A 57671-nucleotide genomic window follows, 5' to 3' on the forward strand; every position below is an offset into this window, starting at 1 on the left:
ACTGGCTGGCCAGCAGACTACACTCGCAACTCTAGAGCCTCTTGGTGGGCGAGTCCCCGCAAACCGGCATCTGCGCCCGTCAAATGGCTAATATGGTGCGCCACGCGCAAGAATGGGAGCAACCCCGCAATAACACCGAGCGGATTGCTCAACACGCGCCCTGCAACTTCATCGGTCGATGCATCCCCACCTCGTCGGTCACGCGGCCCCTTTGCGATCATGACAGTGAGACCCGAAAGTGCTCTCAACGATGGTGTATTAAGGTCCGCGCATGGGCGGCTGGAAGCCTGAGCGATCAGAGGCACCGGCATGTCTTAATGAGGACGAATACGCCCACTTGCGTAAGGCAGCGCCAAAAGCCCCAGGGCGATCCAGAAGCCGGGCTCAGCCATTGCGGCGAGATATGACAGAAGTCGCTTCATGTTGCCCCACCCGTGCCCTGACGAATCCGCGGCCGATCATAAACTCGAGACAAGAGTCCGCTCTTGTGGGAGGAGAAGCGGGCTCTTAGCTGCGACCTAAGACCCAGCGGCCGGCGCAAGAGCCGCCCAGCGGACCCGATCGCCAGAAAAAAAGTCCGCCCGCGCCATTTGGGCGTCACCGTTTCGCGGCATCGCTGTCGGCCGCGGCGCGAGACAGGAACATCTGCGTCGTCTCGGCGAGATGGCTCTTGAGCCAATCCCCCCATCGCCTCCTCTTCGCGCAGATTGCTCGAAAGTATAGCTGGCGAGCGAGCCCTTCATCACCTCGTCGCCGGCAAACACGCCGCTGATCGACTGGGCCATGGCGGTGAGCTTGCCGCCTGCGTCTTTCATCGCGGAGGATCCCTCTCCGATCCGGTCAAGACAGCTTTTGAGGCGCGAGGCCTGCTGCCGCGTCTCGTCGAGATGCTGACGGATGTGGTTGCGGAGCTCCGGATAGCTCTCGAGGCGTGACAGTTGCCCGGAGAGCATCGTCTCCGCCTGCTCCTCCATAGCGTGAGCGTCCCTCAGCCACTGTATCAACCAGTCGCGCGATTGTGTCATGAAGCTCTCCCTTTGGGTTGCTCGCCCAAACCGCGAGCGGAGAGGATGGCTCCGCCCGGGCTATGGCAGGCTCGGCCAGAGGGCTGTCGACGCGCGGATTAACCACCGACGCGACTTCGAGCAGCGAGCCTCAACTGGCAGAGGGCCGGAGCCTGTAGCTTCTTTAGACCTCGGATAGGTTTTGGCGGTATCTATCGGGAAAAGGAGCGGGAAAGTCATGACCGAGTTCTGGCAGTCACTCCTCGCCAATCTTGCCCTGGTCTCCATCCTCGTGGTCGCCTGGGATCTTGTGGCGGACTTCACTGGGCGTCTGTCGACGCGGATGCAGTCGCTGGTTCTTGGTGTGGTCATGTGCATGGGCGCGATCATTTCCATGGCGACGGGCTTATCCGTCTCCGGCTTCGTCGTCGATCTCCGCGCCGCCTTCATTGCGGCTGCCGCGTTCTTCGGTGGATGGCCGGCGATGTTCATCGCTACTGCCGGCTCCATTGCCTATCGCATCTATCTCGGTGGACAGGGCGCGAGCGTCGGTGTCGTGGGGATCCTCATCACCGCTATAGTCGGTATTGCGTGGCACCACATCGTTACTGCCCGGTCTCGCACCATGTTCGACATATTCGGACTCGGCGTGTCGGTAGCTTTCGCCGGGCTGATCACGCTCCTGATCATCCCCTCGCAAGTCGTTGCCGACCTGGTGCAGCAGAGCACACTCCCATCACTCGTGTTCCGCTTCCTCAGCACCGTCCTCATAAGCGTTCTGCTGGACCGGCAGCAGCGGCGGCGCGATCTTGCGATGTCCAACATGATCTACCGGGCCATGGTCCGCGAACTCCCGGATTGCCTGAACATTAAGGATGTCGACGGCCGGTTCATCGCCGCCAATCCCGCTACTGCCGAAATGATGCGCGCCGCTTCGGTCGAACAGCTTATCGGCAAGACGGATTTCGATTTCTACTCTAAGGACGTGGCCGAGCGCTTCCGGCAGGATGAGATGGGCGCTCTGGAAGCCGGGCAGACGCTGCGCATCGACCAGCCGGCGGTTTTCCCGGACGGCAGACAAGGCTGGCTCTACACGCTGAAGGCACCGTTCCGCGACGAGACCGGCAAGATCAGCGGCGTCATCACCTACAATCGCGACATCACCGAGCAAAAGCGAAATGCCCAGCTGAAGAACGATTTCATCTCGACGGTCAGCCACGAATTGCGCACTCCACTGACCTCCATCCGCGGCTCACTTGGTTTGATCGCGGCCGGCGTCGCCGGCGAACTGCCGCCCAAGGCCGCCAATCTCGTCAACATCGCCCACACCAACAGTGAAAGGCTGGTTCTTCTCATCAACGACATCCTTGATATGGAGAAGATCGAATCTGGCGTGATCACCTTCAAGATCAGGCAGATGGCTGTCCGCCCGGTCCTGGAACAGGCGATTGCCGCCAGCACCAACTACATGGCCGACAGCCGAATCAGGATCGTCCTGGTCGACGATGCCCCGCGCGCCGAAGCCAACATAGATCCGGATCGCCTGCATCAGGTGATGGCCAACCTGCTGTCGAATGCGATCAAGTTCTCGCACACTGATGGCATCGTCACGGTGAAACTCCATCGTCGTGCCCCCGATATGCTGCGCATCTCGGTCGTGGACCAGGGCGCTGGCATCCCCGAGGCGTTCCGCAGTCGCATATTCGGGAAGTTCGAGCAGGCGGACGCCTCCAGCACTCGCAAGATAGGCGGTACTGGCCTGGGCTTGAGCATCGTCAAGGCCATCACTGAAAAGCTGGGCGGCGGCATCTCCTTCGAAACCGAGGAAGGCAAGGGAACCTCGTTTCACATTGACCTCCCCGAAGCGCACAGGCAGACCGAGAAGCCGGTTTCGGTCGAGCGCCGGGCGCGCAAGCGCGATGGCCGCCTGCGTGTCCTCATCTGCGAGGACGAGCCTGACATTGCTGTGGTGATCGCAGCACTTCTCGATGCAGAAGGCTTTGCCAGCGACGTCGCGCCCGATATCGACACCGCCAAGGCGCTGCTGAGCTCGCGCGACTACGTGGCGCTGACGCTCGACATCAAGCTGGCGGGGGAATCCGGAATCAAGCTCTTCCACGACATACGGGCATCACCGGTGAATTCCGACATTGCGGTCATCGTCATCTCCGCCGTCGCCGACGAGGCCAGGCGCTCGCTGAACGGCAGCGCCGTCGGCATCGTCGACTGGCTGGAGAAGCCGGTGGATTCGAAACGGCTTCACGCCGCTCTTGCCAAGATCGTCGGCCGTAGGGTCGAGCCGAAGCCACAAATCCTGCATGTCGAAGACGATGAGGGCGTGCTTGCGGTGATGTCAGAAGGGCTGGGTTCGGGCGTCTCGATCACCTCGGCGAAGACACTAAAGCAGGCCCAGGAGGCGATCGCCCGCTATCGCTTCGACCTAGTCATCCTGGATATCGCGCTTCCCGACGGATCGGGCCTCGACCTCCTGACCGATCTGCCGCTCGAGACTGCGGTCATCGTGTTCTCGGCGGCGGAACTCGACCAGAAGCTCGGCGATCGGGTGCAGGCGATCATGACCAAGACCAGAGCGTCGGAAATCGATGTGGCAAAGTTGGTACGGAACATGTTGGTTTCGTCCCGCAATGGCACTCGGCCTGCCGCGCACGCCAAGGAGTGATGCTAATGCCCGCAAGGATCCTCTATGTAGACGACGAGGACGATATCCGCGAAATCGCCCAGATGTCGCTGGAGCTCGAGCCGGAATTCGAGGTGCGATCCTGTTCTTCGGGCATGCAGGCGCTGGCCGATGCCGCCGAATGGCGGCCCGACCTCATCCTGCTCGATGTGATGATGCCGGACTTGGACGGACCGGAGACGCTGAGGCGCCTGGCCGAGTCCCGGCCGACGGCGTCGATACCCGTGGTGTTCATCACCGCGCGCACCCAGACGCATGAGGTCGAACGCTATCTGGCTATGGGGGCGGTGGGGGTGATCGCCAAACCTTTCGACCCACTTGCGCTTGCCGGTGAAGTCAAAAGATTGCTTCTATCGCGCACCTGAGCCGACGTATGGCTTGGCCACCGAGCGCAGTTTGTCTGCACACTGTGCGATGCCGTTCAGGGCTCCTATACCATGTCGCCTTATTCATCTACTGATTGTGCCGAGGTGCAGGCGCAGCGAATCAGGTTGTCTGTAATCGCGTGGCATCGGCGGACGTCGATGAGAGAGTCGAGACGAATATTTCTGTCTGCATGGACCGCATTGGCGGATGTCGGTTCATGGGATCACTCCGGGGGGCGACGGAACCGGAGCAAGGCTGGTGAACGGAGCGAAGGCAAGAGTTCTGATTTGCGATGACGATCCCTTGTTGATCGAGCTGATGGAATTCAGGCTCAGGGCAAAGGGATATGAGGTCATCAAAGCAGTAGACGGGGCGGAAGCGCTCTCGAAGGCAGAGCATGAGGCGCCGGACATCATCGTGCTCGACGCGATGATGCCCAAGGCCGACGGCCTGGAGGTCCTTGCCCGCATCAAGGGCGATCCGGCTTTGTCCGAAACCCCGGTCGTCATGCTGACCGCCCGCAAGGGCGAAAGGGACATCGTCTCGGCCCTCGAAAAAGGAGCCGACGACTACCTTGTGAAGCCATTCATCCCCGAGGAGCTTCTGGCGCGGTTGGCGCGTCTGCTCGCGCGAAAGAGCGGGAAACGCTGATGCGGCGCTGCCGGTGCGCAGCCCTTGGCGCATCTCTGATCCTGGCGATCGCTGCGCCCCAGGGCGCGGTGCTGGCGCAGACGGTGGATGAACTTTACGAGTTCGGCGTCAAGGCCAGGCAAGCGCAGCATTTTGACGAGGCGGTGGAGTTTTTACGGCGCGCCCTTGCGCTTAAACCCGATAACGCCGACGCCTTGGTGCAACTCGGTTTTGCCGAACTCGGCCGCGACAATCTGTCGGCGGCGCGCGACGCTTTTTCCAATGCCCTGTCCTTGGCCCCAACCTACCGGGACGCCAGCTTTGGCATGGCTGAGGTCGAGTTCCGCTCGGGCAATCTGGATGCCGCGCTTCCGCTAGCCGAAACGGCCCTGCGGGCCGAGCCCGGCAACGCTGACGCCGCCACGCTTATCGCGAATATCCAGAAGGCGAAGCAAGCCGCCGGCAGTGAGGTGAGACGGTCTCCCGCGGTTCCGGCGCCGACAAAGAAACCGACTAGCCGGCGGCCCGATCCCGTCGCCGGTCTGATGGAGCAGGGCAGACGCCTGCGAGCGGCGGGAAAGCTGCCCGAGGCGGAGAAAGTCTATCGCCGGGCACTGGGACTGGCGCCGAAGAACACCGACATCCTCGTCGCCCTTGGCCTGGTCGTCGGCTCCAGCCAAAGCTTCGACGAGGCGGGGCTTTTCTTCGACCGCGCGCTTGCGATCAAGCCGGGCCTTCTCGACGCGCGGCTCGGCAAGGTGCGCCTGGCGATCTGGCGGGGCGACGCGCCGAGCGCCCGCCGCTTGGTCGATGGCGTGCTGGCCTCAGTGCCAGGCAATGTCGAGGCGCTCGAGCTGGATGCGAGAGTGGCTTTGCTCGAGGCCGATTACACGCGGGCCGGGCAGTCGTTCCAGCGCGTGCTTGCGGCCGATCCGCGCAATGCCGAGGCGCTGGTCGGGCTCGGCGATGTGCGCCGCGCCGAGGGTAAAGAGGAGGACGCGCGGGATGCCTACAGCCAAGCGCTCGCCGTCGAGCCTGGCTCTTTCGATATCGAGCAAAGGCTGGCCGTGCCGCCGCCGCGCAAATGGCGGCTCGACCTCGGCAGCGAGGTGAGCGATCTCACCAGCGAGCTCGGCGACTGGACCGACAGTTCGGCAGGCCTTGCCTATCGGCTGTCGCCGCGCACCACGATTTCCGGTCGCACCCGGCTGGCCACACGCTTCGGCCGCACCGACGTCCAGATCGAAGGCCGTATCGACCAGGCCTTCTCGCCGGCGTTCTCTGCCTATGCTCTGGCGGCGGCGACGCCGGACGCTGATTTCCTCGCGCGCTATTCGATCGGCGCCGGGGCTTCGTGGCAGGTCATGGCGCCGGCAAAGGCGTTCGGCCCGCTTTCGCTCAACATCGACGCCCGGTACGACAATTTCGCCGACACAAATGTCACCAGCATCTCGCCATGGGTGCAGACCTCTATCCTAGACGGCCGCCTGGGGCTTTCCGCCCGCTGGGTTCATGCGCAGGATGATATCGGCACGGGCGCAGACGGTTATGTGCTTCGCGTCGACCTTGCTGCGACACCGCACTTCAACGTGTTCGGCGGTTATGCCGACGCTCCCGAAATCTCCGACGGCACGCTGGTGCCGACGCGCGCGGTCTTTGGTGGTGTTTCCTGGGACATCAGCGATCCGCTGACGTTGCGCGCCAGCATCGCGCATGAAGAACGACCGAGATTCGACCGGAATACATTCGGTCTCGGCCTGACCGCGCGGTTCTGACCATGTGGTACATCTGGGATCTCTCCATACTGCTCAGCGCTCTTTCGCTGGTGATCATGCTGTTCCTGATCGCGAGACGCGTCCTGCAGGAGCGCCGGAGCAAGGCTGCGGCCGACCAGCGGCGTCAGCTTCTGACTGCGCTGATCGCCTTCACCGAGAGCCGCGACCGCGAGGTGTTGAAAACGGCCATTCTTTCGGTGCCGGCTGGCGTGGCGATCAATACCGGCTTCGAGTTCATTTCGCTTTTGCGCGGCGAGGAGCACGACGATGTCCTTGCTGCTTTCAAGGAATGTGGCCTGCCGGCCCTTGTCGGCAGGCAACTGGAAAAGGGCAACGGCGCCGAACGCATCCATGCGGCCGAGATGCTGGCGGCGCTGCGCTCGGAAGGTGCGGTGGCAAGCCTGCTTTCCGCGCTCGACCACGACCGCTCGCGCGAGGTCAGGATCGCCGTCGCCATAGCGCTCTGCGATCTGAACAGCCTGCCGCCGCTCGGCATTGCGCTGCGCAAGATCGGCGTGGCCGGGCAGCGCTCGCGACGCCTGATCGAGCTGTTCAGGCGCTTTCCGCACGCGCGCCTGGAGGAACTGGCGGACCATGCCGCGCGCGCCGACGCCGTGCCCTTCATAAGGGCGGCCGCGATCGACGCATTGGCCCGCGCCGGCGGCTTCCGCTTCGCCGATCTCTTCGCCCGCTTGGCCGACGACGCCTCGCCCGAGGTTGCCGCAGCGGCACTGCGGGCGCTCGGCCTCACCGGAAATGCCGACGCGCCGGCGATCCTCTCGACCGCGATGACAAAAGGCGACTGGGAGGTGCGCAGCGCGGCCGCCGATGCAGCCGGCCGCCTCGGCCTCGCCGAACTTGGCCGGCCGCTATCCAAGCTAATGGGCGACGAGGTGTGGAACGTGCGCTATGCCGCCGCCAACGCGCTGCGCTCCTTCGGCCAGCCGGGAGAGCGGTTGCTGCGCCAGATTGCCGACAGTGAGGTCTCGCGCAGCCAGCGCACCGCCTCGCTCATTCTTGCCGAGGGACCAGCCGTATGATCGCCGACTGGAGCGACGAGATCGTTCTTGCCGCCACCATCTTGTCTTGGTTCATCATCGGGGCCGGGCTGGCGCAGACGACGATATACCTCCTGCAGCTCATCGTCGCCGGCTATGCATTGTCCAAGCGCCCACCGGTCGCGCGCTCGGCGCTGCTTTGGCACCGCTATGGCGATGTCGCGCCGCCGATCGCGCTATTGGTGCCCGCCTACAACGAGGCCTTGAACGTGGTCGAGAGCGTCCATTCCATGCTGGCGCTCGAATATCCCAATTTCGAGGTCATCGTCATCAACGACGGCTCGAAAGACGAGACCTTGCTGCGCCTCATCGAGGCGTTCAAGCTGGTAAAGTTCCATCGGCCCTATGAGGAGGCGCTCGCGCACAATCCGATCCGCGGCCTCTATTCGTCACCGATGACCGAGCGGCTGTTCGTCGTCGACAAGGAGAACGGCGGCAAGGCCGACGCCCAGAACGCCGGCATCAATGTCTGTCGCGCGCCGCTCTTTTGTGTCATCGACGGCGACTCTATCCTTGAGCCCGACGCGCTGATGCGTGCCGCCCAGCCATTCATCGACGACCCCGAGCGCACCATTGCCGTCGGCGGCACGATCCGCATCGCCAACGGCTCCAGGATCGAGGCAGGCAGGGTGCGCGAAGTCCGTCTGCCACGCCGTCTGTTGCCACTGCTCCAGGTGGTCGAATACCTGCGCGCCTTCCTGATGGCGCGGCTTGCCTGGAGCCGCATCAACACACTGATGCTGGTCTCCGGCGCTTTTGGCATGTTTCGCCGGGCCGAAGTGGTGGCGGTCGGCGGCTTCACCAAGGGTTCGATGGGCGAGGACCTCGACCTCGTCATCAAGCTGCACCGCTATATGCGGGATAAAAAGCGCAAATACCGCATCCAGTTCATTCCGGAGCCGGTGTGCTGGACCGAGGCGCCGGAATCGCTGAGCGTCCTTGCCCGGCAGCGCACGCGCTGGCAGCGCGGCTCGCTCGAATGCTTCTTCCGCTACCGCTCCATGCTCTTCAACCCGCGCTATGGCCGCGTCGGCTTTCTCGGCTTCGGCCACATCTTCATTGTCGACGTTCTGGGACCGGTGGCGGAGGTGCTGGGCTATATCCTCATCCCCGCCTTCTGGCTGCTCGGTGTCCTTTCGGCCGAATATCTTCTGGCCTTCACCTCGCTCATCTTCACCTATGGCGTCTGCGTGAGCGTATGCTCCCTCGTTCTCGAAGAGGCCGAGTTGCAGCGTTTTCCCCGCGCCAGGGACCTCGCGGTATTGACGGCGGTCGCCGTGATCGAGAATTTCGGCTACCGCCAGCTCAACAATTTCTGGCGCGTGAAGGGCTGGTGGCAATTTCTTCGGGCTGACCAGAGCTGGGGTGAGATGACCAGGACCGGCCTGGGCGGCGCGAAGAAGTGAGCCCCGTCTGCTGAGTCACTTCAGCGTCCGCTCGATCTCCGTGATAAGCGCATCGAGTGCGGCGTGCGAGGCCCCATCGTCCGCCTGCTCGATCAGCAATGTCTCCAACGCCGATGCCCGCGCGCTGATCTCCGCAAACCCGAATGTCCCCGCGGCCCCGGCGAGCGAGTGCGCGGTGGGAATCAGGGTGTCGTTGGAGCCCACTGACGGGCCTCTCTGACGCGCCGCCCTCAACTCCGCGAGTTGAGTGGCGCACCGAGCCAGGAAACGCTGTCGTAAGGGGGCGAAGGGATCATTCAGAATGGAAGGGGCCTCCATGGATGGCTTTAGAGGTATTCAAGCAGAAAACTCGGTGGAGTGGAACGAACTGCTTGCGGTCCACGCTCCTGTCAGAGCAGAACTGCGGCGCCCGCTTCAGCCAAATGCAATGGCGATGAGTTTTTGATGTCCAACTGCGGAATGAGCGAGCTGGTCGGCATAGACCTTCTTGAAGGCCGGCGAGCGGGGTGCATTCAACGTATTTTCAAATGTTTGGAGCCTGCTGCGGTTTGCCTAGCCACTCGTCAAGCGCGGGACATCTGAAGCGCAACACGATTTCGTCCTTCCGATTTGGCACGAAAAAGAGCCAGATCGGCGGCATTGACGAAATCCTTCGGCGTTTCGTTCTCGGTGGGCACCGCTGTTGCGACGCCAACGCTGATGGTCACGCGATCCGAGCCGTGGGGTATGTTCAGCTCCCGCACGCTCTGGACGAGCTGCTCTGCGATCGCACTGGATTGTTCCAGTAAAGTGTCGACCAGCACGACGACGAACTCTTCGCCTCCGTACCGCGCAGCGAGATCGGTGGAACGGCCGGAACCGCTCTGGATTACGCGGGCGATTTGCTTGAGCACCTCGTCGCCGGCCATATGGCCATAGGTATCATTGTATCGTTTGAAGTTGTCGGCATCGATCATCAACAGCGACAATGGGGATTGTGCGCGAAAAGCACGCTTCCATTCAGACGCCAGATATTCGTCAAAATAGCGCCTGTTGCCGAGGCCCGTCAGGCCATCGATCCGCGTCAGACGTTCAAGCTCGAGATTAGCACTGATCAGCTGTCGCTGGCTTTCCCTTAGCGCTCGGTATGCAGCTTCTCGCTGGACGTGATCCAGATAGGCCCGCGTGTGATATCGAACGCGTGCAATCAGCTCGATACGATCCGGAAGCTTTACGAGATAATCGTTCGCTCCCGCAGCGAACGCTTCGCCCTTGGTGGCTGGGTCTTCCTTGCTCGACAGCACAATGACTGGTACCGCGCGTGTCGAAGCATGCTTCCGGTATTCTCGCACCAGATGCAGCCCATCGACCCCGGGCATGACGAGATCCTGCAGGATGACGGTTGGCTTTACCTCGTCGGCGACCGTGATCGCTCTCAATGGGTCGGTGCAGAAGTGTAACGAGATATCAGGCTCGCTGGCTAGAGCGCGCCTGACCGCCTCGCAAACCATGATCTGGTCATCGATGAGCAGAACCATGGATGAATAGTTATCTGCAAGTGGTGGGACCAGCTGTGGTTCTAGCGTCATCGGACGAACCCTTTCACCTGGAGCGCTGAAAGGGCTTCGATTATGCGTGAGCCGATCGCACTCAAAGGAAGAATATCAACAGCCGCGCCGACGTCGGCGGCGGCCTTCGGCATGCCGTAGACGGCGCTGGTTGCTCTATCCTGCGCGATTGTGAGATGCCCCTTGTCGCGGAGCTGTCTCAACCCGTGCGCACCATCCCTGCCCATGCCTGTGAGCAGGACTCCAATCACCGAGCCAGGCCACCATTGCGCGGCACTTTCGAAGAACACATCTACGGACGGCCGATAAACGCTGTCCTCGGGGCTAGGCGTATAGCCAAGTTGCTGAGCTGACTTGAAAACCAGATGATCCGCGGAACTGGCAATGAGAACGGTGCCCGCTTGAGGACTATCGTTTTCCCGCGCTGGACGGATCGGGAGAGGCGTATGCTGGCCGAGCCAATCAGCAAGGCCTGGAACGAATTGGGCATCGAGATGCTGTACGAGCACGATGGCGGCGGCGAAATCAACGGGAAACGCGCTCAGGACTGCGGCAACGGCGGCCGGCCCGCCAGCAGAGGCACCGATTGCAATTAGCCGTCGAGTTGTCGGCTCAGCCGCACGGGACATCCTCCTTCTTGCCTTGCCCGGCGCATCGCCGATCAGCTTGCCGATCGTTGCTATCTTGTTGGTCAACAGCCGTGCGGATTGCGAGGACGCATCACCTTCGATGCCTACTGAGGGAATATCGACGGCGTCGAGCGCGCCATGCCCCATCGCTTCGTAGACGCCGGCGACGTTGGCTTCGATACTGGCGGTCACCAGCAAGATTGAACATGGGGTTTCCGCCATGATTCTGCGGGTCGCTTCCACCCCGTCCATCTCTGGCATCGCTAGATCCATGAGTATCAGATCCGGCAGATCACGTCTGCAGACCTCGACCGCCTCACGCCCATTGGTCGCAATCCATGCGACTTGGTGTTCGCCGGTCGACATGACCAGCCGGCGCAGAAGTTCAACCGCCATCGGCATGTCGTTGACTACGCCAATTCTCATTCGTTGGTCGCCAATTTCGATCTCATTCAGTCGCCTCGCCGATCATGTCCACGACGGCATGGATCAGCGCCTCGTCCTGAAAGGTACTCTTGGTCAGATAATAGTCGGCACCGGCGTCAAGCCCGCGCGAGCGGTCTTCTTCCCGATCCTTGTATGAAACGATCATGATGGGTGTGTTCCTGAGATGGACGTCCTTTCTGATCAGGCTCACCAGTTCGATACCATCCATGCGCGGCATGTCTATGTCAGTGACGACGAGATCAAAAGGACCAGATCGGACGGCATTCCACCCGTCCATACCGTCGACTGCCACTTCGACGTCATAACCGTGATTGCCCAGCATCTTGCGCTGGAGTTCGCGAACCGTGAGTGAATCGTCAATCACCAGCACGCGCTTGCGTCTGCTCGGTCCGGGACCGCCCGCGGCTCGCCGAAGGGCTCGAAATCCGCTGGACGACGCAAGCTTTTCCACCGATCGAACCAGATCATCGACGTCGAAGATCAGAACAGGCGAACCGTCCTCCATCAGGGCCGCTGCGCTGATGTCCTTGATCTTGGCAAACCGGGAATCGAGAGGTCTGATCACCAGTTCGCGTTCCCCGAGAAAACGGTCGACGATTACGCCGTAGGCGTCCCCCCGACCCGTTTCCACCACGACGACCGAGAGTTCCTCTGGTTCGGACGCAGACTCTCCTCGATCCAGCACCTCGCGCGCTGTCACCAACCCGATCTGTCGATCGTTCAAGCGAAAATGCGGGCGGCCCTGCAGGAGGTTGATCTCCACCCGCTGCAATTTCATTGTCTTGGAGATGGCAGCGAGTGGAAACGCATAGGGCTCCCCATCGACTTCGACGAGTAAGGTGCGCAGGACTGACAACGTCAGCGGCAGTTGCAGTTGAAACCGGGTTCCTCGACCAAATTCCGAGGAGACGCTCGTGATTCCGCGGACCTCCTTCGTCATCGCCTGCACTGCATCGAGTCCCACGCCACGGCCGGAGACGTCGGACAGGCCAACTTTCATCGAAAAGCCGGGCAGAAAAAGGAATGCCAGCAATTCCGTTTCGCTGAGCGCGTCGGCGCTTTCCCTGGTTGCAAACTGCCGGGCGACGACAGTCTCGCGCAGCTTCGAGAGCTCGATCCCTCTGCCGTCGTCCACCACGGCTATTTGCAGCAGTCCGGCATTGTGCCTCGCTTCGAGCCTGATGAGTCCCTCTTCGGGTTTGCCGGTTGCGAGGCGCTCATCAGGCGGTTCAAGCCCATGGTCTACCGCGTTGCGCAGAAGATGCCCCAAGGGGGCATCCAGCTGCTCGAGGATATCGCGGTCGATGCCGGTCGAGCCGCCTACGATCTCCAGTCGCACCCGCTTGCCAAGTGTACGACCGAGGTCGCGGACCGTTCTTGCGAAGTGTCTTACCCCGTCCTCAAAAGGCCGCATCCGGCTCGCCAACGTCTCCTCGTACAATCGGTTGGCAAGATCGGTGGCTTTCCGATCGACTGAATCCAACTCATCGAGACGCTCCGCCAAGAAGGCTTGGCTCAACCGAAGCTTTCGCTGCGTTTCAACCAGCGCCTCCACCACAGCCGCATCTTTTGCGACCGGCAGCAGCACTGCATCAAGATTGTCGAACGCACTTGCGATATCTGATTGAAGGCGCTTCAGCCGCAGCAGCCCGTCAGCGAATGGCCTGAGCCGCCGAGCTTCCATCAGCGACTCGCCAGCCAAACCGAGCAATCGGTTCAGGCTGTCTGCCGTCACCCGAACCATTCTATCTGAGCCGATGCTCCCTCGGGCTTGAGCTTTCGGCTCGACAAGGGGGTTCGCTGACGAGGTTGCCGCCGGCTCCTTTCGGCTATGCTCTGGGGTTGCGAAATCAGCTGCCGAATCTTGGGGTGCGGGCTCGGGGAGGGACAGTTCCTCGAACTTCGCCAGAAAGCTTTCGACTTCCGGGTTGACGCTCTCGTTCGATGATCCCGATGCGATCAATTTCAGAAGGTCAGAGCCTTGCAGAAGCGCATCTATATGCTCCTTGCGTACCCTCAGATGCCCACGTTGCGCGGCGACCAAGCAATCTTCCATTGCATTTGCAACTTTGACGGCGGGCGTCAGATCGATAATGCGGGCTGCTCCTTTCAGCGAATGCGCGGCCCGCATGCATTCTTCCAGGGCGTCGGTGGCGACAGGATCGCGTTCGAGCGCCAGAAGGCCGGAGGTCAAAGCCTGTGATTGCGTCTCCAGTTCGGCCTGGAAAAGGCTCAACATCGAAACCTGACTGAAGTCCTCATCTGTCATGCCATGCTCCGATCCATCATCGTGAGCAGTTGTCCCGGGTCGAGACAGCCAACAGCCCGTTCACGCCAGGGCAAAACGGCAACAGTAGCCGCCGACAGAGTCTTGCCGATCGTAGCTGGCACAGCGAGAGTGTCGCGTGCCCGGTAGCGATGTAAGCCGTGGACCTCATCAACCGTGAAAGCAACCCGCTTGTCCCGCTCGCCCACCACGACGAGGCGGCGAAATATCTTGGCTCGTCTGCCTTGTTCCTCCTCCTTGGGTTCGTCGATCCCGAGCAATTCAGCGAGCGACAGGCAAATCAGCAATTCGCCCCGGACATTGGCGATGCCGAGCACTGCACTATTCCTGCGGTGTGGAAGGGAATGAACGGGACGGGATTCAGCCACTTCATGAAAAATGCCAGCTGGAAGCGCCAGCCATTCGTGCCCCAACCGGAAGAGAACGGCCGTCTGTGGCGCTTCATCGTCCGCCGAAACGACCGCTGCACGACCAGCGTCATCAGGCCATTCGCCGCGATATGCCGAGGGCGCCGCACGATCAAGGAGGCGCCGTGCAATCTTCCTGTAGGTCGGGCAATTCCGGCAGTGGAGATGCTGCTCCAGTTGGGGACAGGACTTGTCACCCCGAACGCCTATCCGCCGCCAGCAGTCGTCAATTTCAAACTGCTCCACTGGCAGAGCGATCCTTGTCGAAGCCGGCATCAGGTGCCGCTCCTTTTCTGGACCCGGACCAGCCTGCCGGCCAGCGCCTCGGCGCCGCTGTGGTCGCCTTGCCTGCGAAGCAGCAAAGCCAGATGCACCAGAGCCTCTCGATGATTTGGCGCAAGATAGAGTGCCTTGCGATAGCTTTGCGCGGCCTTGGATGCAGCGCCATCCGCATCCTGAACGAGGCCCAGCAGGTAGAAGATTTGCGCGGAAGGACCGAATTTCTCGAGATGGGCGAGGGCGACCTCCTGTGCCTCCTTTACCCGACCCGCATTGGCGATCCGTTCAACCGCGACTAGGCTTTCCGAGACCTGATCAACGGGCTTGGCCAGGGCCGGCGCACTGTTTTCCTTGCCGACGGTCAGTCGTGGCGGAAGAACGGGCTTGCTCTTGTTGAGCTTCGGGGTTGATGTCCGCACCGGGATAGCAGTTGTCGGCGCCGCGGCCTTGATGGGCTCCGATTCCAGGAAGGCAAAGGCCAAGGGCCATTCAGCGGAAATAAAGCCATGCAGCCTTGGAAGTGCTGCTTCCGCGGGACCGACCAGAAGAAGTCCGTCCGTGGCCAAGAGGTCTTTCAGGCGGGTCAATGCGCGATCCTGCAGTTCGCGATTGAAATAGATCAGCAAATTCCGACAGAGTAGGATGTCATAGACCTCTTGCCCAAAAATTGCGCGAGTACCGAATAGGTTGCCGACCCTGAAGCGAACCTGTTTCAGCACCGCAGCACTGGGCCGCAACCCACCCTCGACCGCTTCGAAATAGCGGTCCCTGAATTCGAGATAGCTGCCGCGAAAGGAATTGCGCCCGTAGACGGCACGTTCAGCCAACGCGATATTGCGGGTACTGACGTCCACCGCATCGATGTTGAACTCGTGCGCTTCAAAGCCGGCATCGAACATGGCCATTGCGACCGAATAGGCCTCTTCACCGGTTGAACATGGCAGGCTCAAGACTTTTGTCGGCTGAGCATGCTTGTGCACGCGCGCATGCCGCGCCAACATCGTGAACGCTTCTCGGTCGCGAAAGAACCAAGTCTCCGGGATCACCACCGCATTGATCAGCTCCTGCAGCTCCTGCGGGGAACCGGTCAAGTGTTCCCTATAGGCCTGAGGATTGGCAATCCGGCACGCTGCCATCCGGTCTCTGACCGCCTGACGGACCACTGTCGGGCCAACGCTGGCACTGTCCAGTCCAATGGTTTCCATCAGGAGCTTTTCTATTGCGCCGGTCATTAAACACTCATCGCGCCCTGGCGGAGCAATGCGGTACGAATCTCTTCCGAAAGCAGCGCTTCCGCTTTGACCCACTGAATGATCTCCGTGCCATCCGAAGCCACCGGACCAAGATAAGACGGCGTTTCTGGCTCGAGGCCGAACGGCGCGAAGTCGGCAGGGTCTCGCTCGACCGTATCCGTCACCCGTTCCGCGACCAACCCAAGCAGGCGTTGCTCGCCATCTCGCGCCGGGTAGCGCGTAACAACGATCCGGGTGCTCAATAGGCGCTCCGATGGCCGGCCAAGCGCGAGAAGAGTAACATCGATCAGGGGGATGGGTATTCCGTTATAATTGACCAGGCCCACCACACCGGTTGGCGCACCCGGCAGAACTTTGACATCGATATAGGGCAGCACCTCTTCAATTTGGTGGACATCGATCAAGTAGCGATCCGAACCCATACTGAAGGCGAGGAATAACATTATGACCTCCTACTGCCAGTTCACTGTGCTCTCAGCTTGAACCTTGAAATGCTACCTCGCATGCTGCCTGAGACTTGATTGAGCTCGTCGATCGCGAGCGTCGATTGCTGAAGGGACTCGACTGTTTGCTGAGCTGCCTCGCTTAGCTGGGTTAGCGTGTCGCTTATCTGTCCCGCGCCGATCGCTTGTGCTTGCATGCCTTCATTGGCGACTTCGAAACGTGGCACCAACCCCTGGACCTGCTGGATGATGTCGAAGAGTTGCCCGCCGACCTGCTGGATTTCGTGCATGCCCCGGCGGACCTGCTCGGAAAACTTGTCCATGCCCATCACACCGGCAGCAACTGCCGACTGGATGTCTTTGACCATCTGCTCGATATCGTAAGTGGAGACGGCCGTCTGGTCCGCAAGCCTTCGGATCTCTGTCGCCACCACTGCAAAGCCCCGGCCATATTGGCCGGCCTTCTCAGCCTCGATGGAAGCGTTGAGCGACAACAGGTTCGTCTGATCGGCCACTTTGGTGATGGTCGTCACCACCTGATTGATGCTGCCAGCTTTCTCGCTGAGGATTGCGAGTTTGGAATTGATCGCACCCGCCGCGTCCATGACCTGCTGCATGGTTCCTTCCATACGGGTCAGCCCCTCTTGCCCTCCGCCGGCGACGGCCGCCGTTTGCTCGGCAACTGTCGAGACCTCGTTCATCGTGCGAACCAGCTCGTTTGAAGTGGCGGAAATTTCCTTGGCTGTCGCGCGGATCTCGGTCGTGGTCGCGGCGATTTCAGTCGCTGTTGCCTGCTGCTGCTTGGAGGTTGCAGCAATCTCAGTTATCGACGTGCCAACCTGTATGCTGGACCTTTGTACCTGACCAATGAGAGTTGTGAGATCGTCTGCCATTGCGTTGAAGCCGTCGGCAAGCACGCTGAATTCGTCCCGGCGCCTCAGATCGAGGCGTTCGCTGAAGTCGCCTTGCCGTATCATTTGAACCGCGTCGACCAAACGTGTGAGCGGAGCTGTGACAGCGCGAAACAGCTGGTAACCCAAAAGAAGGGCTAGCCCGAGGGCTATCAACAAGCCCACGCTCAAACCGACTTCCGCCGTGCTAACGATTGAGCTGATCCGCTGCGTCGCGCTGTTTGCCTCGCCTCTGTGATCCTCGAGCATGGCTTGCAGAGCGGACTGCAATTTCACAAAGATCGGCTCTACCGTGTTCTTGATGACCGGGCTTTCATTGGGAGTTTCACCTTTCGACAAGGCAGCTCGGCTCGTGTCCAGCACAGCAGTTTCCGCCAGCCGAAATTGGTTGGCGAGTTCTTTGACGACTGCGTAATTCTGCTTGTCGATGTCGGAGACGATCGTTGCTTCATACTCGTCCATCAACCGCCGCACTTGGTCGCGATTGGTCGCGATCGTGCTTTCAAGCGTGCTTTTATCCGACGGGTTGTCCTGGAGGGCATATTCCTGAAGCAGGCTATGTGCCTTCATCTGCCCCATCATGATCTCGGTGCTGTGATAGAGGTCTGGAAGGATGCCCTTCTCGACCTCAGTTGCCTCCCGCTCCGCCTGAAGAAACCAGGCGTACGCGATAACGGCGATCACGGACATAACCACCAGAACGGCAGCGAAACTGACGAGGATGCGGTGGCGTATTGTCAGACTCGTCATGGAACCGGTTCACCTATGGGGGCATCGAGGCCTGCGCGAAAAGCGCTCGTTCCGACGTTTCGAAAAGGTGCGTCGAAAAGCAGCAGTCTTATGCAGAATGGTTTCTTTTCCGTTCCATCGCTAATGATGGCGAAGCGGCTCGCCAGTCGGCGCCCCCAATAAGCGTGGTCAAAGGCATGTCTCGCCGTCGACATAGATAAACCCGACATCGGCTGGGGCGGCACGCACCGTCAAGTGGAGCGTGCATGAGCTGCTTGAGGCCAGGAGTTGAATGACTGCTTAGCCCGCTTGATGCCGAAAGCCGACCTCTCGCTTGCGTCCCCTAATTTCACCTTGAATCCAACGCAAAGTAAAAAAGGGCCGAGCTGAGACACATATGGTGTGCACGCCGAGCGGACTTTGCGCTGCCGCCCGAGAAGAAGAGCCCGACGGCGTTGTGCCGGGGGGCTCGGATGCCTGCAGGGTCAGGTCAAAGGCCAAAGATCTTTTGGACCGCAACAACCTGGCGGGAGCAACATATAGACCCGGTAATCATACCCTGATTTACTGTCCCCACCCGATATTTTGAACGAGCCCAAAAAAAGCGGGCAAGAACAGCCGGTCACGAGCGAGCGAAGCCTGAGAGGTCGGGGGAGGGCGAGCGTCCCAGTACTGATTCGAACGTACAGGCGAGGGAGAGGAGCAGTTCGTCTGCTCTGCCAGGACAGATCAGTTGCAAACCTGTAGGCAATGTCGACGGAGCATGGGGGAGCGGCAGGCTCGCCGCGCAGAGGCCGAGGACATTTGCCGATCGAGTAGGGCCGGCGCAGGCGTCCAGAAGAGCGGCGGATGCTGACAGAGACGTAAAATCTCCCGGAAATGCCGGCGGCAGCTTCCATTTCACCGGTCCGACCCAGGCATCGATTCCGTTGAACCAGGCAGTGTTGAGCTGGACAAGTTCCTGCTGCCGCCGACGCGCACTCGCATACGAGGTCTGCGTGATGTCGAACCCGGCGGCGATGCTGGCGGCAATGTCTGGGTTCATCAAAGCGCTCGTGCGGTGGAACCGCTCGCGGCCGAACGAGGTGACCATTTCGGCTAGGCTGATGGTGCGGAAGAGCGGATCGATCTCGGCGAGTTCCGGAATGTCCATTTCCACAATCGTGACGCCGGCGGCTGCAAGCGTCGACAAGGCGCCTTCCAGCCGAGCCGCCACATGACGGTCCAGAAGGTCGCCGAAAAGGGCCCGAGGTCGGCCGAGCTTTACTCCTCTGATCGTTGCCGCCGGAGGCACGGGAGTGCCGCAAAGAGCGGCCCAAACGATGGCGGCGTCCTCGGCCGAACGAGTTAGCGGGCCGATAGTGTCGAGCGTCGCCGAGACCGGGAAGCTGCCATCCGTCGGCCAGATGTTCGCCGTCGGCTTCAGACCGAACACGCCGCAGAACGCAGCCGGGCCGCGGATCGAGCCGCCGGTGTCGGTGCCAATGGCAAAACCGCAAAGGCCCGCAGCCACGGCGGCCGCCGACCCGCTGGAAGAGCCGGCGGTCAGTCGAAATACAGCGGCATCCCATGGATTGCGCGGTGTACCCCGCCGATAATTGGTACCTGTGCCGCTCATCGCGAACTCGACGGCCTTGGTCTTGCCAATAATGACGCAGCCGGCGGCGGCAAGGCTGCGCATGAAACCGCCCGGGCCGCCGATCAGGTCCGAGACATCGACATCCGAGCCGGCCGTTGTCGGCATTCCTTCAACGGCGATGATGTCCTTGATCGCGATGGGAACACCCATCAAGGGGCCGAAATCAACGCCGCCGGCGAGTGCCTCGTCGACGAGTTTGGCGGCTCGCAACGCGGCTGATGCCGCCACGTGTTCATAGGTTTGCAGCTGGCGATCGTAGGCGGCGATCCGCGCCAAGTAGGCCTCAGTCGCGGCAACGGCCGTCGTCTCGCCGGCCCGCATCCGGCGACCGAAGCCACGGATGCCACCGGGATCGAGCGGGTCGGCCGGAATGGTCATCGGAATTCAACCTCCTGCAACCACACGCCCGTAATCACGTCCAAAACGCCCTCGGGCGATGCGCTAAGTTCACACGCCCGGCACCGCGTGCTCGCGGCGTCTAGGGAGCGGCTGCTGCTCGTGTAGGGGCGTCTTGGCCGGTCTGCGCCACCGCTATGATGTGCGCCAGTGCTTTTTCGACCATGCCGTTGTGGCTGCGTTCGGCAATCAGCCTCGACAGGGTCGCTACCGGCGGTGGGCCGCCACCGGTCGCATTCTCCAGCCAATTTGCGGCGAAATCGATCTGCAGCCGCTCCGCCGTCAACTCGGCTTTTTTGATCTGGGCGCGCAGCTGTTCTTTCGCATTGTCGGCGATATCCTCGCGTGGCGACTTCAATGTTCGGCGAAGCGCGCGCAGCGGAAGCACTACGTCTTCACGCCAGCTTGACATTGCGGCCCGCAGCGCTGCGATCTCATCGCTTGAAAGGGACTTGCCCAAAGCTATGTCGGCATAGATGAGCATCAGCATTTCCACCACGTCCAGACCTGCCTCGTCCTGCAGGACGAGGCAGGCTTCGGAAACGCCCTCGCGCCCATAGAAGTCAATCAGGAATGCCCATGCGGCGTCTGCGGGAGAGGACTGTTCGTTCAAGTCAATCCTCCTCGTATTGGGTGGCCAGTTCGCCGATCGAGACTGGTTTCAGGGGGGGGCGGATACGGTAATATCCCGTTGCGTCGGGAGTCTGGCCGGTTTCGTGCGCGACGATGGCGCTGACCGTCGGACCACACATACGGCCCTGGCAAGGACCCATGCCGCAACGCAGGAACGCCTTGGCCTGGTTCGGGCCGAGACAGCCCCGCCGGACGATGTCGCGAATGGCTCCGGCACGAATAGCCTCGCAACGACATACGACCACGTCGTCCGCCGGAACGAGCACTTCATTGCGCGGACGATAGAGCCGGTCGAGGAAAGGCCTGATCGTCAGGTGGGCGTCAAGGGCCTGCTGCGCGACGGCCTTTCGGCTTTCCAATTCGGTATCGGAAATCTTATCGAGACCCTTGAGGATCGCAAGCGCGCACAACGCGCCGGTATGGGCGCTTGCCATCGCGCCCACGATGCCGCCGCCGTCGCCGGCGATGAAGACGCCCGAAATGGAGGTTTCCCGCATCGGGTCGAGGATCGGGAGGAAGCACTGTTGCTCTTCATCCCATCGATGGGCACAGCCGATGGATCGGGCTATCTGCTGGCTCGGTATCACGCCCTCGTGCAGGGCAACCAGATCGAGGTCGATGCGTATGGTGCCCGTTCGGGTCCGGAAGCTGGCGGCGACAGCGCGCTCGGCGCCCTCGATGCGCAGCTTGGAAACGCCGCGATAGATTTTCACGCCGCGTCGGTGCAACGCGGCCATCAATCCCAGGCCTTTCCAAAGGTAACCCAAACCGTGGCCGCAAACGGCTTTCGGCAAATGCCGCAGTGCGGGTATGAGATTGGTCCGCTTGGCGGTGTCGAGAAGCACGAGGTCGGAAACGCCGGCTTCAAGGCACTGGGCCGCGAACAGGTAGACGAGAGGACCGCAGCCGGCCAGCACGAGGCGCCCGGAAGGGCGAAGCCCCGCATCCTTGAGCATGATCTGCAAGGCGCCGACCGTCAGGACGCCGGGCAGCGTCCAGCCAGGCACCGGAACCGGCCGCTCCATCGCGCCCGAGGCAATGACGAGGGCCTTTGCCTGCAACTGCTCGACCTTGCCGTCGGCCTTCGTCCAGACCGTGCCGTCGGCATCGATGCGCCAGGCGCTCGTGTTGAAACGCAACTCCGCGGCGCTGGCGCGCATCCTGGCCGTCAGCGCAGCGCCGTCCGCATAGTCGGAGCCGAGCACTGCGGAAAGTCTCGCACTGTCCGTGTTGCGTTCGACGGCGCGGTAGATCTGTCCGCCGGGCGCGGGTTGTTCGTCGATGACGAGTGTGCGGGCACCGCCTTCGGACAGTGTTGCGGCAGCCGTCATTCCGGCAGGTCCGGCTCCGATCACGATAGCGTCCCAAAGGCCGTTCATCCGAGCGTCCTCGCACCGTGCTGGCGCCTGATGATCATCCCGGGGCGGGCCCTTGTCAGGCAGGATTGCTGATTCTGCTTGCCGTCGATTTCGACCAGGCACTCAAAGCACACGCCCATCATGCAATAGGGTGCGCGCGGGCTTTCGTCGACAGGGCTTCCTCTCAATGGTGAAACTCCGGCCGCCAGCAGCGCCGCAGCGACACTGTCGCCAGACTGGAAGGGAACCTGGGAGCCCTCAAAGTCGAGGACGTTGGCGCCCGGAGGCAGTGCGGAACTACACTCAACTCTGGTGAACATCGAACCTGCCGCCTGTGAAGCTCGAAAGATGTTGCGGTAGCCGGCCTTTCGCCAGCGCCGGACCGATTTCCAGCGCATGCACGCTGGCGAGGGTGACGCCGCTGTGGCAGGTGACCGCAAAGGCGCCCGGAAAACGAGCGGATTCCTCGTAAATGGGGAGGCCGTCAGGCGTCATGACGCGCAACGAACCCCAACTGCGCACCACCGTGGCCTCAGCCAGCGCGGGAAAAACGCGGGCTGCCGTCCTGCAAAGCGCGGCCGCGGTAATCACGTCTGTTCCGTCGTCGAAACCTCGACCTTCATGGCTGCTGCCAAGCAGGACCGTGCCCTCAACCGATTGCCGGATGCAGTTGGTGGCATAGGGCAGGAATGGCTTAATCCGTTCGGTGACGACAATCTGTCCCCGCTCGGGCTTCACCGGCATTGAAAGCCCCACATGCCCGGCGAGGTTGGCCGCGCCCAGACCAGCGGCCAGGGCGATCCGCCTGCCGGTAACGCAGCCAGTGCGGCTGACTGCCTTGAACCCGTCCTTTTCCGTGGCGATGTTCTCGACCCGGAACCCGGGGCGGTAGCTGCCGCCGGCGTCCTGCAGCCCTCCCTGCAGCGCGCGTAGCAGATACAGAGGATTGACGTGGCCATCGAGCGAGGAAAACGAAGCGCCAACCACGTCATCACCGATACCGGGCAGCATAGCCCGCAAGTCGGCGCGGTCGAGGATGGATATGTCGATGTCGCCGCCATCGGCCCGTGTGCGGGCGATGACATCGCGGCGCTTGTCTAGTTCCGCCTCGCTAAAGCAGAATTGCAGCCCTCCAGGTTGCCGCCACCCGATGTCGAAGGAAACGGCGTTGCTCAACTTTGCGGCAAATCCCGGCCACATTCGGCCTGCGTGCAGTGACCATTGCATATAGTGTGGGGTGCCGACGCCCTTTCCCTGGAGCCAGACAAGGCCGAAGTTGCCACGAGCGGCGCGATGGGCCTGGTCGCCTTCGTCGAGCAGGACGACGTTGGCTCCGGCAGTCTGCGCGCCCCATGCAAGGGCCGCCCCGACGAGGCCGCCCCCCACGACGATCAGGTCGAACACCTCCATCGCTACTGCACTTCACGAGGTTTCCGGGTGGAAACCGCGAGGCCTCAAGCCTGCGTGAAGCCACTCGACCAGCGACACGACATCGTAGACAGGTACGCCAAAGGCCTTCTCGATTGCCTGCGAATAGGGAGGAAGATTGGCGCATTCGCTGACCAGGGCGCCTATCGACGGCGTTTCGGCGAGCATGCGCTCCACGGTCTCCAGAGCGTCGCGTTCCTGTGCCGCGTAGGAGACCCGGGAGGCGTTGTTGCGCATATTGGCGCGGATCGGCCCGTCAAAGGCGAGTTCGCCGAGCGGAAGGCCGACAGGAGCCCCGATATTTGTGAAATGCTTGTCTGTAATGGCCTTGCGGTCCGAAACGATGACGCCGACAGTCTTGTCCGCCGGCAACGTCTGCAGCACGAGCGGGATTTGCATCAGACTGGATGAGGCTACCGGCACCCGGCTGTAGGCGCGCAATTGCGGATGCACCACCGCCAGGAACCCGCAACTGGTGGCGATGCCGTCCACGCACAGTTGGGTCAACCGGTCTATCGCATCGTAAAAAGCCGGCAAGACCTTTTCGGGAGCGCCTTCGATCACATCCTGTGGGCGTACTCCGGTGACAACATGATACTGTACCGGAAAACGCCAAGTCAGGGCATTAGCGACATCGCCGGGAAGGCGCTCGAACCCCGTGTCGAGCACGATAATGCCAACATGCGCGCCGTGGACTGGACGGTGGCTGTGCGGGCGATCAGCGGTTTGCAGGACGTTAATAACAGGTTGCATTGGTAAGGACTCTGCTGGGTCAGGAGGCGTCGTCGGCGGGCTTCGGACAGGCTTCGCGGTCGACGCTCATTCCCTCCCACCGCGCCACCTTGCCGCTGTCGATGCCGAAGAGGTCGAGCGCGCGGCCGACGCTGTGGTCCACCATCTCTTCGAGCGAGCGCGGCTTGGCGTAGAAAGCAGGCACAGGCGGCATGAGGATCGCCCCCATTTCGGCGAGCGCGGTCATTGTCCGAAGGTGCCCGAGATGCAGCGGAGTCTCGCGAAGCATCAGAACGAGCTTGCGGTGTTCCTTCAACACGACGTCCGCGGCGCGGCTCATGAGGCTAGAGGTGACGCCGGAGGCGATCTCGGACATCGTCCTGACGGAGCAAGGTGCGATCAGCATGCCGAGCGTCCGGAAGGATCCGCTGGAAATCGAGGCGCCGATGTTTTGAACATTGTGGAAGACGCTGGCCCGTTCGGCGATCTCCGCAGGACGCATGCCGAGTTCCTGGGAAAGCGTCAGATGCGCCGACCGCGTCACTATCAGATGGGTCTCGATGCCAGCGGCCCTGAGCTGGTCGAGCGCCCTGACGCCATAGACGGCGCCGGAGGCGCCGCTGATGCCGACGATGATGCGCGGAGGCTGTGGCCCGCCCCCGCCGCCCTGCCAGAGTGAAGCCGATCCGCTCACGCGTTTTCGAACCAGTCCGCAAGGTCGACCTTGTCGGCAAGGCGGATCTTCTTGCGTTCGAATTCGGCCTTGCGGTGGAACGGCTTGGTGGCGTCGACGAGCAGGCGCCCCCAATGATCCTTGGCTTCGTCGCGATAGAAGGAAGGCGTATCGGGAATGATGATCATGTCCTTGTCGGGACGGCAACGGGTCAGGGTCGCCCACATCACGTCGTCCATGCTGTAGATGTCCACATCCTCATCGACGACGGTGACCACCTTGGCCCAGATCGGCTCGGCGCCGATGGTGGCGAGCATCACCTGGCGGGCGTGCCCCTCGAACTGCTGGTCGACCTTGATCACGGCATGATTGACAAAGGGCTGGCAGGTGACGTCGAGAATGCCGGGTAGCGCCGCGCTCAACCGCTGGAAGATGTTGGCGGACACCGACAGTTCCAGCGTCAGCACCTCCTCGGCCGAACCGCACAGTATGCTGTGGAACATGGCGTCGCGCCGCACGGTGACCCCCAAAACCTCGAACACCGCATTTGGGCCTTCAGGGACGTAGTAACCCATGAATTCGCCGAACGGGCCCTCAGGCCGGCGTTCGTTTGGCAGGAAGCGGCCCTCGATGACGATCTCGGTGTCGGCTGGAACCTCGAGGTCGATATACTTGCACTTGCGCATGGCGATGGGGCTGCCCTTCAGCCGCGCCGCGACCTCAAGCTCGTCCACGTCATAGGGCAGCGGAGCCGCGGCGGTGAGGAAGGATGTCGCCGGTGCGCCGATCAGCATCGCCGCCTCCAGCGGCTTGCCCATCTTCTCGGCCTTTTCATGATAGATGGTGAGGTGATGGCGCGGCGCCAGGCGGCAGCGCAACTCGCTGTCGCTCACATACATCGAACGGTGATAGGACAGATTGCCGACCCCCGTTTCGGGATCCTTGGCAATGAACATGGCCGAGGTGAAATAGGGCGCGGCATCGCGATCGGAGTAGGTGATGAGTGGCAGTTCAGACAGCTTGCATTCGGTCAGTTCCGGGTCCTCGACGCTGACGAAGGGTTCGCCAACGCTTGTCGAGCCGAGATTGGCAAGATTGCTCCACTGACGACAGAAATCGGTGGAATCGATGCCGATCACCTCCGCCAGGCGCTCCCGCGAGCCATAGACGTTGGTAACGACCGGAAAGCGTGTGCCCTTGACGTTGTTGAAAAGGATCGGCTTGCCCCAGCGCTTCTGGGCCACATGGGTGACAGCCGCCAGTTCGTGGAACGGATCGATCTCCTTGTCCACAACAAGCAGGTCGCCGCGTTCACGCAAGCGGGCAACGTAGTCTCTCATCGGATTCTCCTGGATGCCGGGGCACTTCGCTGTTGCATAGTGCCGCCGCGGCTCGGTGTGGCTTCATGTGAACTGCGCAACCGGTAACGGTCGCCCGGATAGAGGAAGCGGCTGCGGGTGACGGGCACGCCTTCGCGCCATGTGCGGCGATCGAGCAGAAGGCAAGGCTGGTTGCCGTCGATCTCAAGGGCCCGCCTGCTTTCTTCGTCGGCCCGGATGGCCCGGATCGTATTGTCGACATAGGTGACTTCGGTTTCCCGCAGGAGGTAGGCGTGAGGCGTAATGCGGGTGAAGTCCTGCTTCAGATAGCCGGGGGCCTCCGCCGGGTTGACGAAGCGATCCTCGATCTGGATGGGCGTTCCATCCTCCTTGTGAAGCAGGCGTGAGTGGCAGACCGGCCCTTCATAGGGCAGGGGCAGCATGCCGGCGAACGGACTTTCGGGGGGCACAAAGCCCAGAAAGAGCACTTCGCTGGTATGCACGCCGCCACTGAGGGCGATTTCCTCCGAGACGTCGGGCAGATCGAATATGGCGCACTGCATCCGGGGGCCGACGACGAAAGTGCCGCGACCCTGGATTCGAACCAGCATGCCTTCTGACTGAAGTTCCCGCAGGGCCCGGCGCACTGTCAGGGAAGAGGCGCCGAATTCCTCGGCGAGCAGTTCCTCGGAAGGCACGCGGAAATCGGCAGGCCATTCGTCGCCGCGTATGCGCTTTTCAATGGCCGACTTGATCTGCCCGTAGAGGGGTTGCGAGTTTTGAAGTTCGTTCGCCATTCCAGCCCCGTTGTAATATCATATGTTACGTCAATTGATACGACGATTTCGGCTGGATTGTCCAGCGTCATTTGGTTCGCTTTGATCATAGCGAGTCTGGAATCGGCGGCAATTCGCGGGAAATTGCGAAATCTGAGACCAGTTGGGAAACGACGGTCTGTTAAGCCGCGAATCCTAACCGCTTGACAAAGGCTATGCGTCACTTATCCTATCATATAGTTTCTAATGTAATATATAAATCTCTTGGTGCGGGAAGTATTGGAATGAGCAGCGGGATCGTTCGACATAGCGAGAACAATCGCATGAGTCTTGCCGTGGAGGCGGGTGGCTTCGTTTTTCTGGCTGGCCTTACCGCGGTGGAGACGCGCGGCGCTACCGTGGCCGCGCAGACAAAAGAGATCCTCCAGAGGATCGACCATCATCTCGCTGAAGCAGACAGCAGCAAAGCGAATCTCGTCAGCGCGCAGATTTGGTTGACGGACAGCGCTACGTTCAACGAATTCAATACCGTTTGGGAAGAATGGGTCGCCGATGTCGGCAAGCCCGTTCGCGCCTGCGTGGAGTCGCGGTTGGCTGATCCTGCTCTTAACGTGGAAATCATGGTCACGGCTTGGCGGTGAGCGGCCAGTCATTGTTGATAGACGGGACGTCTTCGCGCGGCAAGCCTGCCAAGGTTCTCGATGATCCCGCGTGGAGCGATAAGACTTTCTCTGCGGAACACGGCAACGCGGCGGCATGATGGAAGCGATATCCAAACGCGACTGGGACGTGATCATTATCGGCGGGGGCGTTGTCGGATGCTCCGCGGCATATTATGCCGCCAAGAATGGAATGCGTGTCCTGCTAGTGGAGCGAGACGCACCGGGATCAGCGCAATCTGGCCGCAACCTCGGCTTTGTCCGTCAGCAGAATCGCGACTTTCGAGAGCTTCCACTGATGATCGGCGCCCTGTCGATGTGGAAAGAAATCGAAGCGGAACTGGGGCGCCGGGTGGGATGGCAGCAAGGCGGGAACCTGTCTCTGGCGTTCAGCGAGGCTGATCTTGTTTCCCGGCGTGCCTGGCAAAAGCGGGCGGCCGAAGAGTTTGGGCTCGACACGCGGATGCTGTCGGCAACGGAAACCCACGCGCTGGTACCTCAACTGGCAACTGATTGCGGCGTGGTCGGAGCGATGTACACGCCCAGTGACGGGAAGGCCGAGCCTGCCCGAGCGACCCGGGCGTTTTTTGATGCGGCGCTCGGAGCCGGAGCGGCATTCGCTTTCGGTGAGTCGGTCACTCGCATAGAAACCGGCGCCGGGAAAATCTCCGGTGTCCGGATCCGCGGTCGGCTTTACCGCGCGGGCACGGTAATCGTCGCCGCGGGAGCCGGGAGTGCCGCCCTGTTGAGGAAGGCAGGACTGGATCTGCCTCAGGAGTTCGTCCGGGCGACGGTCGCAAGAACGGTTGCGAGGCCCGAATCGCGCATAGCGGCCTGCGTCTCGGGTCAACATACCGGCATCCGGCAGGATCTGAACGGGGCCTATTTGATATCCGTCGCCGGAGGTGAATACGACCTGCGGCTGGATTCCTGGCGGCATATGCGATGGTACGAGGCCACACGAAAGTCCAATCCCGATGCGGCACGCATAGATTATCTTGCGCCGATCAAGCGGTTTTTTCCGTTGCGGACACACTTGCCGGTCGCCGACTTTCCGCCCAGCCGCGACAACCCGCGTCCGGAACTCTTTCGCGTGGAGCTGGCGAGTCGTGAGTTTTCTCGGCTCTTGCCGACATTGGCCTCTCTGGAGATCGAGACCTTTTGGGCGGGGATCATCGACACAATGCCGGATGTCATTCCGGTTCTGGGCCCAATTGAAGGCATATCGGGCATGCTTGTCGGAACAGGGTTCAGCGGTCATGGCTTTGGCCCGGGTCCGATGGCCGGAAAGGTTCTCTCGGACCTCGCCGCGGGCCGGCGATCGCCCGTTGACATTTCGGCCTTGTCACCAATGCGCTTCGCAAAAAGTTGGACCTCGCCGAAGGCAGGATGAATACTGCGGAATAGGTTATCTCGCAGTAGGGACCGTCTTGCCGCAACTCGTCGCGGACTCGCGCTTAACCGGATCTTGGTCTCGATCTTGATGGCAGGCGCTTCAGCCGCTTCAAGGTGCGCAACTGCCAATCCGCAGGCCGGCCGGGAAAGACTAAAAAGGCGGCCGCGAGGAGGGGGAGCCATACAGCCCGGAAGCAGAGCGGTCCAACTCCGGGATTGTCCGTTCACCCCAGGATTACCGAGTCGGATCTGGACGCGGTGATCTCAATCTCGACCCGGGCACCGGAAGCAGGAATCTGGCAGATGAGAAAGGTGCTTGTTGGTCTGATGTCGCCGAAGACCTCACCAAGAACCGGTACGACGGCCGATGCCGCCTCGGCGTCCGTAACGAAGACGCGGCTAACCACAGCATCGGCCAAGCTCGATCCCGCCTGGCGAAGGGTATCGTTGATCGACGACAGGGCATTTCGTGCCTGCTGGGCTGGATCCTCGGGAAACTCGTTTGTGACTGGATCGCGTCCAGTAGTGCCCGAAACGTAGATGATCCTACCATCGATGGCGGCTTTGGCGTAACCGGCTATGGCTTCGGACGAGGCCCCGGAAAAGATTCGATTGCGCATGAAAGTTCCAGCCTCAAGTTAAGTGATGCTGCCGATGGGTAGGGTAGGCCCGGTATTCCTGCGCATCACAGAAAAGGGACATGGCACTTGCGCGGCCCGACAGGGCATCCAAAGTCAGATCGGCCCAGCCGGGTTGCGCATAGTTGCCTTTACTCGATCGATTCACCAAGCACCGGCATTGGGCATTGAGGCCCAAGGCTCCCCCGGCGGCAACGGTGTACCTCGCTGCATCAGTTCGATTGAAATGAGGTCGGGCGATCGGACAAACGCCATGCGACCATCTCGCGGTGGTCGGCTCAGCGTAACGCCGCCCTTCACCAGCCGCTCGCAGACTGCGTAGATGTCGTCCACTTCGAGGCCCAGGTGCCCGAAATTCCGGGCCGATCCATAGTCCTCGATATCCCAATTGTAGGTGAGCTCGATCTGCGGCGCGCTGCCTCCGAGAATCTCGATATCGTTGGGAGCACAGAGGAAGACCAAGGTGTAGCGGCCTTTTTCATTTTCCGTGCGCTTCACTTCGACAAGCCCGAGCTTGTGCACGTAAAAGTCCAAAGCAGCATCCAGATCGCGCACTCGCACCATGCTGTGGTTGAACTTCATCTCATCCTCCGCAGTTAATCGAACTGGGACAGTGCTATACGTTTCAGCAGCCAATTTCCATATCAATAAACGTCAATAATGATATTTTTGATCTGCGCTGCCCACTCGGTCCGCTTTACGGCGCGCATATTGCCAATTCTGCTGTTTTTGCCCGTCCTTGCAAGGGCTTGAGCTTCTCGGGTGGCGTCCAGGGAATCGTCTCGGCCTCCGCGCCCATGGGATGGGATACCGGCAAGCGGCGAAGAAGAGGCCGGATCAGGGGATTCAGGCATTTGGCTTGATAAAACTGGTATTATATCATAAAAGAAAAAATATCATATGCACATGGAGCGAGAGAGTGTCGATTCTTGAGGCGATTGGCCGGGTAATCATTGGCGGTTTTTTCCTGATCGCCGGCGCGCGGCACTTTCTGCATTTCAAGCAGCGGGTCACGGTGGTGAAAACCAGCTATGGCTGGCTTTTGCCGGCGCCGATAATGGCTGCCGGGTTTGCGACTCAGGCAGTGGCGGGCCTGGCGCTGATCGCCGGATACTGGGTATTGCCGGCGGTCGTTGTGCTGATCGCCTTCCTTGTGGTGGCGACCCCGCTTTACCACAACATGTTTATGTATAGCGGGCCGGAACGCGACCGACACTTTTACATGATCCTGGTCAATTTCTCGCTTGTGGCGGCGTTGCTGCTCCTAGCGGCAGACGCGGTCTAAGGGTCAGGCCGATGGCAGAGCCTGATGAAACGTGCGACGTATTGGTCGCGGGATCTGGCTCGGCCGGCCTGGCAGCGGCACTTCGCACTTCCGCCGCGGGTCTATCCACCATCATTCTTGAACGGACCGGTCTCGTCGGCGGGACCACGGCGATGTCCGGAGCGGCCGTCTGGATTCCGGCGAACCACCACGCTGCCGCCGCTGGCCTGTCGGACGACCGGGAGCGCGCCCTGACCTATATCCGGGCTGTGGCTCCCGACGGTTGGAGGGAGACCGAAGACGCGCTCTGGCGCAGCTTCGTCGATGAGGCCCCGAACATGCTGGCCTTCCTCGAAAGGGAGACCCCGCTACGCTTCTCGCTGACGACGGAGGGCGATCCTCATCTCGAAAAAGCAGGAGCCGTGAATGTCGGGCGGATGCTGTCGCCCGGGGTGCTAAGACGGAAGCTAGCCGGGCCCTATGCCCGGATTCTGAGGCCCCCAAGTCTCCCGCATGTATTCACTTTCCAGGAGATGCTTGAACTCGACCCATTCCATCATCCGGTCGAAGCCGCCTTCAGAAGGTGGCCGCAATTGTTCTGGCGATTGCTAACCGGCGCCAGAGGGATGGGAACTGCCCTCGTCACGGGGCTGCTCAAAGGTTGCCTGCACCATGGCTGCCGGATAGCGCTCGAAGCCCGCGCGGTCGCCCCGATCGTTGAAAAGGGACGCGTGAAGGGGCTGGTGGTCGAGGCGGCGGGCGCGAAACGGAGCATCCTGGCTCGCAAGGGAGTCGTCCTGGCTACCGGTGGATTTGAATGGAATAACGAATTGCGGGAAAAGCATTTTCCCGGGCACTGCGATTTCATCGCAAGTCCGCCGGGAAATGATGGGGACGCTGTTCGTATCGCGGTTGCGGCCGGTGCAGAACTTGCTCACATGGATCAAGCGAACATCACTGGAGGCTTCCCGCTGAGTGGGTCACGTCGACCCTTTGGCGTCAGCTCTTTTTTTCACCAGGAACCCAACGCGATTGTTGTCAACCGGCATGGCCGACGTTTCGTCAACGAATACCGCTTCAACCTGGGGGAAGTCATAGATGAACGCGATCCTTCCACTGGTCAGCCGGTTCATCTGCCGGCATGGCTTGTCAGCGATCAAGCGTTCCTTGAGAACTCGCCCATCCTGCGGCACTTTGCAGCGCGCAATCCGGGTTGGACCAAGAAGGCGCAAACAATCTCGGCGCTTGCCGAAGCAACCAAACTGCCCGCCGATGAATTCGCGCGGACGATCGAGCGTTTCAACGCGTCCTGTGCGTCCGGCGTGGATGGACAATTTCATCGTGAGGGTATGGCATCGGGCCAGGCGAAGAAGGGTCCCGGGAAAAGCCGCCTGTCACCGATCCAAAAGGCTCCCTTCATCGCAATTCCATTCAACCGTACCATCGTCTCAACCAAGGGCGGACCTCGAACCGACGCCGGCGGTCGCGTGCTCAGAGCGGACGGGAGAGTGGTCGAAGGTCTCTATTGCGTGGGCGTGGCGATGGCCAATCCGTTCGGCACGTGGGCGGTGGGAGCCGGCACCACATTGGGGCCCAACCTGACGTGGGGCTACATCTGCGCGAAGTCCATCATCTGCGCAAACGACTGAGCCATTTCGAAGGGTGCCTGAAAAACGAGCAGTCAATGACCACGCGATGGCCTTCAAGTGAAAGGACCCGGCGCTACTGGATGCCGAAGGGCACGCCGGCCAGCATGGCCGGCCAAGGCGGCGCTTGCCTTCCATGGCGGCGGCCTAGTCGAAGCGGCGTAGCGTTCCCGAACCTTTGGCATGCGCCCCTTCCAGGTTCGTGCGGCCGTCACCATCGACGGAAGCGGGAAGGCGGCGCCAAAAATCGCCGTCCGCGTCCATGGATTGGCGTATGCCAGGTTCAGATGATGCGCGAAAGAAACGCGCGTGTCCGCTCATGACGGGGGCTGCCGAAAATCAGCTTTGGTGGCCCTTCTTCAATGACCATCCCGCCGTCCATGAATACGACCTTGTCCGCCACATCTTCGGCAAAGCGCATTTCGTGAGTGACAACGATCATCGTCATGCCGTCGGCGGCGAGCGAGCGCATGACGTCGAGCACCTCGCCGACGAGTTCGGGATCCAGTGCACTCGTCGGCTCATCGAAAAGCATGAGCTTGGGCTTCATCGCCAAAGCGCGCGCGATTGCCACCCGCTGCTGCTGGCCGCCGGAAAGCTGATCCGGATAGGCATCGAGCCTGCTGCCCAGCCCGACCCGTTGGAGGAGTGCGATCGCCTCGCCGACAACCTCCTTCCGTGGGCGCTTTTGAACCAGGATGGGGGCCTCGATCACATTCTGCAGCGCAGTCATATGGGCGAACAGATTGAAACGCTGGAAGACCATGCCGATATTGGATCGCCTGACGGAGATTTCCCTTTCCTTAAGTTCATAAAGTCGATCTCCCCTGCGGCAGTATCCCACCAGGTCGCCATCGACATAGAGCGCCCCGGAATCGATCTTCTCCAAATGATTGATACATCTGAGCAAGGTCGACTTGCCTGAACCGGAGGGGCCGATCAGGCATACGACCTCTCCGAGTTCGACATCGAAATCAATTCCCTTGAGGACTGAAAGGGCGCCAAAGCTCTTGCCCACCTGAACGGCGGAAACCATGGGCATTGTCATTTCGAATTCCTTATGCCTGAGCCACCGAACATCCGTCTCGACCATGATACCGTTGCCGTGCGGTCTCCCCGAGCAAATCGTTTCTCTATCCGTCCCTGTATCACGGTCATCACAGAGGTTATGGCGAGGTACCAAACGCAGGCGACGAGCAGCAGCGGGATGGTCTGGAAGGTGCGCGATGAGATCGTCTGGACCGAATAGAGAAGATCGGATAGCGCAATGACGCTCACCAGCGACGTCATCTTCAGCATCCCGATCGTCTCATTGCCCGTCGGCGGCACGATGACTCGTACTGCCTGCGGGAGAACGATCCGCCTCAGAATCTGTCCCGGCCTCATTCCCAGCGCCCGAGCAGCCTCCTGCTGACCTTGATCTACCGACATGATGCCAGCGCGGACGATCTCCGCCATGTATGCGCCTTCGTTGAGGCCGAGGCCGAGCAGGGCGGCAGAATAGGGTGTGATCAGATCGTTGGCCGAACCTCTGAAGAAGGTCGGGCCGAAGGGAATTCCAATAACGATTTCCGGTATCAGGAAGGCGAGATTGTACCAGAAAATGAGCTGCACAAGGACCGGCGTTCCGCGGAAGAACCAAAGGTAGAGCCCGGCCGGGACATTGAGAAAAGGGTTCTCCGAAATCCGCATGATCGCGAGGATGACGCTCAAAACGGTTCCGATGCACATCGCGGCAACGGTCAGCCATAGTGTCAGTCCAAGCCCTTGCAGGACGATCGGCTCAAACACGTTCGCGAAGACCACGTCCCACCCAAAGTTGGTATTGGTGACGATTCCATGAGCCAGCCATATCGCCGCCGCCGCCATGGCCGCTGCGGCGATCCATCTGCCCGGCTTGCGGACAGGAACAACCATCAGCTTGTGATCAGACGCAAGATTGCGTTGCAGCCGCTTCTGCTCCGTCTGGTCGAGCGGCGTCTCAGGCACGAGCCGGTCGAACTTTCGTGGTTGCATGGCTTCCAACATTTCCTCCCATGCGCCGTAGTCTTGCAAGAAGATTCGGCGCTGTCTTCATCGAAGTCCAGATGGTTGTCCCGGCGGGTTTTTTCCGGCTCCGATTCCCGATTGGGCGATCGGAGCCGGAAAGCTGCGGTGCCAAGGCAACGATGGAAGCTTGTGCCTTGGCCGTTCGGGTCTCAGTTGGCGGTCGCGCCCTTGGAGACCAGATTGATGCCGGGCGTTTTCAGCTTCAGAGCCGCGATATCCCACTTGTCCATGATGCGGTCATAGACGCCTTCATCCATCAGCGCTTTCGTTCCGGCCAATAGCGCATTGGCCAGTTCCGTGTTGTCTTTCTTGACGATGAAGCCGTCGATTTGCTTCGGCAGCACGTCAAGCACAATCAGCTTCACCGGCTGAGACGACTGTTTCTTGATAAACGCGGCGGCGGAAGCATCGTTGACCAGGAAGTCGACGCGGCCTGAAAGCAGCGCCAAGATAGTGGCATCCGCCGAAGCGAACTCGTTCGTTGCGATCGGCGCCTTGCCGTTCTTCACGCAGAGAGGCGAAAGCAATTCCTTGATGCTCTGGACAAATGTCGTGCCCTTCTGCGCGCCGCTTTTCAGGCCGCACAGGCTCAGCGGATTGTCGGTGATCGCACTGTTCTCAAGCGTGAAGATGCCGTTGATGGAAATCGAAAGATCGACGAACGTCACCTGTTTCTCGCGCTCGACCGTGTCGGAGATGCACTCCATCGCGGTGTCGTAGCGACCGCTCTGGACGCCGGGAATCAAGCCATCGAAGTTGATTGATTCCGCTTTGACCTTGACCCCGAGCTTCTTCGCCAAGGCATCCCAAAGGTCCGGCTCCCAGCCGATCATCGTGACATTGTCTTCCGCGAAGCTCTCGCACGGAGGATAATGCGCATCGGTCGCCAGCTTGATAATTCCGGAATCCTGGATGCTCTTGGGCAGCATCGCGTGCAGGGCCGGATCGGCCTTGACCGAAGCTGTGATTGCGTCATCGGCAAGCGCGACTGTCGGCCTGCCGAGCACGAGAGCGGTCACGGCAAGGAGCCCGACCGAAACTGCAAGTATCACTTTCCTCATTTTACTTCCCCTTCGCTTGTGTGGTTGAGAGGGTTTGACACCCTTTTGTTTGCTCACCCCTTCTGCCGAGGGTGCTTCTGCCGGCCAGCTATCGAACCGGCTAATTTTGTTCGCGTCAGGCAGGATGGCTCACGCCCTTCCCGATCTGCGGTTTCTTAAATCTGTCAGCGAGTAACGCGTATGGATCGCCTCGGGATCGAGGGCGAGTTCGATCAGGGCAGGGGTGCCAGAGCCGATCGCGCGCTCGAACGCCGGAGCGAAATCCTCGGTCTTACGCACACGCTCGGCGTGGGCGCCGTAAGCCTTGGCAAGCATGCAGAAATCGGGATTCGTCAGGTTGGTCCCATTGACGCGGCCTTCGAGCCTGTTTTCCTCATGGATACGGATCGTCCCGTACATGTTGTTGTTGAAAAGCAGGATGATGACGTTGGCGCCGTACTGGACAGCGGTTGCGAGTTCTTCTCCGCACATCTGGTAGCAGCCGTCGCCGACGAAATTGACGACAACCCGCTCCGGGTAAAGCAGTTTCGCCGAGATGGCGGCCGGAAGGCTATAACCCATCGAGCCGCTAATCGGACCAAGTTGCGTATGCAGCTTGTAGTGGGCGAAATATCTTTGACTCCAGGTCGCGTAGGCGCCCACGCCGTTCGTCACGATCGCATCCTCGGGCAACCGGTCCCGAAGCCATTTCATCATGTTCGGCAAGTCGATCGGACCCGGGCACGGTCCCGGCGTCGTTTCCATCTCGAAGGTTTTGCGCAGCCGGCAGACCCATTCCGCTCTCGCAGCGCGGTCGACCGGAGGAAACTTGGCTAGCGCGGCGGCGAACGCGTCGTTGCCGGCAAGCATTGCGAGATCGACCTGAAAGACCCGGTTCAATTCTTCCAGGCTGCTCGTCACATGGACGAACTTTTGCTTCGGCAGGGGAATATCAAAGAGCGTGAAGCCCTCCATATATCCGGCACCAATCGTGTTCACATCGCTGAGCGCGTCATTGACCATGATCACCAGGTCGGTGTCTCTGATGTGCGAAAGCAGAGCCGGATTGGCGCCAATGCCGATCTCTCCGGCGTAGCATTGCAGTCGATGGTCGATGATGTCCCGACGACGAAACGTGGTGACGACCGGCACGCTGCAATTCTCGGCAAACCGCTGGATGTCGTCGCGCGCCTGCTCGGTCCAGCCCGAGCCGCCGACGATAATTAGCGGCCGCTCCGCATCGCAGAGCATGGCGCGGACCTTCTCCATGTCGGCGAGCGCGGGTGTCCCAACCGAGGCTCGCCTGTAAGGCTTTCCTTCCGCCACGACGCATTCCTCCTCGAGCACGTCCTCCGGCACCACAAGGACGACTGGACCCATCCGGCCGGTCATGGCCGTGTGGTAGGCCCGCTGGATGAATTCCGGGATGCGTCTCGGGTCATCTATCTGCGCTACCCATTTCGTCATGGGCGCGAACATCGTGCGAAAGTCGTAGGACATGAACGCTTCGCGCTCCATCAACCCACGCTTCACCTGGCCCACCACCAGGACCATCGGCGAAGAATCCTGGTAGGCCGTGTGCACGCCGTTCACAGCGTTGGTGGCGCCGGGACTGCGTGTGACAAATGCAATGCCGGGCCGTCCAGTCAGTTTGCCATGGGCCTCAGCCATCTGGGCAGCGCCGTTTTCGTGGCGGCAGGTGACTGTGCGGATTTCCGGATGACGGCACGCCAGAGCGTCCAGAACGGAAAGAAAGCTCTCGCCAGGGACGTGGTAGACAAGTTCGGCTCCGTTGAGCCTAAGTTCGTCAGCGAGGATCTCGCTGCCTTTCCGCTTCATCATCTGCGCATCCGCTCCCCGGCCCGACTCCAATCTACCCGCTGACCTTCAACCGATGACAAAGGGGTTCTCGATTTCTTTGGCCATAGATAGCCACACCGCCTTCGTCTGGAGGTATTCGCGAATGCCCTCCACGCCGTTTTCGCGCCCTAAGCCGCTCTTCTTGTAGCCGCCGAACGGAGTCGTGTAGGAGATGTCGCGATAAGTGTTGATCCAGACGCTGCCCGCATCGAGTTGTTCGGACATGCGGAGCGCACGCTTCATGTCTGAAGTCCAGACGCCGGCCGCCAAGCCGAACTCGCTGTCGTTCGCGATCGCTACCGCTTCTTCCTGGTCGTCGAATACGATCGTCGAAAGGACCGGGCCGAATACTTCCTCGCGGGCGATCCGCATATCGTTTTTGACGCCGGTGAATATGGTCGGCTCTATGAAGAAACCGTCCTTGCACTCGGCGAGCTGGGGTCGCTTGCCTCCCAAGACGAGGCTTGCGCCCTCCTGCCTTGCAATGTCTATGTAACCCAGCACCCTGTCGTACTGCATGGCGTTGGCAATCGGGCCGATCTGGGTCTCTACCTTGCGCGGATCACCGACGCGTGCCGCGCCGCTAAAGGCCGAAAGCTTCTCGACGAACTGGTCGTGAATGCGTCTTTGCACGAGCAGGCGCGAACCGGCGATGCAGGTCTGTCCTGTCGCTCCAAAAATGCCGCCGACCACGCCGCGGACAGCGTTGTCCAGATCAGCATCATCGAAGACGATATTTGGCGATTTGCCGCCCAGCTCGAGACTGACCCGCTTCACGTCGCGAGCCGCAAGCGAATACAGATGCGCTCCAGTTGCCGTCGAGCCCGTGAAGCCCACATGACGCGTCAATGGGTGCGTTACGAGCGGCTCGCCAATTTCCTTGCCAAACCCGGTTACGACGTTGATCACCCCAGGCGGGAAGCCAGCCAGTTCGACCAACTCCATAAGCTTCAGGGCGGTGGCGGACGTATGTTCCGCCGGCTTCATGACGATGGTGTTCCCCGCTGCGAGAGCGGGCGCGGCCTTGAGCGAGAAAAGGAGCAACGGCGCGTTCCATGGAACGATGCCTACGCAAACCCCCAAAGGCTCCGGACGGGAATAGCTCAGCGCCGGCTTGTCGCAGGGATGGACGACGCCTTCGATTTTGTCGGCCAGACCCGCATAGTAGTAGTACCATTTGGGAATGTAGCGGATTTGATGCCGCATTTCCGCGAGCAGGCGGCCATTGTCGCGCACCTCGATTTCCGCGAGCGCGTCGGCATGTTCTTCGATGAGGCTGCCAAGCCGATAAATAAGCCTTCCGCGCTCGGAGGGATGCATGGATCCCCAGGGACCTTTTCTGAAAGCACGGTCCGCAGCGCGAATGGCGCGGTCAGCGTCCGCGGAATTTCCTCTCGGCACCAGCGCCCATGGCTTGGCCGTGAAGGGATCCACCGTCTCGAAGTAGTCCCCTGATGCCGGCTCGACCCACTCGCCGCCGATATACATCTTCATTTTGCTGAGCTCGCCCGCCATCCGGTTCTCCTGTCTTCCTCACTCAAGGCCCTCGTCCGATGCCCTGATGCGCGACATCTGAGAGGTGAATTAAACATCTTTTCCAGATAATAATAATATCATTTCATGGAGAAAATACCGATACTTTCCGCTTGTCAAGGGCACCGAACCGGGAAAAGGGGGCAGGATGCGTGATGGAGAGGCTAAAAATGATATCCATACCGAAGCTCCAGATGAGCCCTCAGGCGCGGCACGTGGGACCAAATCTGTCGTCGAGAAGCGCATGATGTTCGTGGCGGTCGGATTGCGCGAACGGCTCACCCCGCTCACGGTGCGTCCGCCCGGCACGCCGTCCTTTGAGGCGCGGGCCGGCACGCAAGCGGCGATCGAGCACATCGCGTGGCTCGGCGAGCAATGTGCTGGTGTCGACGCGGCGGCGCCGCTGGACCGGCGCATCGTGACGGGATTGGAAGCAGCGACCGCCTACGAGGCTGGGTTGATGGATCGATTCCTCGCCGGTGCGACGGCCATACCCGGCCTGACGCTCTCGGCATCGCCAGCCGCAACCGACTGGACGCGCGCGTGCCGACCTTTAGCTTCCGGCTGGCCAATCGCTCGCCGCTGGAAAACGCGGCCGCGCTGGCTGAGGAAAAACATCTTCGGCTGGGCCGGCGACTCTATGCCATGAAGCCTCTGGCAGGCTTGGACCGCGCGAAAAAAGGCGGCGTCGCCCGGCTGGGTCTGTCACACTACACCACGACGGACGAGGTCGACCAAGCCATAGAGGCCGTTGCCCGGCTCGCGGTCTGACGGGGGCATTAAGTAGGCAAAAAGGGGACCGGCTGTGGCTGCTGTGGATAATGGGTCCTGGTGTCTTGCTGATTGGGCCAGCTAGCGCGCACTCTCACAGCTATGGTGGCAGAGCATGTCGAATTGGCCTTGTTTGAGCAGTCACTCGGCAACATCGAAGGCCTCAATCGACCGTTCTGTGATCGTGTGGCGGACGCTGCGGAAAAAACCGAAGGGTCGGTTCTGTTCGATGTCCGCGTTGACGGCGATACCTGGGTTCAGCGGATAGCTGCGATTGGGTATGGCGTGATAGGTACAGCCATAATCGTGATGGGGAAGAACGGACAACTTAGATGCGCATCGGTAGACGGGGATATCGCTCTTTTGGTGGCAGAATTGGCTGCCTGGAATGCGTCTCCGCTTGGTGAGCAAGCGAAGATTGATCAACGCGGAGCAGCCAACATCCTGCTGGCGACGCTCCGTAGTTCAGGTCACTTCGGCAGTGGTGGCTGGCGTTCCTGAGCGAGGCTTGTGCAGCCTTCTGGCTAACCACCAGCGGGATAGTCGAGTTCCAACGATCCAGATTTCCAGGGCGGCAAATTGCTTGCCCTGTGACGTCCCGTGACTGACGGTCAGGTCTCCCTGCCTGGGCGGGTTGGCTACAATACCGGCTTCGCCAAAGCGGTCGATCTTGCTGGAAGCTTGCTGCCGCGGTCACGGGTTGGGCCATGCCGCATGGCAGCTACGTACAGGCAGCCTTACAGCAGCAGAATGAAAACCGACCGTCCTATTCCCGCCTGTACGGCACGCCCAGCATAGCCGGTGCGCTGGTCCGCGAGCGACGGATCATCAACGCAACGATCGCCGCAACATAAGGCATCATCAACATATATTGGTAGGGAATGGCGATACCGACGCCCTGGATTTGCAATTGCAGCGCGTCGAGGAAGGAGAACACCAGAGCCGCCACGCAAATCGGGTAGGGGCGCCATAGGCCGGCGATGACGATGATGATGGCCAGCCAGCCGCGCCCGTTGGTCATGTCCGGCACGAAACGCGCCGCCTGGCCGACGGAGAGAAACGCGCCGGCAACGCCCGCCATCAGGCCACCGAAGAGCACGGCGGCATATTGCACCGGCGCGACCTTTACCCCCTTAACATCGAGGGCCTTGGGATTGTCGCCGGCGCAGCGCACGATCAGTCCATAACGCGTCCGGAACAGGAAGAGCCATACCGCCGGCACCATCAGAAAGGCTATGTAGGTCAGCACCCGCTGGTCAAACAGGATGGGGCCCAGCACGGGAATATCGCTCAGCCCCGGCACCGGCACATCGGCGAAGAAGGGGATGGTCGGCGTCTTGCCGTCGCCAGCGAAAGCGGAACGCAACCAGTATGTGGAAAGGCCGGCGCCGAGCAGGTTGACGGCAAGACCGGTGACGATCTGCTCTACTTTCAGCGTGATCACCAGCACGGCAAAGACGAGAGCCATCAGCGCGCCGGTAAATCCGGCAGCGAGGACGCCCAGCCATAACGACCCGCTTTCATAGGCGGCGAGATAGCCGGTGAAGGCTCCCATCAGCATCATGCCCTCAAGACCCATATTGTAGACGCCGCTGCGCTCGGCGATAAGTTCTCCAAGTGCGGCGAGCAGGAGCGGGGTGCTGATGCGGATGGTGGCCGCCGCCACACTGACCAGGATTGAGGTTTGAAAGAGTGCGTCAAGCACGGCCGACCCTCCGCAGGCGGAAATTGCACGCTGCCCAGCCAGCTAGGAAGAACAAAAGCAGGATCGCCTGGATGGCGTATATCAGCGCCGAGGGCACGCCGGTCTTGATCTGCATGAGCGTAGCGCCGTTGAGCAACGCTCCGAACAGCACCGAGGAAACGACGACGCCAAGCGGATGCAATTGGCCGAGGATGGCCACGATGATGCCGCTGTAGCCGTAACCTGCTATTACGCCTGCCTTCAGGCGGTAGTGGACGCCGTAGACTTCCGTGATCCCCGCGAGCCCCGCAAGCGCGCCGGAAACCAGAAGCACAACTATGACCAGCCTTCGAGTATTGGTGCCCTGTACATCGAGCGCGCGCATGTTGGACCCGGCAGCCTTGATCTCATAGCCCAGCGGTGTGCGCGTCAACAGCATGTGAACCAAGCCAGCCGCCACAATCGCCAGCAGGAAGCCGGAATGCAGGCGTGAACCGGAAAACAGCAACGGAAGCACCGAGCCCGGATCGACCTTCGGCGTCTGTTCGAAGAAGGCGCCCGCCTCGCTCCATGGGCCGCGCAGCAGCAGCAGCGAAAGGACATAGACGATGATGTAGTTGAGCATGACGGTCGAGATCACCTCATCGACCGAGAAGCGGGTCTTCAGCACGCCCGCAAGGCCGGCATAGAGTGCGCCGCCGACAATGCCACCGACTATAACCACAGGAATTTGGATGAAAGGCGAAAAGCCGGTGAGATTGTGCTGCGCCCAATAAGCGAACATGGCGCCGGCAAAAACCTGGCCTTCGGCGCCAATGTTCCAGATACGCGCGCGGAAGGCGACACAGGCAGCAAGACCGGTGAAGATCAGGGGCGTTGCCTTGACCAGCGTTTCGCCGGCGGCGCGCAACGAGCCAAAGCTGCCTTTCAGGAGAGCCGTGAAGGCGGCACCCGGGCTGGCGCCCGCGGCGGCGAAAAGCAGACTGCAAACCAAAACCGCCGCGATCGCCGCCAAAGCAAGTGCAACGATGCGCGCGGTCGGCCGCGGTTCCAGCCGGCGCTCGAGGCGCCACTCCACGAGGTTGAAACCGGTCACGCCGCAGCCTCGCTCCCATGGCCGGCCATCAGGCTGCCGATTTCGTCATAGGTGGTTTTTTCCGTATCGAGCACCGCAAGGACGCGGCCGCGAAACATCACACATATACGACTGCTGAGAGCGAAAAGATCCTCCAGTTCCTCGCTCGCAAGCAGGATGGCGCAGCCTTCGTCGCGCTTGTGCAGGAGTTGTCGGTAGACGAATTCGATGGCGCCGACATCGAGGCCGCGCGTCGGCTGGTTGCACAGCAGAAGCCGCTTCGCTTTGGCGAACTCGCGGGCGAGGATGACCTTCTGCGCGTTGCCGCCAGACAATTTGCGAGAGGGTGACGACGGCCCGGTTGCGGCAATCGAATAGGCAGCGATGACCATGCGTGCATTTGCGTCGAGCGCCGCGGTGTCGATAAATGGCCCATTGCGCCAGCGCGTTTGCCATTGTTGGCCGAGTACAAGATTCTCGCCGATATCGAGATCGGCAACGAGCCCGTCGCGGAAGCGGTCGCTGGGCACGTAGCCAATGCCTTTCGCAGCAATCGTCGCCGGTGAGTACGCCTGCAGAGTTTCGCCATCGAGCAAGACCGTGCCGCCGTCGGGCGCGGCGAGGCCTGCGAGGCACTCGAACAGCTCATCTTGGCCATTCCCGGAAACGCCGGCGATGCCGACGATCTCGCCGGCTGCGATGTCGAGCGATGCGTTGTCCAGCACGGGCCTTCCATCGCGCAGGTGCGTGAGCCCACGCACCGAAAGCACCGTCTCGCCGGTCGCTTTCGCATCTGCGGCGCGCGCCGGCGCCGCAACGGAGCGGCCGACCATCATGGTGGTGAGTTGGTCGCGGCTGACGTTCGAGGTTACGACCGTTCCGACCAGTCTGCCCTTGCGAAGCACGCTGACCCGGTCGGATTGCATCACTTCCGACATCTTATGGCTGATCAGCACGACCGACAGATCTTCACTGGTGAGCCGCCGCACGATCGCAAACAGGCGGCGCGATTCCTCGGGCGTCAGCACCGCCGTCGGTTCGTCGAGGATAAGCAGTCTGGCGCCAGTGTAGAGCGCCTTGACAATCTCGACCCATTGCTGTTCGCCGACGGAAAGGTCGCCGACGTGCCGGTGTGGGTTGAGCGAGATGCCGTAGGTGGAGCAGATCGTCTCGATCCTGGACAGAGCCTCAGCCCGGCCGAGCCGCCAGCCGGAGCCCGTGCCTACCGCCACATTCTCCAGCACAGTGAAGCTGGGCACTAAGACGAAATGCTGGTGCACCATGCCGATGCCGGCGCGGATGGCTTCGCCCGGCGAGCCTAGCTGGACGGTCTTGCCGTCCACCCGAATTTCGCCGGCGTCTGGCTGGTAGAGCCCATAAAGGCAGGACGACAGTGTCGACTTGCCTGCGCCATTCTCCCCCAACAAGCAATGCAATTCTCCGGGCATGACGTCGAGCGAGACGTCGTCATTGGCGGCAAGCGCAGCGAAACGCTTCGTCAGGTGCCGAACCGACAGGCGCGGTATCTTGCTCATCTCGGATCGGCCCGGCTTGGCCCCACCTCCGGCGTCAGTCCGATTTCGGCTCGTTCACATTGAGCTCGATTTTCTTCTCGCCGCTCTGGATGGCCTTGGCCGTTTCAGCCGCAAGCGCCTTTACGTCATCGGGCATTTTGGCTTCCCAAGCAGGATTGAGGATGAGGTCGCCCGAACCCTGCTGCCAGCTGAACCACCTTGGTTCCTTCGGCGCGTCGAATTTGGCGTTCATGGTCTTTGCCTTCCACCATTCATCGATGATCCAATTAATGTGCGGATCCCATTTGACGATGGTGGAGGCGACGATCGACTTCGGCGCCACTTTCGACATGTCCACATAATTGCCGAAGCAGCCTATGCCGCGCTCCTCACAAACCTCGAAGGCGCCCGACATCTGGTAGATCATGTCCGCGCCGGCGGCGATCTGCGCCGAGGTCGCCTCGTTCGATTTAGCCGGATCGAACCAGGACTGGATGAAGGTGATCTTCTGTTTCACCTTTGGGTTCGCTTCCTTGGCGCCGGTGAAGAAGGCATTGATCTGATCGTTGGTATCTTCGGCCGGGAAGGTGGAGATGGCGCCGATGACATTCGACTTCGTGAGTTTGCCGGCCAGTTGCCCCATCACGTAGGCAGGCTCGTGCGCGTGGACGAATATCCAATAGGCATTGCCGCCGAGTCCGCGATTGCCCGAACCGCTCATGACGAACATCGTATCGGGGAATTCGTCCTTCAGCTTCTCGATCGCATCTGCATAGGCGGTGTCGCCGAACAAGATGTCGTAGTCGCCGGTCTCAGCATAGGTGCGGAACACCTGCTCGGCATTGTCGTAAACGTTCTCGGTATAATTGACCTCGATGTCGAGGCCGTGGGGCTTGGCGGCGATGATCCGGTCCATGGAACTCACGAAGGATGATTCCCACGGTGCTTCCTTGCCCGCCGAAAGAATGCCGGCGATCCTGAGCTTGGTCGGCTCTTCGGCTTGTACGCGGCCGCCCCACAGCCACGTCGCGGCCACGAGCGAAACAGCGACAACAAGGTTTTTCAGCATGGTTCCCTCCCTTTTCTAGCGTTCCCAGTCATGAGGCCGGCTTAACGGATCGACCACCGTCAGGTTTATGCAATCGATCAGGCCGAGATCGGTTATCGCGAAATCGGGTATCGCGGTGATCTGCAGCACGAACATGTACATGAAAGGCCATGGCAGCCTACAGCCGAGCGCGCGCGCGGCGGCGTCGAGCTCCTGCTCTTTCTTCGCCATCTCTGGAGGATCAATGTCCGATACGATTCCGCCGATCGGCAGGGGCAGGAATGACACGATCCGACCGCCGTCCGCCACCGCCTGGCCGCCATTGTTCTCGATAATGTGGTTGATTGCCAACGACATGTCGTGGGGATTGGTGCCCACACAAACGATGTTGTTATCATCAGGCGCCGTCGAAGTGGCGAGTGCGCCGGAGCGCAGTCCGAAGCCTGAAGCGAACGCGACCGGCCGATGGGAAGTGCGGCCGTAGCGTTCGACGACGGTGAGATACTGCACGTCCTGTGATGGATCCGCGTCTATATAGCCGTCGCGGACCGGGAGCACGACATCACGTCGCGTGCGTACGAATATTCTCTCGGGCGTAACGGCGATCGCCAGCACGGCCGCCTTGTCGCCCGCTCCGGGCGCGCGCACCAATAGGTCTTTCTGTGAAACCGGCGCTACCTTGAATGTGTTGGTGACAACGGCGCTGCGGGCAGGCGGCGCAAGATCGTCCACGAGCTTGCCGTCGCGGGCGGCCAGCTTGCCCTTCGCGATGACACCTGAGACATGGAAATCCGCGATATCCTTGACCAGCAGGATATCGGCGGCGAGCCCGGGCGAGATCGAGCCGACCTTCTGGCCGATGCGCAGCGCCTCGGCGCCGTTGATGGTCGCCATCTGGATGGCGGTGAGCGGCGGAACTCCCATCGCGACCGCCATGCGGATCATGTTGTCGAGGTGGCCGCGGGCCAGGATATCCGAGGCGACCACGTCATCGGTGCAGAAGCTGACCCGGCTCGTCGCGGCTATTCCCATCTCGGTGACCATCCGCAGGTTCTCTTCGAGAAAATGGGAGATCGAAGATTCGCGAATGACGACATGCATGCCTTTGCGCAGCTTCTCCAGCATCTCGTCCGCCGTGTAGCTCTCGTGGTCGGAGCGCACTCCGGCCTGCAGGTAGCTGTTCAATCGATTGCCGCGACACATCGGCGAGCAGCCGAGAATCGGCAGACGGCTCTTTTCGGCGATCTCGACCGCCTGCAGAACGTGCTCATCCATCGTGTCGACGAACTCGCGCACCGTCTCCCATATGCCGATGCATTCCGGCCAGGAATGGGTGGCGCGGTGATCGTCCGGTCCGAAATAATAGCCGACGTTGGAGCGAGGCAGTGTGTAGGGCGTCTTGCATGGTGCGCCCCAGAAGATCTTGAGAGGGGTTGCCTTGGCCTCGTCGAGGAATTCGCGGGCGCCTTCCAGGCCGGACACCACGAGGATCTGGTCGAGGCCCGACACAATCGAAGTGGTGCCGAGCGGCACCACCGCCTTGGCGAAGCTAGTTACCGACATCTTGGAACATTCAACGTGGAGGTGGCCGTCTATCAGGCCAGGGCAGAGGAAATAACCAGTAGCATCGATCATCTCGGTCTCGGGGCCGCGGTACTCCGAGACGTCTCCGACAGCGACGATGCGATCCTTGTAGACGGCGACGTCGGCCGGATAGATCTCACCCGAAGCGACGTTGACTAGTGTGCCGCCGGTGACGATGAGAGTCGATTTATGCTCGGCGCGACCAGCACGGATGAATTCGCGTATGTCGGACAAATTCATCTCCGCTCGTGTGGCCTCGCTCGGGCTTGGGACCAAGCTTCTCTGCGCCAAAAATCCCACCTTGCGCGCTCTGATCCTGTCGTATTAGGGTCGTCCATGCAAATGGCAGTTTCCGGCTAGTTCTGGACGCACCGTTCAAATTCTTGGACGATCGATGGATTTTGAAGCGATCGATTATTTTATCAAAGTGGCGGAGGCGCAGTCGCTCTCGCACGCCGCGAAACTGTATGGACTGCCCAAGTCCAGCCTCAGTCACAAAGTGCGCGCGTTGGAGGATTCGCTCGGTGTCGCACTGTTTGTGCGCGACGGTCGGGAACTGCATTTGAGCGATGCCGGGGCCGAGTTCCTCGACCATGCGCAACGCATCAAGGAAAGTTGCGAAGGAGCCAAAGCGGCGATCGCCGAGGCGGGCCACGATATCGCCGGCACGCTGACGATCGGCTCGACCGGCGAGTTCGGCACTTCCTTCACCTCGGAACTGCTGTTCGCCTTCCGCCAACAGTATCCGCAGGTGAATGTCGACGTGATCTTCCTTTCGCTCGGCTATTTCCTGGCGCCCGAAAAGCACCAGCCTTTCGACGGCATATTCCACTGGGGCGAGCCGGCGAACTCAGACTACATCGCTCGCAAGCTCGGGGAGGCTTCCTTCTGTCTCTACGCCAGCCCGCGCTACATTGAGCAATTCGGGGAACCGTCGACGCCCGCAGACTTGGCGGGCCATGGGGCCGTCGCCTTCCGCCGCCCGAGCGGCGTGCAATCCTGGCATCTCGAGCGCGGCGCGGAAACGGTCGACTTCATGCCGACCGCGCAGTGCATGGCGAACGACTACTGGATGCTGAAATACTTCGCCGTAGCCGGCGAGGGCATCGTCTATCTGCCAGCCTTCTTCACCGAGATCGAGTGCAAGAACGGCGATCTGGTGCCGGTGCTCCCGCAATGGCGCTCGCCACTGGTTCCAATCAATCTGCTCTACATGCGACGCCGGTATGTGTCGCGTAAGTTCGCCGCCTTCCTTGATTTCTGCCTGGACTATTACCGCCAGCGCGCCGCTTACAGTTCGCCAAGATATTGCGTCGAGGTCGTGCGGCCCTTTGCGGGCGCGCGCGCTGGGGGAGAAAACAACAGATGATCAAGAGCTGGTTCGAATGCGCGCCGCAGTTGGTTGATGTCGCCATGGGACGCACGCCGGCCGACATGGTGGTCCGGAACGTGCGCTGGGTGAATGTCCATTCGGGCGAGATCATCCCCGCGACGGACATTGCCATCGCGGTCGGCCGCTTCGCCTTCATCGGCCCGAATGCCGACCATGCCGTGGGCCCCGAGACGCAGATTATCGACGGAGAGGGCCGCTACGCGCTGCCGGGGCTGTGCGATGCGCATATGCATGTCGAGAGCGGCATGGTCACCGTTACCGAGTTCGCGCGTGCGGTCATCCCGCATGGCACCACCTCGATGTTCATCGACCCGCACGAGATCGCCAACGTCCTGGGCATGCCGGGCGTCAAGCTGATGCACGACGAGGCTGCCGGACTGCCGATCAATGTGTTCGTGCAAATGCCGAGCTGCGTGCCGAGCGCTCCGGGCCTCGAGAACGCGGGTGCCAGCCTCGGTCCCGCCGACGTGCGTGAGGCGATGTCGTGGCCGAACATCGTCGGCCTCGGCGAGATGATGAACTTTCCTGGGGTGGTCGCCGGAAATGGCGACATGCTGGCCGAGATCGCTGCCACTCAGGCGGCAGGCAAGACGGTGGGCGGCCACTATGCCTCGAAGGATCTCGGTCTGCCCTTCCATGCCTATGTCGCCGCCGGTCCGTCCGACGATCACGAAGGCACCAGCCTGGCGGACTGCGTTGCGCGGGTGCGCCAGGGCATGCGCGCCATGTTACGGCTTGGCTCCGCCTGGTACGACGTCGCCGCGCAGATCAAGGCGCTGACCGAGCTCAGCCTGGACTCGCGCAATTTCGTGCTGTGTACCGACGACAGCCATTCCGGCACACTAGTCAATGACGGCCATATGAACCGCGTTGTGCGCCATGCCATCGCCCAGGGATTAAAGCCGATCACCGCGATTCAGATGGCCACCCTGAATACTGCTCAGCATTTCGGCATGGAGCGTGAGCTTGGCTCGATAACGCCCGGGCGGCGCGCCGACCTGGTTTTGACCTCCGATCTCACCGAACTCCCGGTCGAAACCGTCATCGCACGCGGCTGTGTGGTGTCGAACGACGGCAAGCTCGTCGCCGACATCACGCCCTACGACTATCCCGCCTCGACCAAGAACACGGTTCGCTTGGGCAAGAAGCTCTCAGCGGCGGACTTCGACATCGTGGCGCCCGAGGGTGCGAACCAGGTCATGGCGCGGGTCATCGGCGTGCTCGAGAACCAGGCACCGACCCGTGCCCTGGAGGCTTCGCTCGGCGCCTTGAATGGTATCGTTCAGATGGATCGGACCGGTGACGTCTGCCAGATCGCGCTGGTGGAACGGCATCACGGCACGGGAAAGGTCATCAACGCGTTCGTTTCCGGCTTCGGTTATGATAAACCATGCGCCATCGCCAGCACCGTCGCCCATGACAGTCATCACATGATCGTGGTGGGTACCGACAAGGACGACATGGCGCTGGCGGCGAATCGGCTGGGACAGGTCGGCGGCGGCGTCGTGCTGTTCAGCGAAGGACGCGAACTTGCGCTTGTCAAGCTGCCGATCGCCGGACTGATGTCTGACCAGCGCGCCGAAATCGTGGCAGAAGAAGCCAATGGCCTGATCGCGGCGATGCTTGCCTGCGGATGCGCCCTCAATAATGCCTATATGCAGCACTCTCTGCTGGCGCTTGTCGTCATCCCGGAATTGCGCATCTCCGACGTCGGACTGATCGATGTGTTGAAGTTCCAGCCGACCGAAGTGCTGGTCGCCACGACCGCATGAGGAGGCGGATTTAACCTGACATCACCTTCGTCCTGATCATTTTCGGGTCACTCCTCGTCTCTTCGGCATTCATCCAATAAATCATAGCCCTTCCTCCCGCGCATAGGCAGCAAGAAGGTCCGGAAAGTCATTTTCGGGTTTCGCTTTCAGCAGTGCACGTGTGGTGATTGCATCAATATGATGATCCATCAAGGCAGCAGCCTTGTTCCGGTCGGCCGCGGCCAGGGCGGCAATGATCTCGTGATGCTCGGATACGGCACAGTCGGACGAATGCGGCCGCCCGTAGAGCGACAGGATGAGCGATGAACGCGAAACGAGTTCCGTGACATAGCGCAGCAACAGTTCGTTTCCGGTGAGCGAGGCAAGCAGCACATGAAATTCGCCGGCCAACTGAATCGACGACGCGGCATTGTTGGCTTTGGCCATCTCTTCCGCGTCGACATGAGCTTCGAGCTGTTTGATCTTTTGCGGCGTCAGCTTGCCGATCAGCGTGTCGACCACCAGCGCTTCAAGCGCCCGCCGCACCTCGAATATATTGTGGCCTTCCTCCAGGCTCGGCTGCGCGACGCAGGCGCCCTTGTGCGGGCGCAATTCGACCAGGCCTTCGCCGTTCAGTCTTGCCAGCGCCTGCCTGACAATGGTGCGGCTGACGCCCAGCCGCTCGCCGATCGAATCCTCAGGCAGCTTTGTTCCCGCGGTCAGCGCCTGGTCGAGTATGACGCGCTTCAACGTGCGATAGACCGCGTCGGACTTGGATACGGCGGATTTCGGATTTTTATTGCGAATGTTGATTGTCATGACCGATCCTGAAAATTCATATCCAAGCACACAAGAAGAAAAGCATCCGCAAAGCCGGAGTTTAGAGATGCAAACGGCCCGGCGTCGAGGGCCAATGCCGTCGGCTCGCGTGCCATCAAGGTTTATTCCAATCGTTGTGTGTCGTTTCTGGAGCCCTCATGCCATGAACATCCGATAGCTGGGAGGGAAAATCTCGGCGACCGTCGGATGTCGCCAGGTGCGTTGCGGATAACGCTGGACAAGCCGTTCGAACTGGGCCTGTGCGCGCTGGTGGGCTGCATCGAGATCGAAACCCGGAATGGTTCGGGCGCTCATCACGGTGCGCCCGTCAATGATGACCGTGTGCACATCGCGTCCGCTTGCGGACGTCGTCAGGCAGGCGATCGGATCGAGGACCTGTCCCAGATGGTTGCCGGACAGGTCGAACACGACGATGTCGGCGGCTGCTCCCGCCTGCAGACGTCCCAGGTCCGACCGGCCGAGCGCGTCGGCGCCGCCAATCGTGGCCGCGTCATAGAGATCGGCTGATTTCGGCGTCTCCAGATTGCCCGCCATGACGCGGCCGAGCATCAGGCCGACCTGCATGTTCTGCACCATGTCGGGTGGCCAGGTGTCCGTGCCCATGCCGATGCGCAGACCCTGGCCGCGAAGGCGGGCGAAATTGTCGAGCGCCGCGCCATGCCGCGCCATCACCAGCGGGCAATGCACCAATGTGGCACCCGAACCGGCGATGATTTCGAGATCATCGCCGTCGGCGTGGGTGCCATGCGGCAACAACGCTCTTTCGCTGAGAAAGCCGATGTCCTGGAGCCAGCGGGCGGATGTCGTGCCGAACCGGCGACGCACTGTCTCGATCTCGAATGAAGACTGGCAGCAATGCAGACGGACCGGCACGCCGAGGTCTCGCGCGGCATTGGCGGTCCTGCGCAACAGGTCGGCGGTCCAGAACTCGACACGGTCCGGTGCAAGCATGGTTCGCACCAATCCGCCGAAGCCCCCTTCGTGCTCCAGGCAAAAGGCAACGGCCCCGTCCAGACCCTCCGCGCCGCGCTCTTCGTCCACCTCGACGACGATGCCGCCATCCGCCTCGATGACGGAATGGCCGGCGCGAAAGGCAGGCCCGAGATAGACGCGAAGGCCCAACTCTGCGGCGCTTTCGGCGGCGGATGCGAATTCGTCCGATGTCTCGTTCCATGCACGATAAAACAGCGATGCGATCGGCAATGCAGTAGTGATGCCGTTGCGGATGAGTTGCGCGAAGGCATAGTGTTTTTGAAACGTCAGCTCCTCGCGCGCCAGCATTTCTACCGGCCCGGCTTCCACATAGTCGCGCGGCCAGACGCGGCCCTTCTTCCAGCCGGGTTGATGATCGAGGCCGAGCACGCCCGTATCCAGGTCCGAAAGCGCATCCAGATCGATGAAACCCGGGCCGATCAGCGCCCTGCCATGATCGATCCGCCGCTTTACAGGCCCGCCGTAGCGATGGCCGACGAAGACGATCCTGCCGTTCTCATGGACGACCTCGCCATTCTCCAGAAGGACATGGCGCCCGTCCCGGTGGCCGACAACCCATCGTGCGGTGAGCAGGACGGGTCCGTCGTCACGCTGGTTCGTCCGACGACTATGCGACATCGGGCAGATCTCCGGCCAGCGCACCGTCACGCACGAGCACGCGGCCGCCGCGGATGACCGTGCGCTTCCGTGGGGTCAGGGCCACGGCTTCCGCCAGGGTCCGCGCGCAAACCAGCACGACATCGCCGTGGCAACCGGGCGAAAGCCCATAATCCGTCAGGCCGATACCTTGCGCGCCGCCAAAGGTGCAAACGCGCGCCGTCTCTTCCAGATCGGCATCGTTGGTCATGCCGTTGCGCTGCGCAAGATATTTGGCCCGCTCCAGTATGTCGCCATTGCCCCATGGCTCCCAGGTGCCCTGGATGCCGTCGGAACCGGATGCCACGACGAGGCCGGACTGGCGCATCATGCGCAGCGGAACCGCCGGCGCGGATGGGCTGCCGACCGTCATGACGGCGATGTCTTCAGCCGCCAGCGCGTCGATCAACGTGTGCTGCCTATGCGTGTCCAGCATGCCGAGACAATAGGCATGGCTCACCATGACGCGGCCCTGAAGGGAGAGCGCCTTGGTCCGTTCGACGATCAGCTCAAGGCAGAAGGCGCCCAATTCTCCCGGTTCGTGCAGATGAATGTCGACCGGCTTGCCGTATCGATCCGCGAGCGCGAAGATTGCGTCCAGGTGGCGAACCGGATCCCGCTCGATCGTTGCCGGGTCGATGCCGCCGACAATATCGGCCCCCGCCTTCAATGCGTCCTCCATCAGCGCCTGCGTGCCTTCGCGTCCCAGCATGCCGCTTTGCGGGAAGGCGACGACCTGCACGTCGACCAATCCCTTGAAGGCTTCGCGCGTTGCAACGACACCCTCGATGTTGGTAATGCCGATTTCCGTATCCACATCGACATGGCTGCGGATATGCGTCACGCCGAAAGCCAGCGTCTGCACGATCTGACGCGCCGATTGCCTGCGCACATCGATGCCGAGTTCCCGCTTGGCCTTCCTGTCGGCCAGGATCCTGTCGTTGCGCGTGGGTCCCACACGGTTCTGAAACCAGTCCATGCCGACAAGCGTCTTATCGAGATGCGTGTGCGCCTCGACCAGGCCGGGCAGGGCAACCTGTCCAAGCCCGTCGATTTCATGCGCCGCTTTCCCGCTGGTTGCTTGCGCGAACCGACCGTCGCGAATGTAGAGGTCCGTGACAGCGCCGCCCAAGGGCCTGACATCGCGAATGAGAAGGTCTTCGGTCATCTGGGTCTCCCTGTTTGCGCCCCGGAACTCGGCCTATGCCAGCCCGGCGCGTTTCATCATCAGATGGAAGGCTCCTTCGGCGCGATCCAGAATGGCGTCTTCATCGTGATCGACGAGGCGGCGTCCACGCATGAGGACACGCCCGTCGACGATCGTCGTGTCAACATCCGCGCCGTTGGCGAAGCGTGCCAGCCGCTGCGCGGGGTGCGCCGGCGGCCACAGATGCGGCTGGCGCATGTTGACCAGGATGATGTCGGCGCGCTTGCCCGGTTCCAGCGAGCCGATTTCGTTCTCCATCGACAGGGCACGCGCGCCCTCGATGGTCGCCATCTCCAGCAATTGCATCGGCGGCAGGACCGCATCGTTCCTGAAGTGCCGGGCATGATAGCGGTGCGCCTGGAACATGTTGCGGAACATGTCGAAAGAGCGATCGGGCGCCGCCGCGTCGGTGCCGAGCGACACGGTGACACCCCTTTCCATCAGTTCCGTCGCCGGACAACGGCCCGAGACCGACATCAGAGCACTTGGATTATGCGCCACCTTGGCGTGGCTGCGTTTCAGCGCGGCGATGTCTGCCTCGGTCAGTTCGATGCAGTGCGCCAGCAGCGAATGCTCGTCGAACAGATCCAGCCGTTCCGCATTGGCGGCGATGGAACCGTCGCGATGGCCATCCTGGATGAACAGCACGTTTTTTGCGCGAGCAAGGTCGCGAGCATTGCGAGACAGATTGTATACCGTTTGTTCGTCAAGTTCGCGCCGAGTGAACACCGGGAGAGAGACCGCAATCCGCACGCGGCCATCGCGACCAGCCCAATCATCGATGATTTCCGCGCACACTGCCAACTGGGTTTCCGGCGAAATGGTGATTTCGACAGACGGAACGTATGCGTGGTCCCGATAGACATGGGACGAGGTCGGCCGGTTCGGCCCGACGGCGAGTATCTCGCGCACTCCCATTTCGGCGATGGCGGCAAGATGTGCCCGTGCTGCCCCCGGCGCCTCGGTGCGCATGATGTCCGGCCCGCCGCCAAACAGCAGGGCAGCGGTGGTCGTTCCGCATTTTATGCGCTCAAGGGCCGACAATGTGGCCTCGGCTGCCCAGAATTCCGTATCCGACGCCTCTGCATAGATACGCCCCGCGATAGTCATCCAGGCTTCGGAATCGTCTCCCAGGCCTTTGGTCAGCATGTGACCCGCATGCGCGTGCGTGTCGACGAGACCCGGCATGACAACCATTCCCGAAGCATCGATGCGCGCCACCTTCTGATCTGTGGCGGGGGCCGCGCCGTCGCCGGCGGTGACGATCCGGCCATCCTCCACCAGGACATAACCCCTCGAGAAAATCCGGCGCCCCGCATCCATGGTGACGATGACACCGTTTTCTATCAGCAAGGCCTGGGTCATTCGGAATCCCTTTTCGGAACGGTCACTTGAGTGGTTTTGCACATGAGAAACGAAATCGAACATGCCTGCCTTGATATTGTGCACAATGTGTGTACGATATCAATGGGGATAAATGGTATCCAATAGGTTGGAAACTTCGTATACAAATGGGAGAAGAAAATGAGAAAATGCGTTAGGGTCCTGCTCGCCGGACTTGCGATGGTGATGTCGGTGACAGCGCCTTCGCTTGCACAGACACTGCGCTGGTCATCGGCCGGCGACGTCATTTCGTACGATCCGAATGCCCAGGTCGACAGTTTTACCCAGAGCGTCCAGAACATGGTGTTCGACGGGCTGGTGCGCCGCAACAAGGAAATGGCTATCGAGCCTGCGCTTGCGACCTCCTGGGAAATCGTCTCGCCGACGCGCTGGCGCTTCAAGCTGCGGCAGGGCGTCAAGTTCCACGAAGGTCAACCCTTCAATGCCGACGATGTCGTCGCCACCATCCAACGTCAGATCGATCCCGGCGCGCGCAACCGAGAAAACCTCTCCGCCGTAACCGGCGTCGAGAAGGTCGACGACTACACGGTCGACCTGATCCTGCGCGGACCCTATCCGCTGCTCCTGAACGATCTCGTCGCCATCTACATGATGAGCAAGCCATGGATGGAGGAGCACAATGCCCTCAAGCCCGGCAATGCCTCAACGGGGGTCGTCACCTACGCCAGCAATCATGCCAATGGCACCGGCGCGTTCAAGCTGGTCAGCTACGAGCCGGACTCGCGCTCGGTCTTCGCCGTCAACAAGGAATGGTGGGACAAGCCGCAGCACAATCTGACGGGGGTGGAATTCCGCCCGATCGCTTCGAACGCCACGCGCGTCGCGGCGCTGCTTTCGGGCGAACTCGACATGATCGCGCCGGTCCCGTTGCAGGACATCGACCGGGTCGCCAACACCGCCGGCCTGAAGGTTGTCGAGAACCCGTCGCTGCGCGAGATCTTTCTCGGCTTCAGCTTCCGGCCGGAGCTTCATGCAGCGCCCGGCAAGCCCAATCCGCTGCTGAACGTGAAAGTGCGCCAGGCGCTTTGGCACGCGGTCGACCTGAACACGATCCAGAAGCGTTTGATGCGCGGAAAGTCGCGCACCTCCGGCACACTGGTCGCGCCACAGGTCACCGGCTACGATCAGTCGATCGACGTAGCGCTGGACTATGATGTCGCGAAGGCGAAATCCATGCTGGCGGAAGCCGGCTATCCCGACGGCTTCAAGGTTGGACTGGCCTGTTCCAACGACCGCTACATCGCCGACGAACAGATCTGCCTGGCAATCGCGTCGATGTGGGCCAAGATCGGCGTCGAGGCCGACGTGCACGTCGAAAGCAAGACGACCTATTTCCCTCGAATGGATAAGGGCGATCTCGATATCTATATGCTCGGATGGGCCTCGCTACCGCCGATGGATGGCTACAGCGTGCTGCAAGCCTTGCTGGCGACCAATGACGGCAATTATGGCGGCAGCAACCCCAACGGGCTTTCCAACGCCAAGATCGACGAATTGGCCCGTTCGGCATCGACCGAACTCGACGAGGCCAAGCGGGTGGATATGCTGAAGGCGGCCTTCAAGATCACGCATGATGAGGCCCTCTATCTGCCGCTGCACCAGCAGCCGGTCGCCTGGGCGATGAGCGACAAGGTCGACATGCCGCAATTCCCCGACGAGTATGTGCGTCCCTGGTTCGCGCATATGAACTAGGAAAATGCGCCGGTAAGGCGTGCCCGCGCTTGCGAGGGAGCTTTCGCGGACACGCCTGACTCGGTTGGAGCGCCTGCTATCCGTGGTGGATCGCGAGCTGCTCCAGCGGTGGCGCAAGCCCCGCCTGTCTCGATCCGCGCTTCTTGAAAGGTTTTTCCTGATGATCCGGATTCTATCGGTGCGGCTGTTGCAGGCCATCCTCGTGATGGTTGCCGTAACCGCCATCGCCTTCATCATGTTCCGTTTCGTCGGCGATCCGGTCGCCACGATGGTGCGCGAAGGCGCGAGCCAGGCTGAGAAGGATGCCTTGCGCGTCGCTCTCGGACTCGACAGGCCACTTTTCGTACAGTTCCTCGAATTCGTCGGGCGCGCGCTTCATGGCGACCTCGGCACCAGCTTTCGCTACCAGGAGCCTGTCGTCAGCCTGCTGTTGACCAGGCTTCCCGCAACGCTGGAACTGGTCGTGGTCGCGACCCTCCTGTCGCTGTTCATCGGCATCCCGACGGGGGTTCTCTGCGCCCTGAAGCCGAACGGCTTTCTGTCGCGGCTGATCCAGTCGCTGACCCTCGTCGGGATATCCATGCCGACATTCGTCACCGGCCTGCTGCTCATCCTGATCTTCGCCGTCAGTCTGCGCTGGCTGCCGTCCTCGGGGCGTGGCGAGCTTGTCGATCTCGGCTTCTGGAAGACAGGCTTCCTGACGGCCTCCGGCCTCAAATCGCTGATCCTGCCTTCGATCACACTGGCGCTGTTCCAGTTGACGCTGATCATGCGCCTCGTGCGCTCCGAGATGATCGACGTGCTCTCTTCGGACTATGTCCGCTTCGCCTTCGCGCGCGGTCTGCCCCGCCGCTACATCTACGGCCGTCTGGCGCTGCGCAATGCCTTGATGCCGGTCGTGACCGTCACCGGGCTGCAGATCGGACAACTCATCGCCTTCGCCATTGTCACCGAAACCGTCTTTCAGTGGCCGGGCATGGGGCTGCTTTTCACCAACGCCGTCGGCTATCCGGACATCCCCGTCCTCGCGGCCTATCTGCTGTTCGTCGGCTTCCTGTTCGTCGTGATCAACATGGTCGTCGACATGCTCTACGCATTGATCGATCCGCGGCTGAGGACAAAATGATGGCAACGCAGGTATCTCTGTCGCGCAGGCTTCCTCCCATCTCGGT

At 61.2% G+C, this 57671-nt stretch carries 52 protein-coding genes (1 of these 52 running past the window's edge); 18 read left to right on the plus strand and 34 right to left on the minus strand.

Annotated elements, in window-relative coordinates; genetic code table 11:
* Nucleotides 1-518 precede the first annotated feature (518 nt).
* Complete coding sequence (locus tag FJ426_RS28175) at nt 519-1025, minus strand: DUF892 family protein (RefSeq protein WP_224684750.1); 507 nt, start codon at nt 1023-1025, stop codon at nt 519-521.
* A 217-nt stretch (nt 1026-1242) separates the two neighbouring features.
* Here FJ426_RS28175 and FJ426_RS28180 point away from each other — a divergent pair, with 217 nt between their 5' ends.
* From FJ426_RS28180 to FJ426_RS28205, 6 genes are all read left to right on the plus strand, one after another.
* Complete coding sequence (locus tag FJ426_RS28180; protein WP_140500732.1) at nt 1243-3684, plus strand: ATP-binding protein; 2442 nt, start codon at nt 1243-1245, stop codon at nt 3682-3684.
* A 5-nt stretch (nt 3685-3689) separates the two neighbouring features.
* Entirely contained in the window at nt 3690-4067 is a 378-nt protein-coding gene (locus FJ426_RS28185; RefSeq protein ID WP_140500731.1) for a response regulator, read from the plus strand.
* A 259-nt stretch (nt 4068-4326) separates the two neighbouring features.
* A complete protein-coding gene (locus FJ426_RS28190; RefSeq protein ID WP_140500730.1) occupies nt 4327-4719 on the plus strand; it encodes a response regulator in 393 nt (130 codons plus the stop codon).
* A complete protein-coding gene (locus tag FJ426_RS28195; RefSeq protein WP_140560672.1) occupies nt 4719-6473 on the plus strand; it encodes a YaiO family outer membrane beta-barrel protein in 1755 nt (584 codons plus the stop codon). Before FJ426_RS28190 ends, FJ426_RS28195 begins: the two co-directional genes overlap by 1 nt.
* Nucleotides 6474-6475: 2 nt before the next feature.
* Nucleotides 6476-7513: a HEAT repeat domain-containing protein gene (locus FJ426_RS28200; protein WP_140518212.1), complete on the plus strand. Its 1038-nt coding sequence runs from the start codon at nt 6476-6478 to the stop codon at nt 7511-7513.
* On the plus strand, nt 7510-8937 hold the full coding sequence (locus tag FJ426_RS28205; protein WP_181165449.1) for a glycosyltransferase family 2 protein: 1428 nt from the start codon (nt 7510-7512) through the stop codon (nt 8935-8937). Before FJ426_RS28200 ends, FJ426_RS28205 begins: the two co-directional genes overlap by 4 nt.
* 15 nt (nt 8938-8952) lie before the next feature.
* Here the strand turns inward: FJ426_RS28205 and FJ426_RS28210 are convergent, their stop codons facing one another.
* The 17 genes from FJ426_RS28210 to FJ426_RS28290 form a co-directional block, all read right to left on the minus strand.
* Entirely contained in the window at nt 8953-9255 is a 303-nt protein-coding gene (locus FJ426_RS28210) for an Hpt domain-containing protein (RefSeq protein ID WP_181165450.1), read from the minus strand.
* Between the two features lie 245 nt (nt 9256-9500).
* Nucleotides 9501-10454 carry a PleD family two-component system response regulator gene (locus tag FJ426_RS28215; RefSeq protein ID WP_281405099.1) on the minus strand — a complete coding sequence of 318 codons (954 nt, stop codon included), beginning with the start codon at nt 10452-10454 and terminating at the stop codon, nt 9501-9503.
* Between the two features lie 47 nt (nt 10455-10501).
* Nucleotides 10502-11539 (minus strand): chemotaxis response regulator protein-glutamate methylesterase, encoded by a 1038-nt coding sequence (locus FJ426_RS28220; protein ID WP_140518210.1) that lies wholly within the window; start codon nt 11537-11539, stop codon nt 10502-10504.
* A gap of 22 nt (nt 11540-11561) precedes the next feature.
* Nucleotides 11562-13829, minus strand: a complete 2268-nt coding sequence (locus FJ426_RS28225) for a hybrid sensor histidine kinase/response regulator (RefSeq protein ID WP_140560673.1) — start codon at nt 13827-13829, stop codon at nt 11562-11564.
* Entirely contained in the window at nt 13826-14530 is a 705-nt protein-coding gene (locus tag FJ426_RS28230) for a chemotaxis protein CheW (RefSeq protein ID WP_140518208.1), read from the minus strand. The genes FJ426_RS28225 and FJ426_RS28230 overlap by 4 nt, the downstream gene beginning before the upstream one ends.
* Nucleotides 14530-15765, minus strand: coding sequence for a protein-glutamate O-methyltransferase CheR (locus FJ426_RS28235; RefSeq protein ID WP_140518207.1), 1236 nt, complete (start codon nt 15763-15765; stop codon nt 14530-14532). Before FJ426_RS28235 ends, FJ426_RS28230 begins: the two co-directional genes overlap by 1 nt.
* A complete protein-coding gene (locus FJ426_RS28240) occupies nt 15765-16229 on the minus strand; it encodes a chemotaxis protein CheW (protein WP_140560674.1) in 465 nt (154 codons plus the stop codon). Before FJ426_RS28240 ends, FJ426_RS28235 begins: the two co-directional genes overlap by 1 nt.
* Before the next feature lie 20 nt (nt 16230-16249).
* Nucleotides 16250-17890: a methyl-accepting chemotaxis protein gene (locus FJ426_RS28245; protein ID WP_140560675.1), complete on the minus strand. Its 1641-nt coding sequence runs from the start codon at nt 17888-17890 to the stop codon at nt 16250-16252.
* A gap of 601 nt (nt 17891-18491) precedes the next feature.
* Nucleotides 18492-19886 carry an amidase gene (locus FJ426_RS28250; protein WP_140560676.1) on the minus strand — a complete coding sequence of 465 codons (1395 nt, stop codon included), beginning with the start codon at nt 19884-19886 and terminating at the stop codon, nt 18492-18494.
* Nucleotides 19887-19986: 100 nt separating this feature from the next.
* The gene (locus FJ426_RS28255; RefSeq protein ID WP_181167695.1) at nt 19987-20517 is read right to left on the minus strand and encodes a TIGR02444 family protein; all 531 of its coding nucleotides are present in this window, start codon (nt 20515-20517) and stop codon (nt 19987-19989) included.
* Between the two features lies 1 nt (nt 20518).
* The gene (locus FJ426_RS28260; RefSeq protein WP_140560678.1) at nt 20519-21916 is read right to left on the minus strand and encodes an NAD(P)/FAD-dependent oxidoreductase; all 1398 of its coding nucleotides are present in this window, start codon (nt 21914-21916) and stop codon (nt 20519-20521) included.
* Nucleotides 21913-22293, minus strand: coding sequence for a (2Fe-2S)-binding protein (locus tag FJ426_RS28265; RefSeq protein ID WP_318012637.1), 381 nt, complete (start codon nt 22291-22293; stop codon nt 21913-21915). Before FJ426_RS28265 ends, FJ426_RS28260 begins: the two co-directional genes overlap by 4 nt.
* Complete coding sequence (locus FJ426_RS28270) at nt 22199-23305, minus strand: FAD-dependent oxidoreductase (protein WP_140560680.1); 1107 nt, start codon at nt 23303-23305, stop codon at nt 22199-22201. The genes FJ426_RS28265 and FJ426_RS28270 overlap by 95 nt, the downstream gene beginning before the upstream one ends.
* Nucleotides 23306-23317: 12 nt before the next feature.
* Entirely contained in the window at nt 23318-24076 is a 759-nt protein-coding gene (locus tag FJ426_RS28275; RefSeq protein WP_140560681.1) for an aspartate/glutamate racemase family protein, read from the minus strand.
* 19 nt (nt 24077-24095) lie between these two features.
* Complete coding sequence (locus FJ426_RS28280; protein WP_140560682.1) at nt 24096-24749, minus strand: UbiX family flavin prenyltransferase; 654 nt, start codon at nt 24747-24749, stop codon at nt 24096-24098.
* On the minus strand, nt 24746-26068 hold the full coding sequence (locus tag FJ426_RS28285) for a UbiD family decarboxylase (RefSeq protein ID WP_140560683.1): 1323 nt from the start codon (nt 26066-26068) through the stop codon (nt 24746-24748). The genes FJ426_RS28280 and FJ426_RS28285 overlap by 4 nt, the downstream gene beginning before the upstream one ends.
* On the minus strand, nt 26065-26844 hold the full coding sequence (locus FJ426_RS28290) for a UTRA domain-containing protein (RefSeq protein WP_140560684.1): 780 nt from the start codon (nt 26842-26844) through the stop codon (nt 26065-26067). The genes FJ426_RS28285 and FJ426_RS28290 overlap by 4 nt, the downstream gene beginning before the upstream one ends.
* A gap of 263 nt (nt 26845-27107) precedes the next feature.
* On the opposite strand from FJ426_RS28290, the gene FJ426_RS28295 reads away from it, so the two are divergent.
* Together FJ426_RS28295 and FJ426_RS28300 are read left to right on the plus strand one after the other, a co-directional pair.
* Complete coding sequence (locus FJ426_RS28295) at nt 27108-27464, plus strand: RidA family protein (protein WP_246675624.1); 357 nt, start codon at nt 27108-27110, stop codon at nt 27462-27464.
* 115 nt (nt 27465-27579) lie between these two features.
* Complete coding sequence (locus tag FJ426_RS28300; RefSeq protein ID WP_140825662.1) at nt 27580-28875, plus strand: FAD-binding oxidoreductase; 1296 nt, start codon at nt 27580-27582, stop codon at nt 28873-28875.
* A gap of 226 nt (nt 28876-29101) precedes the next feature.
* On the opposite strand, the gene FJ426_RS28305 is transcribed toward FJ426_RS28300, so the two are convergent.
* Both FJ426_RS28305 and FJ426_RS28310 read right to left on the minus strand, forming a co-directional pair.
* The gene (locus FJ426_RS28305; RefSeq protein WP_140560686.1) at nt 29102-29497 is read right to left on the minus strand and encodes a Rid family hydrolase; all 396 of its coding nucleotides are present in this window, start codon (nt 29495-29497) and stop codon (nt 29102-29104) included.
* A gap of 162 nt (nt 29498-29659) precedes the next feature.
* The gene (locus FJ426_RS28310) at nt 29660-30097 is read right to left on the minus strand and encodes a VOC family protein (protein ID WP_140560687.1); all 438 of its coding nucleotides are present in this window, start codon (nt 30095-30097) and stop codon (nt 29660-29662) included.
* Between the two features lie 337 nt (nt 30098-30434).
* Between FJ426_RS28310 and FJ426_RS28315 the strand changes: the two genes are divergently transcribed.
* Entirely contained in the window at nt 30435-30800 is a 366-nt protein-coding gene (locus tag FJ426_RS28315) for a DoxX family membrane protein (RefSeq protein WP_181167694.1), read from the plus strand.
* 11 nt (nt 30801-30811) lie between these two features.
* Nucleotides 30812-32428 carry an FAD-dependent oxidoreductase gene (locus tag FJ426_RS28320; protein ID WP_140560689.1) on the plus strand — a complete coding sequence of 539 codons (1617 nt, stop codon included), beginning with the start codon at nt 30812-30814 and terminating at the stop codon, nt 32426-32428.
* 280 nt (nt 32429-32708) lie between these two features.
* On the opposite strand, the gene FJ426_RS28325 is transcribed toward FJ426_RS28320, so the two are convergent.
* From FJ426_RS28325 to FJ426_RS28345, 5 genes are all read right to left on the minus strand, one after another.
* Nucleotides 32709-33473 carry an amino acid ABC transporter ATP-binding protein gene (locus FJ426_RS28325; protein WP_140560690.1) on the minus strand — a complete coding sequence of 255 codons (765 nt, stop codon included), beginning with the start codon at nt 33471-33473 and terminating at the stop codon, nt 32709-32711.
* Entirely contained in the window at nt 33470-34441 is a 972-nt protein-coding gene (locus FJ426_RS28330) for an amino acid ABC transporter permease (protein WP_140560718.1), read from the minus strand. Before FJ426_RS28330 ends, FJ426_RS28325 begins: the two co-directional genes overlap by 4 nt.
* A gap of 182 nt (nt 34442-34623) precedes the next feature.
* The gene (locus FJ426_RS28335) at nt 34624-35535 is read right to left on the minus strand and encodes an ABC transporter substrate-binding protein (RefSeq protein ID WP_140825663.1); all 912 of its coding nucleotides are present in this window, start codon (nt 35533-35535) and stop codon (nt 34624-34626) included.
* A 129-nt stretch (nt 35536-35664) separates the two neighbouring features.
* Nucleotides 35665-37353: a thiamine pyrophosphate-binding protein gene (locus tag FJ426_RS28340; RefSeq protein ID WP_140560719.1), complete on the minus strand. Its 1689-nt coding sequence runs from the start codon at nt 37351-37353 to the stop codon at nt 35665-35667.
* A gap of 48 nt (nt 37354-37401) precedes the next feature.
* A complete protein-coding gene (locus FJ426_RS28345; protein ID WP_140560692.1) occupies nt 37402-38889 on the minus strand; it encodes an aldehyde dehydrogenase in 1488 nt (495 codons plus the stop codon).
* A 166-nt stretch (nt 38890-39055) separates the two neighbouring features.
* Here FJ426_RS28345 and FJ426_RS28350 point away from each other — a divergent pair, with 166 nt between their 5' ends.
* The 3 genes from FJ426_RS28350 (at nt 39056) to FJ426_RS28355 (ending at nt 40179) form a co-directional block, all read left to right on the plus strand.
* Nucleotides 39056-39556, plus strand: a complete 501-nt coding sequence (locus FJ426_RS28350) for a hypothetical protein (RefSeq protein ID WP_140825664.1) — start codon at nt 39056-39058, stop codon at nt 39554-39556.
* Nucleotides 39553-39678 carry a hypothetical protein gene (locus tag FJ426_RS32095; protein WP_281405503.1) on the plus strand — a complete coding sequence of 42 codons (126 nt, stop codon included), beginning with the start codon at nt 39553-39555 and terminating at the stop codon, nt 39676-39678. The genes FJ426_RS28350 and FJ426_RS32095 overlap by 4 nt, the downstream gene beginning before the upstream one ends.
* Before the next feature lie 129 nt (nt 39679-39807).
* Nucleotides 39808-40179 (plus strand): hypothetical protein, encoded by a 372-nt coding sequence (locus FJ426_RS28355; RefSeq protein ID WP_246675625.1) that lies wholly within the window; start codon nt 39808-39810, stop codon nt 40177-40179.
* 265 nt (nt 40180-40444) lie between these two features.
* Here the strand turns inward: FJ426_RS28355 and FJ426_RS28360 are convergent, their stop codons facing one another.
* The 5 genes from FJ426_RS28360 to FJ426_RS28380 are packed head-to-tail and all read right to left on the minus strand — an operon-like array spanning nt 40445 to nt 46817.
* The gene (locus FJ426_RS28360) at nt 40445-41383 is read right to left on the minus strand and encodes an ABC transporter permease (RefSeq protein ID WP_140560694.1); all 939 of its coding nucleotides are present in this window, start codon (nt 41381-41383) and stop codon (nt 40445-40447) included.
* Nucleotides 41376-42458: an ABC transporter permease gene (locus FJ426_RS28365; protein ID WP_224619929.1), complete on the minus strand. Its 1083-nt coding sequence runs from the start codon at nt 42456-42458 to the stop codon at nt 41376-41378. The genes FJ426_RS28360 and FJ426_RS28365 overlap by 8 nt, the downstream gene beginning before the upstream one ends.
* Nucleotides 42455-43972, minus strand: coding sequence for an ABC transporter ATP-binding protein (locus FJ426_RS28370; protein ID WP_140560695.1), 1518 nt, complete (start codon nt 43970-43972; stop codon nt 42455-42457). Before FJ426_RS28370 ends, FJ426_RS28365 begins: the two co-directional genes overlap by 4 nt.
* A gap of 34 nt (nt 43973-44006) precedes the next feature.
* On the minus strand, nt 44007-45020 hold the full coding sequence (locus FJ426_RS28375; protein WP_140560696.1) for a BMP family protein: 1014 nt from the start codon (nt 45018-45020) through the stop codon (nt 44007-44009).
* Nucleotides 45021-45035: 15 nt separating this feature from the next.
* Entirely contained in the window at nt 45036-46817 is a 1782-nt protein-coding gene (locus FJ426_RS28380) for an adenine deaminase (RefSeq protein WP_140518203.1), read from the minus strand.
* Between the two features lie 160 nt (nt 46818-46977).
* On the opposite strand from FJ426_RS28380, the gene FJ426_RS28385 reads away from it, so the two are divergent.
* Together FJ426_RS28385 and ade are read left to right on the plus strand one after the other, a co-directional pair.
* The gene (locus tag FJ426_RS28385; protein WP_140500716.1) at nt 46978-47952 is read left to right on the plus strand and encodes a LysR family transcriptional regulator; all 975 of its coding nucleotides are present in this window, start codon (nt 46978-46980) and stop codon (nt 47950-47952) included.
* Nucleotides 47949-49748, plus strand: a complete 1800-nt coding sequence (ade, locus tag FJ426_RS28390) for an adenine deaminase (protein WP_140560697.1) — start codon at nt 47949-47951, stop codon at nt 49746-49748. Before FJ426_RS28385 ends, ade begins: the two co-directional genes overlap by 4 nt.
* Nucleotides 49749-49829: 81 nt before the next feature.
* On the opposite strand, the gene FJ426_RS28395 is transcribed toward ade, so the two are convergent.
* The 4 genes from FJ426_RS28395 to FJ426_RS28410 form a co-directional block, all read right to left on the minus strand.
* Entirely contained in the window at nt 49830-50546 is a 717-nt protein-coding gene (locus FJ426_RS28395; protein WP_140500714.1) for a GntR family transcriptional regulator, read from the minus strand.
* A 156-nt stretch (nt 50547-50702) separates the two neighbouring features.
* Nucleotides 50703-52178, minus strand: a complete 1476-nt coding sequence (locus FJ426_RS28400; protein WP_140558788.1) for an amidohydrolase family protein — start codon at nt 52176-52178, stop codon at nt 50703-50705.
* Nucleotides 52168-53364: an amidohydrolase gene (locus FJ426_RS28405; RefSeq protein WP_140560698.1), complete on the minus strand. Its 1197-nt coding sequence runs from the start codon at nt 53362-53364 to the stop codon at nt 52168-52170. The genes FJ426_RS28400 and FJ426_RS28405 overlap by 11 nt, the downstream gene beginning before the upstream one ends.
* Nucleotides 53365-53397: 33 nt before the next feature.
* Nucleotides 53398-54768 carry an amidohydrolase family protein gene (locus tag FJ426_RS28410; protein WP_140560699.1) on the minus strand — a complete coding sequence of 457 codons (1371 nt, stop codon included), beginning with the start codon at nt 54766-54768 and terminating at the stop codon, nt 53398-53400.
* Nucleotides 54769-54927: 159 nt separating this feature from the next.
* On the opposite strand from FJ426_RS28410, the gene FJ426_RS28415 reads away from it, so the two are divergent.
* The 3 genes from FJ426_RS28415 to FJ426_RS28425 form a co-directional block, all read left to right on the plus strand.
* Nucleotides 54928-56499 carry an ABC transporter substrate-binding protein gene (locus FJ426_RS28415; protein ID WP_140500710.1) on the plus strand — a complete coding sequence of 524 codons (1572 nt, stop codon included), beginning with the start codon at nt 54928-54930 and terminating at the stop codon, nt 56497-56499.
* Nucleotides 56500-56659: 160 nt separating this feature from the next.
* Entirely contained in the window at nt 56660-57625 is a 966-nt protein-coding gene (locus FJ426_RS28420) for an ABC transporter permease (protein ID WP_140500709.1), read from the plus strand.
* Nucleotides 57625-57671, plus strand: partial view of an ABC transporter permease gene (locus tag FJ426_RS28425; protein ID WP_140560700.1) — the 5' end (the start) only. Its footprint extends 853 nt past the window's final position; only the first 47 of its 900 coding nucleotides appear in the window; the start codon lies at nt 57625-57627; its stop codon lies off the right edge, out of view. Before FJ426_RS28420 ends, FJ426_RS28425 begins: the two co-directional genes overlap by 1 nt.

Source organism: Mesorhizobium sp. B2-6-4 (genome assembly GCF_006441495.1).
GTDB lineage: Bacteria > Pseudomonadota > Alphaproteobacteria > Rhizobiales > Rhizobiaceae > Mesorhizobium.

Bases quoted from the DNA above. Each gene is read 5' to 3' on its own strand.
- FJ426_RS28295 (WP_246675624.1), top strand. From the start codon at position 27,108: ATGAGCAGCGGGATCGTTCGACATAGCGAGAACAATCGCATGAGTCTT.
- FJ426_RS28205 (WP_181165449.1), top strand. From the start codon at position 7,510: ATGATCGCCGACTGGAGCGACGAGATCGTTCTTGCCGCCACCATCTTG.
- FJ426_RS28375 (WP_140560696.1), bottom strand. From the start codon at position 45,020: ATGCTGAAAAACCTTGTTGTCGCTGTTTCGCTCGTGGCCGCGACGTGG.
- FJ426_RS28370 (WP_140560695.1), bottom strand. From the start codon at position 43,972: ATGAGCAAGATACCGCGCCTGTCGGTTCGGCACCTGACGAAGCGTTTC.
- FJ426_RS28210 (WP_181165450.1), bottom strand. From the start codon at position 9,255: ATGGAGGCCCCTTCCATTCTGAATGATCCCTTCGCCCCCTTACGACAG.
- FJ426_RS28220 (WP_140518210.1), bottom strand. From the start codon at position 11,539: ATGAGAATTGGCGTAGTCAACGACATGCCGATGGCGGTTGAACTTCTG.
- FJ426_RS28320 (WP_140560689.1), top strand. From the start codon at position 30,812: ATGGCAGAGCCTGATGAAACGTGCGACGTATTGGTCGCGGGATCTGGC.
- FJ426_RS28395 (WP_140500714.1), bottom strand. From the start codon at position 50,546: ATGACAATCAACATTCGCAATAAAAATCCGAAATCCGCCGTATCCAAG.
- FJ426_RS28240 (WP_140560674.1), bottom strand. From the start codon at position 16,229: ATGTTATTCCTCGCCTTCAGTATGGGTTCGGATCGCTACTTGATCGAT.
- FJ426_RS28215 (WP_281405099.1), bottom strand. From the start codon at position 10,454: ATGGTTCTGCTCATCGATGACCAGATCATGGTTTGCGAGGCGGTCAGG.
- FJ426_RS28225 (WP_140560673.1), bottom strand. From the start codon at position 13,829: ATGACAGATGAGGACTTCAGTCAGGTTTCGATGTTGAGCCTTTTCCAG.
- FJ426_RS28300 (WP_140825662.1), top strand. From the start codon at position 27,580: ATGATGGAAGCGATATCCAAACGCGACTGGGACGTGATCATTATCGGC.
- FJ426_RS28415 (WP_140500710.1), top strand. From the start codon at position 54,928: ATGAGAAAATGCGTTAGGGTCCTGCTCGCCGGACTTGCGATGGTGATG.
- FJ426_RS28245 (WP_140560675.1), bottom strand. From the start codon at position 17,890: ATGACGAGTCTGACAATACGCCACCGCATCCTCGTCAGTTTCGCTGCC.
- FJ426_RS28270 (WP_140560680.1), bottom strand. From the start codon at position 23,305: ATGGAGGTGTTCGACCTGATCGTCGTGGGGGGCGGCCTCGTCGGGGCG.
- FJ426_RS28275 (WP_140560681.1), bottom strand. From the start codon at position 24,076: ATGCAACCTGTTATTAACGTCCTGCAAACCGCTGATCGCCCGCACAGC.
- FJ426_RS32095 (WP_281405503.1), top strand. From the start codon at position 39,553: ATGAAGCCTCTGGCAGGCTTGGACCGCGCGAAAAAAGGCGGCGTCGCC.
- FJ426_RS28305 (WP_140560686.1), bottom strand. From the start codon at position 29,497: ATGCGCAATCGAATCTTTTCCGGGGCCTCGTCCGAAGCCATAGCCGGT.
- FJ426_RS28290 (WP_140560684.1), bottom strand. From the start codon at position 26,844: ATGGCGAACGAACTTCAAAACTCGCAACCCCTCTACGGGCAGATCAAG.
- FJ426_RS28345 (WP_140560692.1), bottom strand. From the start codon at position 38,889: ATGGCGGGCGAGCTCAGCAAAATGAAGATGTATATCGGCGGCGAGTGG.
- FJ426_RS28410 (WP_140560699.1), bottom strand. From the start codon at position 54,768: ATGACCCAGGCCTTGCTGATAGAAAACGGTGTCATCGTCACCATGGAT.
- FJ426_RS28400 (WP_140558788.1), bottom strand. From the start codon at position 52,178: ATGTCGCATAGTCGTCGGACGAACCAGCGTGACGACGGACCCGTCCTG.
- FJ426_RS28335 (WP_140825663.1), bottom strand. From the start codon at position 35,535: ATGAGGAAAGTGATACTTGCAGTTTCGGTCGGGCTCCTTGCCGTGACC.
- ade (WP_140560697.1), top strand. From the start codon at position 47,949: ATGATCAAGAGCTGGTTCGAATGCGCGCCGCAGTTGGTTGATGTCGCC.
- FJ426_RS28260 (WP_140560678.1), bottom strand. From the start codon at position 21,916: ATGAACGGCCTTTGGGACGCTATCGTGATCGGAGCCGGACCTGCCGGA.
- FJ426_RS28285 (WP_140560683.1), bottom strand. From the start codon at position 26,068: ATGAGAGACTACGTTGCCCGCTTGCGTGAACGCGGCGACCTGCTTGTT.
- FJ426_RS28235 (WP_140518207.1), bottom strand. From the start codon at position 15,765: ATGACCGGCGCAATAGAAAAGCTCCTGATGGAAACCATTGGACTGGAC.
- FJ426_RS28310 (WP_140560687.1), bottom strand. From the start codon at position 30,097: ATGAAGTTCAACCACAGCATGGTGCGAGTGCGCGATCTGGATGCTGCT.
- FJ426_RS28185 (WP_140500731.1), top strand. From the start codon at position 3,690: ATGCCCGCAAGGATCCTCTATGTAGACGACGAGGACGATATCCGCGAA.
- FJ426_RS28340 (WP_140560719.1), bottom strand. From the start codon at position 37,353: ATGAAGCGGAAAGGCAGCGAGATCCTCGCTGACGAACTTAGGCTCAAC.
- FJ426_RS28195 (WP_140560672.1), top strand. From the start codon at position 4,719: ATGCGGCGCTGCCGGTGCGCAGCCCTTGGCGCATCTCTGATCCTGGCG.
- FJ426_RS28325 (WP_140560690.1), bottom strand. From the start codon at position 33,473: ATGACAATGCCCATGGTTTCCGCCGTTCAGGTGGGCAAGAGCTTTGGC.
- FJ426_RS28230 (WP_140518208.1), bottom strand. From the start codon at position 14,530: ATGCCGGCTTCGACAAGGATCGCTCTGCCAGTGGAGCAGTTTGAAATT.
- FJ426_RS28420 (WP_140500709.1), top strand. From the start codon at position 56,660: ATGATCCGGATTCTATCGGTGCGGCTGTTGCAGGCCATCCTCGTGATG.
- FJ426_RS28350 (WP_140825664.1), top strand. From the start codon at position 39,056: ATGCGTGATGGAGAGGCTAAAAATGATATCCATACCGAAGCTCCAGAT.
- FJ426_RS28250 (WP_140560676.1), bottom strand. From the start codon at position 19,886: ATGACCATTCCGGCCGACCCGCTCGATCCCGGTGGCATCCGTGGCTTC.
- FJ426_RS28180 (WP_140500732.1), top strand. From the start codon at position 1,243: ATGACCGAGTTCTGGCAGTCACTCCTCGCCAATCTTGCCCTGGTCTCC.
- FJ426_RS28330 (WP_140560718.1), bottom strand. From the start codon at position 34,441: ATGCAACCACGAAAGTTCGACCGGCTCGTGCCTGAGACGCCGCTCGAC.
- FJ426_RS28175 (WP_224684750.1), bottom strand. From the start codon at position 1,025: ATGACACAATCGCGCGACTGGTTGATACAGTGGCTGAGGGACGCTCAC.
- FJ426_RS28265 (WP_318012637.1), bottom strand. From the start codon at position 22,293: ATGCGCTGGAAATCGGTCCGGCGCTGGCGAAAGGCCGGCTACCGCAAC.
- FJ426_RS28200 (WP_140518212.1), top strand. From the start codon at position 6,476: ATGTGGTACATCTGGGATCTCTCCATACTGCTCAGCGCTCTTTCGCTG.
- FJ426_RS28385 (WP_140500716.1), top strand. From the start codon at position 46,978: ATGGATTTTGAAGCGATCGATTATTTTATCAAAGTGGCGGAGGCGCAG.
- FJ426_RS28405 (WP_140560698.1), bottom strand. From the start codon at position 53,364: ATGACCGAAGACCTTCTCATTCGCGATGTCAGGCCCTTGGGCGGCGCT.